The sequence below is a fragment of the Streptomyces spinoverrucosus genome (genome assembly GCF_015712165.1).
GTDB classification, from domain to species: domain Bacteria; phylum Actinomycetota; class Actinomycetes; order Streptomycetales; family Streptomycetaceae; genus Streptomyces; species Streptomyces spinoverrucosus_A.
The window spans coordinates 4,132,302-4,188,892 of the sequence record NZ_JADPZX010000001.1 but is presented as its reverse complement, the minus strand read 5'-3'; the positions used below and the strand labels follow the sequence as shown (position 1 = coordinate 4,188,892).

The following is a 56,591-nucleotide window of genomic DNA, read 5'->3' as shown; positions in this document are numbered from 1 at the left end:
CGTCACCTCGGCCACGCGCGCGTACGAGACGGCCCGCGCCTGGGGCAAGACGCCGGTGGCCTGCGCCGACACCCCCGGCTTCATCGTCAACCGCATCGCCCGGCCCTTCTACGCCGAGGCCTTCGCCGTCTACGAGGCGCACGGCGCCGACCCCGCCACCATCGACGCCGTGCTGCGCGAGTGCGGCGGCTTCCGGATGGGCGCCTTCGAGCTGACCGACCTCATCGGGCAGGACGTCAACGAGTCCGTGACGCACTCCGTGTGGCAGTCCTTCTTCCAGGATGTGCGCTTCACGCCGTCGCTCGCCCAGCGCCGCCTGGTGGAGTCCGGCCGGCTCGGCCGCAAGTCCGGCCAGGGCTGGTACGACTACCGGGACGACGCCGAGCGCGCCGAGCCGCACACCGCGGAAACCGTCCAGCCGCCCGCCTACGTCGTCGCCGAGGGCGACCTGGGCCCCGCGTCCGAGCTGCTGGCGCTGATCCGCGAGGCGGGCATCCAGGTCCGCGAGGAGGACGAGGACCACGGCACACGGCTGGTGCTGCCCAGCGGCGGCCAGCTGGCGCTCGCCGACGGCCAGACCTCGGTGGAGTTCCGGGACGTCGTCTACTTCGACCTCGCCCTCGACTACCGGCGGGCCACCCGCATCGCCCTGTCCGCATCCCAGGACACCTCCCCGCAGACCCTCAGCGAGGCCACCGGCCTGTTCCAGGCACTCGGCAAGAAGGTCAGCGTCATCGGCGACGTGCCCGGCATGATCGTCGCCCGCACCGTCGCGCGGATCCTCGACCTCGCGTACGACGCCGTAGCCAAGGGCGTCGCCACCGAGGAGGACATCGACACCGCGATGCGGCTGGGCGTCAACTACCCGCTCGGCCCCTTCGAATGGAGCCGCCGCCTGGGCCGCAACTGGGCGTACGCCCTCCTCGACGACCTGCACCTGCGCGACCCCTCCGGGCGCTACGCGCCGTCCCTCGCGCTCTACCGCCACGCGTACGCCTCCGACAAGCGGGAGGGCAGCACGTCATGACCACTGCCAAGCGCGACACGTACACCCCGGAGACGCTGCTGTCGGTCGCCGTACAGGTCTTCAACGAGCGCGGCTACGACGGCACCTCCATGGAGCACCTGTCCAAGGCCGCCGGCATCTCCAAGTCGTCGATCTACCACCACGTCACGGGCAAGGAGGAGCTGCTGCGCCGGGCCGTGAGCCGGGCGCTGGACGAACTCTTCGGGATCCTCGACGAGGAGCCCGCGCGCGTGGGGCGTGCCGTCGAGCGGCTGGAGTACGTCGTGCGGCGCATGGTCGAGGTCCTCATAGCCGAACTCCCGTACGTGACGTTGCTGCTGCGGGTGCGTGGCAACACGGACACCGAGCGGTGGGCGCTGGAGCGGCGCCGCGACTTCGACCACCGGGTCGCCGAGTTGCTGAAGGCCGCCGCCGCGGACGGGGATGTGCGCGGCGACGTGGAGGTGCGGCTGGCCACCCGGCTGGTCTTCGGCATGATCAACTCGATCGTCGAGTGGTACCGGCCCGACGGGCGCGGCATGGGGGAGCGCGAAGTGGTCGACGCGGTGGCGCAGTTGGTGTTCGGCGGGCTCCGGCAGGACCGCTGACCCAGGACCAGCGACCCCGGCACGATCCGAACGCCACGCTCTAGCCCTGCGGTTCCAGGTCCTCCTCCTCGAACACCAGCAACGTGCGCGTGCTGAGCACCTCCGGGATCGCCTGGAGCCGGGTGAGCACCACCTCGCGCAGCGCCCGGTTGTCGGAGGTGTGCACCAGCAGCAGCACGTCGAAATCGCCCCCGACGAGGGCGATGTGCGAGGCGCCGGGCAGCTGTCTGAGCTGCTCGCGCACCGTGCGCCAGGAGTTCTGGACGATCTTCAGGGTGATGTACGCCGACGTCCCCTGACCCGCGCGCTCGTGGTCGACGCGGGCTCCGAAACCGCGGATGACGCCGTCCTCGACGAGCCGGTTGATGCGCGCGTAGGCGTTGGCGCGCGAGACATGGACCCGTTCGGCGACGGACCGTATCGACGCGCGGCCGTCGGCCTGGAGCATCCGCAGGATGTCCTGGTCGATCGCGTCGAGGGGACGCGGCGGCGGCAGGGTGGCGCCGGCCTCCGGCCCTTCGGCCATTTGTTCAGATGCCATGTCCCCCACCTCTCTACCATGGACGTAATGCGTCCATCTCAGGCTGTGGAGAACCGTTTGTCCACAGCCGTGGGTCGCCTGTAGCCAAAATGTGCCGTCGACCGAACAATCGGTAGGTGAGGCGCATCACAGAGGCCGCGCCTCCCCGAAGCCGCTCCCACGAGGAGGTGCCGTCATGACGGTCATGGAGCAGCGTGGCGCGTACAAACCGTCGCCGCCGCCCGCCTGGCAGCCCCGCACCGACCCCACGCCGCTGCTGCCCGACGCGGCTCCGTACCGCGTGCTCGGCACCGAGGCGGCTGCCAAGGCCGACCCCGAACTCCTGCGCCGGCTGTACGCCCAGCTGGTACGCGGCCGCCGGTACAACGCGCAGGCCACCGCTCTCACCAAGCAGGGCCGCCTCGCCGTCTACCCGTCCAGCACCGGCCAGGAGGCCTGCGAGGTCGCCGCCGCGCTGGTCCTGAAGGACCGCGACTGGCTCTTCCCCAGCTACCGCGACACCCTCGCCGCCGTCGTCCGGGGCGTGGACCCCGTCGAGGCGCTCACCCTGCTGCGCGGCGACTGGCACACCGGCTACGACCCGTACGCCCACCGCGTCGCCCCCCTGTGCACCCCGCTCGCCACCCAGCTCCCGCACGCAGTCGGCCTCGCGCACGCCGCCCGCCTCAAGGGCGACGACGTGGTCGCGCTGGCGATCGTCGGTGACGGCGGCACCAGTGAGGGCGACTTCCACGAGGCGCTGAACTTCGCCGCCGTATGGCAGGCCCCGGTCGTCTTCCTGGTCCAGAACAACGGCTTCGCGATCTCCGTCCCGCTCGCCAAGCAGACCGCCGCGCCCTCCCTGGCCCACAAGGCCGTCGGGTACGGCATGCCGGGCCGCCTGGTCGACGGCAACGACGCCGCCGCCGTGCACGAGGTCCTCGCCCACGCCGTACGGCACGCGCGCGCGGGGGGCGGTCCGACGCTCGTGGAGGCGGTGACGTACCGCGTGGAGGCGCACACGAACGCGGACGACGACAAGCGCTACCGCGCGGACTCCGAGGTCGACGCCTGGCGGGACCACGACCCGATCGCACTGCTGGAGCGGGAGTTGACCGAGCGGGGCTGGCTCGACGAGGCCGGTGCCCGGGCCGCGCGCGAGGACGCCGAGGCACTCGCCGCCGACCTGCGCGCCCGCCTGAACCAGGACCCCGAACTCGACCCCATGGACCTGTTCGCCCACGTCTACGCCGAGCCGACCCCGCAACTGCGCGAGCAGCAGGCCCTGTTGCGGGCCGAGCTGGAGGCCGGGCAGGAAGGGGCCCTGTGATGACGACGGTCGCCGTGAAGCCCGCCACCATGGCCCAGGCCCTCACCCGCGCGATGCGCGACGCCATGGCCGCCGACCCGTCCGTGCACGTGATGGGCGAGGACGTCGGCACCCTGGGCGGCGTCTTCCGTGTCACCGACGGGCTCGCCAAGGAGTTCGGCGAGGACCGCTGCACGGACACCCCGCTCGCCGAGGCCGGCATCCTCGGCACGGCCGTCGGCATGGCGATGTACGGGCTCAGGCCGGTCGTCGAGATGCAGTTCGACGCGTTCGCCTACCCGTCGTTCGAGCAGCTCGTCAGCCATGTGGCGCGCATGCGCAACCGCACGCGCGGCAAGATGCCCCTGCCGATCACCATCCGCGTCCCCTACGGCGGCGGCATCGGCGGCGTCGAACACCACAGCGACTCCTCCGAGGCGTACTACATGGCGACTCCGGGGCTCCATGTCGTCACGCCCGCGACCGTCGCCGACGCCTACGGCCTGCTGCGCGCCGCCATCGCCTCCGACGACCCGGTCGTCGTCCTGGAGCCCAAGCGGCTGTACTGGTCGAAGGACGCCTGGAACCCGGAGGCCCCCGAGACCGTTGAACCCATTGGCCGCGCGGTGGTGCGGCGCTCCGGTCGGAGCGCCACGCTCATCACGTACGGGCCGTCGGTACCCGTCTGCCTCGAAGCCGCCGAGGCGGCCCGGGCCGAAGGGTGGGACCTCGAAGTGGTCGACCTGCGCTCCCTGGTGCCGTTCGACGACGAGACGGTCTGTGCCTCGGTACGACGGACCGGGCGAGCGGTCGTCGTCCATGAGTCGGGCGGGTTCGCCGGACCGGGCGGGGAGATCGCGGCCCGGGTCACGGAGCGCTGCTTCCACCACCTGGAGGCGCCGGTGCTGCGCGTGGCCGGGTTCGACATCCCCTACCCGCCGCCGATGCTGGAGAGGCACCATCTCCCTGGCGTCGACCGCATCCTGGACGCCGTGGCGCGACTGCAATGGGAGGCCGAGAGCTGATGGCACAGGTGCTGGAGTTCAAGCTCCCCGACCTCGGAGAAGGGCTCACCGAGGCGGAGATCGTGCGCTGGCTGGTGCAGGTCGGCGACGTCGTCGCCGTCGACCAGCCGGTCGTCGAGGTCGAGACGGCCAAGGCGATGGTCGAGGTCCCCTGCCCCTACGGCGGCGTGGTCACGGCCCGCTTCGGCGAGGAGGGCACGGAACTCCCGGTCGGGGCCCCGCTGCTGACGGTGGCGGTGGGCGCGGTGGCCTCCGAGGACGCGGGTGAGGGCACGGACGCGGGTTCGGGCACAGGTGCCGGGGCGGCTCAGGGCACGGGTTTGGGGTCGGGCTCCGGGGCGGCTCAGGGCACGGGTGCGGGCTCGGCTGCCGGCGCCGCTGCCGTCGAGGGCTCCAGCGCTGCTTCGGCCAACGGCTCGGATCCTGCGCGGACCGGCGGCGGCTCCGACACAGGATCCGGCAACGTCCTCGTGGGCTACGGCACGGGTGCGGCCCCGGCGCGGCGCCGGCGGGTGCGGCCCCAGGCGCCCATGTCTCCTGCGAGGGCATCGGTCGCAGCGCAGGCACAGGCCGCTCCTGCCCCGGTGTCCCCGACGGAACCCGTCGACGGCCACGCCAACGGCGACGGCACCCGCGGCGAAGGCCCCGTGCCGGTGATCTCGCCCCTCGTACGGCGGCTCGCCCGGGAGAACGGGCTGGATCTGCGGGAGCTGACGGGCTCGGGGCCGGACGGGCTGATCCTGCGTGCGGACGTGGAGTACGCGCTGCGGGCCGCCGCCGCGCAGGGCCGTTCCGCCCAGCCGCAGACCGAGCCGCGCACGCGGGGAGCCGCCGCACCGGCGCAGGCCGAGCCGCGCGCACGTGTGGCCGCCGCACCGGCCCAGGCCGAGCCGCACGCACCGACGCCCGCCCCGGTCACCTCGACGGGCCTCACCGCCGGCACCCGCGTTCCCCTGAAGGGCGTCCGGGGAGCCGTCGCCGAGAAGCTGTCCCGCAGCAGGCGGGAGATCCCGGACGCGACCTGCTGGGTGGACGCCGACGCGACGGAGCTGATGCGGGCCCGCACCGCGATGAACGCGGCCGGCGGCCCCAAGATCGCCCTGCTCGCCCTGCTGGCCCGGATCTGCACCGCCGCGCTCGCCCGCTTCCCCGAGCTGAACTCCACCGTCGACATGGCGGCCAGGGAGGTCGTCCAGCTGGACCATGTGCACCTGGGCTTCGCCGCCCAGACCGAGCGGGGACTGGTCGTGCCGGTCGTCCGGGACGCGCACGCGCGGGATGCCGAGGGGCTGACCGCCGAGTTCGCCCGGCTCACGGAGGCGGCCCGGGCCGGGAAGCTCACCCCGGCGGAGCTGACCGGCGGCACCTTCACGCTGAACAACTACGGCGTGTTCGGCGTCGACGGCTCCACGCCGATCATCAACCACCCCGAGGCGGCCATGCTCGGCGTCGGCCGCATCGTCCCCAAGCCCTGGGTCTTCGAGGGCGAGCTGGCGGTGCGGCAGGTCGTGCAGCTCTCGCTCACCTTCGACCACCGGGTCTGCGACGGCGGCACGGCGGGCGGCTTCCTGCGTTATGTCGCGGACTGTGTGGAACAGCCGGCGGTGCTGCTGCGCACGCTGTGATCGGGCGGCCCGCCCACGTTCCCTGAGACGGCGGGCGGCACGCATACTCAATGGGTGAGCGACATCCAACGCCCCGCATCGGGCGACGTCGGCGGCTACGACGCGATCGTGCTCGCCGGCGGTGCCGCGCGGCGGCTCGGCGGGGCCGACAAGCCCGGCGTGCGCGTGGGCGGACGCCCGCTGCTGGACCGGGTGCTCGCCGCCTGCGCCGACGCTTGGACCACCGTCGTCGTGGCCGACCCGAGGCCGACGGCACGGCCGGTGACGTGGACGCGCGAGGACCCGCCCGGCGGCGGACCGCTCGCCGCCCTCGCGGCGGGCCTGCCGCTGACCGGCGCCGACCGGGTGGTGGTCCTCTCCGCGGACCTGCCCTTCCTCGGCGAGCCCACCGTGAAGGGGCTGCTCGCCGAGCTGGAGGCGGGCCCGGCCGACGGCGCGCTGCTCACCGACCCCGGCGGCCGTGACCAGCCACTCGTGGCCGCCTACCGCGCACCGCGTCTGCGTGAAACGCTCGCGCACCTCGGAGCCGAGCACGGCGGGCTCACCGGCCTGCCCCTGCGGCTCCTCACCGCCGAACTGAACCTCACCCGCGTCCTCGACCCCGTCGCGTCCTTCGACTGCGACACCTGGGACGACATCGCCACTGCCAGGGCACGTATCAGGGAGCATGGGCTCGTGTTGGATGAATGGATCTCCGCAGTCAAGGACGAGCTGGGCATCGACCTCGACGTCGACACCGGTGTCCTGCTCGACCTCGCTCGCGACGCGGCCCACGGGGTGGCACGCCCCGCGGCCCCGTTGACCACCTTCCTCGTCGGCTACGCCGCGGCCCTGGCCGGCGGCGGCCCCGAAGCCGTAGCCGAGGCCTCCCGCAAGGCCACCGCGCTGGCGCTGCGCTGGGCGGAGGAGGACGCCGCCGACGCCGACGCCGCAGGCGCCGCCGACGCGAAGACCACCCCCGAGCCCCGCCCGGACGCCGGATGACCGCCCCCGGCATCCGTGACGGCGAGGACGTCGAGGACGTCGAGGACGTCGAGGAGCGGCACGTCGAGGAGGCACTGGCACTCGTGAAGGAGGACCGGAACAACGCCCCTGGCCGGAACAACGCCCCTGGCCGGGCCAACGCCCCTGGCCGGGCCAACGCCCCTGGCCGGGCCAACGCCCCTGGCTGGGACAACGCCTCTCACCAGGACAGCACCCGCCGCCAGGACACAGCCCCACGCCACGACGACCCCCCGGCCCGGGGCAACGCAGACGCCCCCACCCCGCCCCCACCGCCGCTGCACCCACTCCCCACCACCCCCAACCCCGCACCCCCCAGGACCGCCACCACAAGGCCACTCCCTGGCCCGAGGCCCGTGAGATCGCCGCCCGAGCCGGCCGGGGCGGCGCCCGCCGCGCCCCCGTCTCGCTCCCCCGCGACTCCGCGCTCGGCCTCACCCTGGCCGCCCCCCTCGCCGCTCTCACCGACCTCCCCTCCTTCGACACCTCGGCGATGGACGGCTGGGCGGTCGCCGGGCCCGGCCCCTGGGACGTACGGGACAACGGCGTGCTGGCGGGCCACGCGGAGCACGCGCGGCTGGACGACGGCGAGGCCGTCCGGATCGCCACCGGCGCCCGGATCCCGCCGGACACCACCGCTGTGCTGCGCAGCGAACACGGCCGTACGGACGACCGGGGCAGGCTGCACGCCACGCGCGACGTCAGCCACGGCCAGGACATCCGCCCGCGCGGTCAGGAGTGCCGCAGCGGCGACCAGCTGCTGCCGCCCGGCACTCTCGTCACCCCCGCCGTGCTGGGCCTCGCCGCGGCCGCCGGGTACGACACCCTCACGGCCGTCCCCCGCCCCCGCGCCGACGTCCTGGTGCTCGGCGACGAACTCCTCACCGAGGGCCTCCCGCACGACGGTCTGATCCGTGACGCCCTCGGCCCGATGCTGCCGCCCTGGCTGCGGGCGCTCGGCGCCGAGGTCACGACCGTGCGGCGCATCGGCGACGACGCCGACGCCCTCCACGAGGCGATCACGGCCAGCGACGCCGACCTCGTCGTCACCACCGGCGGCACCGCCTCCGGCCCCGTCGACCATGTCCACCCCACCCTGCGCCGTATCGGCGCGGAGCTGCTGGTCAACGGCGTCAAGGTGCGCCCGGGCCACCCCATGCTGCTGGCCCGCACCAAGGAGAACCAGCACCTCGTCGGCCTGCCCGGCAACCCCCTGGCCGCCGTCTCCGGCCTCCTCACCCTCGCCGAGCCCCTGCTGCGCACGCTCGCGGCACGCCCGGCGCAGGAGCCGTACGCGCTGCCCTTGCAGGAGGCGGTGCACGGCCATCCGTACGACACCCGGCTCATCCCCGTCGTGGTGCGGGCCGACCGCGCGGTGCCGCTGCACTACAACGGTCCGGCCATGCTGCGTGGCGTAGCGGCCGCCGACGCCCTCGCGGTCGTACCGCCGGGCGGGGCACGGCCCGGTCAGGCGGCGGAGGTCCTGGACCTGCCGTGGGCCGCGGCCGGGATCGGGGTGTGTTTCACGTGAAACTCGGGGTGTGTTTCACGTGAAACATCGACGACGCACCGTAGTCGCCCGTCAGCCGCTCCCGGAAGCCCCCGTCAGGTGGTGACCGGCCGACTGACCGCGATGACCCGGTCCCCCGCCCGCAGCTCCGTTCGCCACCCGTCGGCGTAGTCCAGCATCTTCTTGTCCCGCACGACCGCCACCACGAGGTCCGCGCACTCCCGGGGGGTCCGGCCCACCTCGTCCGGGGTGACCGAACGCTCGATGAGGTCCATACCGCTGCCGAGGGTCATGAGGTCCTCCAGCGTCCGGGCCACGGGCGGGCTGGCCATGAAGGTGCCGAGCAGCCGGCCGGCCGAGCTGGAGCTGGTCACGACGGTGTCCGCGCCGCTCTGCTTGAGCAGCGGCACGTTCTCGTCCTCGCGGACGGCGGCGACGATCGTGGCGTGCTTGTTCAGCTGGCGCGCGGTGAGGGTGATCAGAGTGGCCGTCTCGTCGCGCTGCGGGGCGATGATCACGCGGGTGGCGCGGTGGAGTTCGGCCTTGAGCAGGGTCTCCGAGCGGGTGGCGTCACCGGTCACCGCCACCAGGCCGTCGTCACCGGCCGCCTCGGCCGACTTGCGCTGGGCGTCCACGACGACGATCCGGTCCTTGCCGATGCCCTGACCGACCAGGGTCTGCACCGCGTGCCGCCCCTTGGTGCCGTATCCGATGACCACGATGTGATCCCGTGTGCGGGCACGCCAGCGGTGGATGCGGACCTGCTGGCGGGTGCGCTCGGTGAGCACCTCCAGGGTCGTACCGACCAGGATGATCAGGAACAGCACGCGCAGCGGTGTGATGACGAAGATGTTGGTCAGCCGGGCGGCCTCGCTGACCGGCGTGATGTCGCCGTAGCCGGTGGTGGAGAGGGTGACGGTGGCGTAGTACGCGGCGTCGAGCAGATCTACCCTGCCGTCGGAGTTGTCGGTGTAGCCCTCGCTGTCGACGTACACGATCAGGATCGTGACGACCAGCACCAGCAGTGCCATGGTCAGGCGCTTGAGCACCTGCTGGAGCGGCGGTACGACGTTCAGCACCGGCATCGTGATGGCGCGGCCCGCCTCGGCGTCGGCGCGGGCCTCCTTGCGCGAGCGGCTCCACAGGGACCGCAGCAGTGCGGCCCTCACCCCCTGCGCGGATGGATGCTCGTCGTCCTTCATCGCTGGCCCCCTGCGGCGTCGGTACGGACTGTCGACTCCATCGTTCCGCACGGGGTCCGGCGCGGTCGCCGTGCCCCCCGGCCCGACACGCCGACCGGGGTGGGCGCGCGCCGACGCGCTGGGTAGCGTCGGACTCGACGTCCGGGCGCCGTACCCGGTCCGATGGCCGCACACCCTGCTGGAGGTCCTCCTTGCGCGACCACACTGTCGTCGTCGGCTTCGGTACGAAGGGGCGGGCCGCGACCCACGCCGTCTGTGCCACAGGGGTGAAGAAGGACCAGGTCGTCGTGATCGACCCGAGCTCCAAGGCGGTCGACGCCGCGACGGCCGAGGGCTACGCCGCCGTGCTCGGGGACGCGACCCGCAGCGACGTACTGAAGCGGGCCGAGGTGCAACGGGCGAAGAAGATCATCATCGCGACCCAGCGTGACGACACGGCCGTCCTGGTGGCGCTGACCGCCCGGCAGCTCAACCGTGGCGCGACGATCGTGGCGGCGGTGCGCGAGGAGGAGAACGCGCCGCTGTTGCAGCAGTCCGGCGCCGACGAGGTCATCACCAGCGCGGGCGCGGCCGGGCGGCTACTGGGCCTGTCCGTGCTCAGCCCCGCTGCCGGGCTGGTCATGGAGGACCTCATCCGCCAGGGCAGCGGGCTCGACGTGATCGACCGGCCGGTGACCAAGGCGGAGGTGGGCCGGAGCCCGCGCGAGACGGACGACCTGGTGATCAGCGTCGTACGCGGGCACCGGGTGCTGCACTACGACGATCCGGCCGTCCGGACGCTGGAGCTGACGGACCGGGTGATCACCATCGTGCCGCGGGCCGCACCCCAGAACGGGCGCGGCCCACAGCGCTGAGCCGGATCACGTCCGGGCTACTTGCGGTTGTACAGCCGCATCGTGATCGGCCCGAAGACCAGCACGAACAGGCCCGCCCAGCCCAGTGACCAGGCGATCTCGTCGGCGGGCCACTGACCGGCCATCAGCTCCCGCACCGCCGAGGCCAGATGGGTGACCGGGCTGTTGTTGACGAACGCCTGGAGCCAGCCCGGCATGGTGCGCGGGTCGACGAAGACGTTGGACAGGAAGGTCAGCGGGAAGATCACCATCATGCTGACGCCCATCACCGACTTCTCGGTGCGCAGCATCAGCCCGAACATGGTCCAGATCCACGAGAACGCGAACGAGAACACCACCAGCAGCACGATCCCGGCGAGCACACCGCCGACCCCGCCGTCCGGCCGGTAGCCGAGGATCATGCCGACGGTCAGCATCACCACGGACGCGATGGTGTAGCGCAGGGCGTCTCCGAGCAGATAGCCGACCATCGTCGACGGCCGCCAGATCGGCAGGCTGCGGAAGCGGTCGAAGACGCCCTTCTCGATGTCCGTGTTGACCGAGACACCCGTGTACATCGTGATCATCACGACCGACATCACCAGGATGCCCGGCAGCAGGAACTGGATGTACTCCTTCGGCGAACCGGCCAGCGCCCCGCCGAACAGGTAGGTGTACATCAGCACCATCATGATCGGGAAGGCGGTGACGTCGAAGAGCTGCTCCGGGACGTGCTTGATCTTCAGGATCGCCCGCCAGCCGAACGTCAGCGACGCCGACAGGGCGCTCGGCCGCGGCGGCCGCTCCTTGGCGACGAGCAGCGCGGCCAGCGACTCGGTGCTGACGGGGGCCAGTTCCTTGGTCTCGGTGGTGGTCGCGGTGCTCATGCGGCTGCCCCGTCCTTCGCGTCGTGTGCCTGCGGCTCGTCGTGCGCCTTGGTGTCGTGTCCGGTGAGGGCGAGGAAGACCTCGTCCAGGCTCGGCTGGCCCAGCGAGAAGTTGTCGACGACGACGCCGACGCGGGCGAGCTCGGCGAGTGCCATGGCGGCCTGCTCGGCGGCGCCCTGGCCGTTCGAGGCGCCCGCCCCGACGCGGGCGGTCAGCGCCACCGGGTCCGGTTCCAGCTGTACGTCCGCCTGGAGCACCTGCCGCAGCACCCGCGAGGCCTCCGGCCGCTGCTCCGCGTCGCGCAACCGCAGATGGACGGAGCCGGCGCCGACGGACGCCTTCAGCTCGCCCTTGGTGCCCTCGGCGATCACCTTGCCGCGGTCGATGACGGCGATCCGGGAGGCCAGCTGGTCGGCCTCGTCCAGATACTGCGTGGTCAGCAGCACGGTCGTGCCCTGGCTGACGACCGCGCGGACGATGTCCCACACCTGGTTGCGGCTGCGCGGGTCGAGTCCGGTGGTCGGCTCGTCCAGGAACAACAGGTCCGGCGTGTTCAGGATGGACGCGGCGATGTCGATACGGCGCCGCATGCCGCCGGAGTAGTTCTTGACCTGCTTTCCGGCCGCCTCGGTCAGTCCGAAGGCCTCCAGCAGCTGGGCGGCGCGCTCCCGCGCGGCCTTCTTGTGGTGGCCGAGGAGGCGACCGAGCAGGACCAGGTTCTCGGTGCCGGTCAGGTCCTCGTCCACGGACGCGTACTGCCCGGTCAGGCTGACCCGGCCACGTACCTCGTCCGCCTCCCGGACGACGTCGTGGCCGAAGACGTGGGCCTCACCGCCGTCCGGCCTGAGCAGGGTGGCGAGCATCTTCACGGTGGTGGTCTTCCCGGCGCCGTTCGGCCCGAGGACGCCGTACACCGTGCCGGTGGGCACGGCCAGGTCGACGCCGTCCACGGCCCTTGTCTCGCCGAACGTCTTCACCAGGCCCGCGGTCTCGATGGCCAGACCGGGCGTCTGCTGGCTCATGTGTGATGTCCTTCCGCGTACTTCGATTACGCATGGGGAGACCCCCACCGTGGCGCAAACTCATCGCCGACGCACAGAGTTTTCCTGGGAGACCCCCGTCCAACGCCCGAGGGGGATGGAGGGCCCCGTGTGGCCGGGTCGGCCCGGGCCTGACAGGAGTAGCGTCCGCCTTATGCATGCGATCACGATTCCCGAACCTGGTGGGCCCGAGGCGCTGGTGTGGGACGAGGTCCCTGATCCGGTCGCCGGGGAGGGCGAGGTGCTGGTCGAGGTGGCGGCCAGCGCGGTGAACCGGGCGGACATCCTGCAGCGACAGGGCTTCTACAACCCGCCGCCCGGCGCTTCCCCCTACCCCGGCCTGGAATGCTCCGGACGGATCGCCGCGCTCGGCGCCGGCGTCGCCGGCTGGGCCGTGGGCGACGAGGTGTGCGCGCTGCTCTCCGGTGGCGGCTACGCCGAGAAGGTCGCCGTTCCGGCCGGCCAGCTGCTGCCCGTGCCGCGCGGCCTCGACGTCCGGCAGGCCGCGGCGCTGCCCGAGGTCACCTGCACGGTCTGGTCGAACGTCTTCATGGTCGCCCACCTGCGCCCCGGCGAGACCCTGCTCGTGCACGGCGGCTCCAGCGGCATCGGCACCATGGCGATCCAGCTCGCCAAGGCGGTCGGCGCCAAGGTCGCCGTCACCGCGGGCACCAAGGAGAAGCTGGAGCGCTGCGCCGAACTGGGCGCCGACATCCTGATCAACTACCGGGAGCAGGACTTCGTCGAGGAGATCAGGCAGGCCACGGCCGGCTCGGGCGCGGACGTCATCCTCGACAACATGGGCGCCAAGTACCTCGACCGCAACGTCCAGGCCCTCGCCGTCAACGGCCGACTGGCGATCATCGGCATGCAGGGCGGCGTCAAGGGCGAGCTGAACATCGGCAGCCTGCTCAGCAAGCGCGCCGCGATCAGCGCGACCTCGCTGCGCGCCCGCCCGCTCGACGAGAAGGCGGCCATCGTCGCCGCCGCACGCGAGCACGTCTGGCCGCTGCTCGACGCCGGTCACGTCCGACCGGTGATCGACCGCGAGCTGCCCATGCCGGACGCCCCGGACGCCCACCGCCTGCTGGAGGAGAGCGGCCATGTGGGGAAGGTCCTGCTGGTCACCGCGTAACGAAGGGGACCCCAAGGGGAGCGACCTCACCCCTGCGCCCGGCGCACCCGCAGCGCCACGAAGGCGAGCCCGAGGCCGAGGCCGATGAGCACCAGCCCACTGCCCAGCGGCAGGATCCGCAGCACCGGTTCGGACATGTCGGAGTCCGGAACGGCCTGCTGCTCGTCCTCGTCCTCGCGGGCGGCCACCCCGGGATCGGACGCCGACGGCGACGCGGCCACGTCGTCGGCGGCGCCGGTCCCGCTCGGGCGCGCCGTCGCCGTCCCGGGCCACGGCTCCTCCGGCCGCCCCGGCCGCATCCGCCCCTCCCCGGCCCGGCTCCCGGCCCAGCTCGGATCGGGAGAGGCGGAGGTCGAGCCGGAGCCGGAGGGTTCGCCGCTCGCGGGCGGCACCTTCGCGTACCACGCCGCCTTCTGGTCGTACGACGGGTCCTCAGCCTCGTACGACGTCACAGCCCCGCACCCGAGCACGACGGTGCTCAGCGCCACGCCCAGCACCACCACCCGCGCCGCACGCTTCACGCGCCGCCTTGGAGTCACGTCCGTGACCCCCTCCCGGAAACAGGTCGCCACAATCGACGACACAAGCCTCACATCCGTTGACGATTACGGCATTCCGGGCGCCGCCAAGTGGTCGTAATCGGTGGATCACCCTGCACGGGGGGCGCCTCGATGGTGGGGTGGAGGTGTGCGAGACAATGACGGCATGGAGATGCCGAGGAACGAACGGTCGTCGGAGAACGCCCAGCGGATCCTGGTCGTGGGCCAGGACGGCATGGCACTCGGCGGCGGTGGCGGTGGGGACGACGACTCCCACGAGACCCCGGTGACCGAGCAGGTAGAGCAGCCGGCCAAGGTGATGCGGATCGGCAGCATGATCAAGCAGCTCCTGGAGGAGGTGCGGGCGGCTCCTCTCGACGAGGCCAGCCGGGTCCGGCTCAAGGAGATCCACGCGAGCTCGGTGAAGGAGCTGGAGGACGGCCTGGCGCCGGAGCTCGTGGAGGAGCTGGAGCGGCTCTCCCTGCCGTTCACCGACGAGGCCACCCCCAGCGACGCCGAACTGCGGATCGCGCAGGCCCAGTTGGTCGGCTGGCTGGAGGGGCTCTTCCACGGGATCCAGACCACGCTGTTCGCCCAGCAGATGGCCGCGCGGGCCCAGTTGGAGCAGATGCGCCGCGCCCTGCCGCCGGGCATCACCCAGGAGGGCGACGACCCCCGCACGGGCGGTCGCTCGGGCGGACCGTACCTGTAAGGACACCGCGAAGGGCCCGGCGCACGCCGGGCCCTTTCTCGTGACTCGGGCAGTGGCTCAGTAAGGCGGATTCCCCGTCGACACCTCGAGCAGGATCTCCGGCATGTCCTCCGGGTCCACATCCGTGCCCGCGGACGGGAACTGGTTCATGACCGTGCCGTCGCCGTAGGTGTTCTCGTCGACGTCCTTGGTCTTCAGCTGCCAGCCAGCGGCCTGGAGGCACTCCCTGACCGACGAGATGTTCTTGAACTGGAAGTCCGGGATCCGGATCTTCTTGGGGTCGTTGTACGACTCCTCCGGCTCCGTGCACTCCTCCTTGTCGATCGTCTTCGTCGTGTCCGGCCCTCGGTAGCCCGGAGCCTCGGTCGCCGACGACGAGGCCGAGGCACTCGCCCCGCCGCCCCCGCCGGTGTTGCCGCCGTCGCCGCCGTTCAGCGTGAGAGCCGCGACGAGACCGCCGACCGCGACCAGGGCCACGACGATCGAGCCGATGATCACCGGCCGGTTGCCCTTGCCGCCGCTTGTGGGCGCCGGCGTCTGCGGCGTGATGTTGTACGGCGGCGGCGTGCTCGGCGTCGGCTGCTGCCCGTACGCGGCGTGCGGCGTCTGGTAGCCGCCCTGCTGCGGATAGCCGTACGCCGGGGAGGGCGTCGGCGTGCCGTACGGGTTCGGGTTCGGCGTCGGGTGCGGCTGGTACGGCGTCTGTACGTTGCTCTGGGGCGGCGCCGGGGTCGCCTGGTCGACCGGCGGGAAGACCGCCGAGCCGACGCCCGAACCGCTCTGCGTCGGCGTGCCCGGCACGATGCTCGGCGGGGCCGCCTGGAAGGACGCCGCCACGCGCAGGCACTCGTCACGCATGGACTCGGCCGTCGGGAAACGCTCGTTGGGGTTCTTCCTCAGCGCGCGGGCGATCAGCGCGTCCACGGCCGGCGGCAGCGCGCGGTTGATCGAGGACGGAACCGGCGGTTCCTCCTGCACGTGCGCGTACGCGATGGCCAGCGGCGAGTCGGCGTCGAACGGGAGCCGCCCGGTGACCAGTTGGAACAGCATGATGCCGACCGAGTACAGGTCGGAACGCGCGTCCACGCCCCGGCCGAGCGCCTGCTCCGGCGAGAGGTACTGCGGGGTGCCGACGACCATGCCGGTCTGCGTCATCGACGTGACACCGGACTGCATGGCGCGGGCGATGCCGAAGTCCATGACCTTGACCACGCCGCGCTTGGTCACCATCACGTTGCCCGGCTTGATGTCCCGGTGCACCAGGCCCATCTCGTGGCTGATCTCCAGCGCCGCGAGGACGTCGGCGGTGACCTTCAGCGCCTTGTCGGCGGGCATCGCGCCGTACTGCCGCAGGTCCTCGTCGAGCACCGAGCCGAGCGGGCGGCCCTCGACGTACTCCATGACGATGTACGGCGTCGTCATGCCGTCGACGTCGTCCTCGCCGGTGTCGAAGACCGAGACGATGTTGGTGTGCGTGAGCTTCGCCACTGCCTGCGCCTCGCGGCGGAAGCGCTCGCGGAACGCCTGTTCGCGGCCCAGTTCGGTGTGCAGTGTCTTGATCGCGACCTGGCGGTCGAGTACGGCGTCGTAAGCGAGGTGCACCGAGGCCATGCCGCCCTGGCCGAGCAAGTCACGCAGCTGATACCGGCCGCCGGCGAGCGCCCGCCCCGCGTACCGGCCCTGTGCGCCGTCCTGGCTCATGTTCCGTATCCCCCGTGGGCCTTCAGGCGCCGTTGATCGAAAGTGCTATTCCCGGCCAAGTCTGCCCCAGGGCACTGACACGTCAAGCTCGGTGCCCGTTCCGTGACCGTACGCGAAAGAAGCGTCGCGGAAGCGTTACAGCGGCCGTGCGGCCGGTACACAGGATTTGCACGACGCGACGGCACAGGGGTTTCATGACCGGTTCGACGGCCCGTCCGTCCCGGACCGGTCCCGGTATCCATCTCGGACCGGCGGCTTGCCCGAAGGCTGTAGCGTGGCCGACGGAGACCGTAACAACACCGCGCGCACCGCGGGCAGAAACGACGGCGAGGACTGATGGCACAGCAGCAGCGCGCTCAGGGCCCGTCCGACCCCGAGGCGACTGGCGGCGGGATGTCAGATGCGCCGGAAATGTGGGGTAATGGAGGGCTTGTCGGGGACGGCCGGTACCGGCTGACCCGCAGACTCGGCCGGGGCGGCATGGCCGAGGTGTTCGCGGCCGAGGACGTGCGCCTCGGGCGCACCGTGGCGGTCAAGCTGCTGCGCTCCGACCTCGCCGAGGACCCGGTGTCCAAGGCCCGCTTCACGCGCGAGGCCCAGTCGGTGGCCGGCCTCAACCACCACGCGATCGTCGCCGTGTACGACTCCGGCGAGGACTTCGTGGGCGGCCAGTCGGTGCCGTACATCGTGATGGAGCTGGTCGAGGGCCGCACCATCCGCGATCTGCTGCACAACGCCGAGGCGCCCGGCCCGGAGCAGGCCCTGATCATCGTCTCCGGCGTCCTGGAGGCGCTCGCCTACTCGCACCAGCACGGCATCGTGCACCGCGACATCAAGCCGGCGAACGTCATCATCACGCACAACGGCGCCGTCAAGGTGATGGACTTCGGCATCGCCCGCGCCCTGCACGGGGCGTCCACGACGATGACGCAGACCGGCATGGTCATGGGCACCCCCCAGTACCTCTCCCCGGAGCAGGCGCTCGGCAAGGCCGTCGACCACCGCTCCGACCTGTACGCGACGGGCTGTCTGCTGTACGAACTCCTGGCGCTGCGCCCGCCGTTCGTCGGCGAGACCCCGCTGTCGGTGGTCTACCAGCACGTCCAGGACATCCCCACCGCGCCGTCCGAGATCTACGAGGGCTCGCCGCCGGAGCTGGACGGCCTCGTCATGCGCTCGCTCGCCAAGGAGCCCGACGACCGCTTCCAGACCGCCGAGGAGATGCGCGGGCTGGTCCAGTACGGCCTGCAGATGCTGTACGACCAGGGCGCCCACACCGGCACCTGGAACACCGGCCCCGTCACCGCGCACGACGCCGGTAAGACCCCGCCGATGGGCATGGCGGGCACGGCCGTGCTGCCCAACTCGGCCGAGGGCACCGCACAGATCCCGCAGCCGATCATCCCCGGCTACGACGGCCGCGACGACGGCGGTTTCGAGGGGCACGGCAACAAGGGCAGCGGCCGCGGCAAGCTGTGGATCCTCGCCGTGCTCGCGGTGATCGCCATCGCGGCCGGTGTCGCGCTGGCCCTGAACAACGGCGGCAACGGCGGGGGCGGCACCGACCCCACGACGACGCCGACCAGCTCGCAGACCACCGGGGACGAGACGCCCAGCGAGTCGCCGAGCGACCCGACGGCCGAGGAGTCCTCGGACACGTCCACCGAGAACAGCGGCAACTCCGGCTCGGACTGGGGTGACTACACGCCGTCGTACACCCCGTCGTACACGGACTCGTACACCCCGACCGACGAGCCGACGGACACGCAGCCCACCGACACGCAGCCGACGGACACCGAGCCCACGCAAACCGCGCCGACGGACACGCAGCCGACGGACCCGGAGCCGACGGACGACGTGGAGCCGACGGGCGGAACGATCGAAGGCGTTACCGGGAGCACCGGCGGCTGAGCCGGGATCGCCGGCTCAGTCCACGAACGCCCCGCACACCGCGTCGTACTCCCGCGTCCACCACACGGCCAGTGCCGAGGCGGCCGGGAACTGGGGGTCGGCGCGGGTGTCGCCGCGTTCGTAGTGCCAGCGGAGCATCCAGAAGTCGTTCAGGCGCTCCCACCACACGCGGTGCACGGCCGCGGCGAGCTCCGAGGGCGTGGCCCCGGCCGCCCGCCGGTACGCGCGCGCGTACGCCCGCACCTTCGGCAGGTCGAGGGTCCCGACGGGCCGTACGAAGAAGATCGCGGCGGCGCGGACGGTCTCCTCCGCGCGGGGCTGTACGCCGAGCCGGTCCCAGTCGACGATCGCGGCCGGCGCGTCCCCCTGGTAGAGCAGGTTGAACGGGTGGAAGTCGCCGTGCACCCAGCCCACCGAGCCGCCGCGCGGGGGACGCCGGTCCGCGTGCCGCTCCAGTAGGGCGCGCCGTTCCAGGAGGCGGTGGCGGGCCAGTTCGTCGAAGGAGTCGGCGGGGCGATGGCGGCGTACGCGCGCGAGGAGGTCGTCGATCAGGTCGAAGGTGGCAGCGGGGTCGGCGCTCTCCACGGGGTGAGGGCTGGTGGCGGGGGGCGTGCGCCCCTTGGGCGGCATTACGCGCTCCAGGGTCGCGTGGACGGCGCCCAGCAGCGCCCCCAGGCGCGCGCACTGCCCCGTGCTGAGCTGCCCGCCGTGCCGGTGCCGGCCGTCGATCCACGGGTGCAGGGCGTACGCGTGCCCGCCGACCACCGCGACCGTACGGCCGTCCCGCCCGGTCAGCGGAGGGGCCACCGGGACGCCGAGGTCGGCCAGCCGCTGGGTGGCCCGGTGCCGGCGTTCGATGGCGGCGGGGTCGGCGGTGTCCGGGTCGAAGTGGTGCTTGAGGAAGTAGCGGCCGCGGGTGGTGCAGAGCCGGTAGCCCCGGTTGAGCAGGCCCTGGTCGACGGGGTCGCAGGTGAGGGCGGAGCCGGCGGCGTACTGGCGCAGGAGGGCGCTCAGCGGGGGCGCATGGGGCACGGGGGGTGGTACACAAGGGCGCGGCACGCGCCAGATGCTAGGGCACGTGCCGGGCGCGTGAGCTGGGCGTTGTCACAGGAAGTCGCCGATGGTCGCTTTCGGTCACAAGAGTGGCCATAAATGCGATCACTGATTCTCGGCCTGCATTCGTGCCACATATGCGGCAGCCTGTGAGCGCCTCTGCATACCGAGTTCCGAGCGCCAACCGGATTTTTCGGTCACCGGGCGCGAAGTCAGACTCACACACCGACTCTTCCCGTGACCTGGGTGAGCGGGATAACGTGCCGGTGTTCCGGCCCCCTGCAAGGCTGTGACCAGGGCTCCCTTCCAGGCTTTTCGATTTACTTGGATTTCCAAGCAAAAACGCAGGTCAGGAGGGGTTTCACAGAAATGTGGAGCTCTGGGTAACGTGACTGTGGCAGGGCGCTCGCCGGGGCACCTGTCACGCCTGTTCCGGCCGAGTGGCACCCACCCCGTGCACGGGATCGGACCAGGTGAGCCGCACTGGCCTTCCCGGCAATCCCGGGGGCCGGACCGACGGAGGAGCACACGTGACCGTGGAGAGCACTGCCGCGCGCAAGCCGCGACGCAGCGCCGGAGGCAAGGCCGGCACCAAGCGCACCACTCGCAACACCGCCCAGGACACCGACCCCGAACTCGTGCAGCTGCTGACGCCCGAGGGCGAGCGCGTCAAGAACGCCGAGTACGACCAGTACGTCGCCGGTATCACCCCCGAAGAGCTCCGCGGCCTCTATCGCGACATGGTGCTCACCCGCCGCTTCGACGCCGAGGCCACCTCCCTGCAGCGCCAGGGCGAGCTCGGCCTGTGGGCGTCGCTGCTCGGCCAGGAGGCCGCCCAGATCGGCTCCGGCCGGGCCACCCGCGAGGACGACTATGTCTTCCCGACCTACCGTGAGCACGGCGTTGCCTGGTGCCGCGGCGTCGACCCGACCAACCTGCTCGGCATGTTCCGCGGCGTGAACAATGGCGGCTGGGACCCCAACAGCAACAACTTCCAGCTCTACACGATCGTCATCGGCTCCCAGACGCTGCACGCCACCGGCTACGCGATGGGCGTCGCCAAGGACGGCGCGGACTCGGCGGTCATCGCCTACTTCGGCGACGGTGCCTCCAGCCAGGGCGACGTGGCCGAATCGTTCACCTTCTCCGCGGTCTACAACGCCCCCGTGGTGTTCTTCTGCCAGAACAACCAGTGGGCGATCTCCGAGCCCACCGAGAAGCAGACCCGCGTGCCGCTCTACCAGCGCGCCCGCGGCTACGGCTTCCCGGGCGTCCGCGTCGACGGCAACGACGTACTGGCCTGCCTGGCGGTCACCAAGTGGGCACTGGAGCGCGCCCGCAGCGGCGAGGGACCGACGCTGGTCGAGGCGTACACCTACCGCATGGGCGCGCACACCACCTCCGACGACCCCACCCGCTACCGGCACGACGACGAGCGCGCCGCCTGGGAGGCGAAGGACCCGATCCTGCGCCTTCGCCGCTATCTGGAGGCCGCAAACCACGCGGACGAGGGATTCTTCGCGGAACTGGAGGCGGAGAGCGAGGCGTTGGGCAGGCGAGTACGCGAAGCGGTCCGAGCCATGCCGGACCCGGACCGATTCGCCATCTTCGAGAACGTGTACGCGGACGGGCACGCGCTCGTCGACGAGGAGCGAGCCCAGTTCGCCGCCTACCAGGCGTCGTTCGCGGACGTAGAGGGGGTCTGAACATGGCAGAGAAGATGGCTCTGGCCAAGGCGATCAACGAGTCGCTGCGCCGCGCCCTGGAGGCCGACCCGAAGGTCCTCATCATGGGCGAGGACGTCGGCAAGCTCGGCGGCGTGTTCCGCGTGACCGACGGACTGCAGAAGGACTTCGGCGAGAGCCGCGTCATCGACACCCCGCTCGCCGAGTCCGGCATCGTCGGCACGGCGATCGGTCTGGCCCTGCGTGGCTACCGCCCCGTCGTCGAAATCCAGTTCGACGGCTTCGTCTTCCCGGCGTACGACCAGATCGTCACGCAGCTCGCGAAGATGCACGCGCGCTCGCTCGGCAAGGTCAAGCTCCCGGTCGTCGTCCGCATCCCCTACGGCGGCGGCATCGGCGCGGTCGAACACCACTCGGAGTCCCCCGAGGCGCTCTTCGCGCACGTGGCGGGCCTGAAGATCGTCTCTCCGTCCAACGCCTCGGACGCCTACTGGATGATGCAGCAGGCCATCCAGAGCGACGACCCGGTGATCTTCTTCGAGCCCAAGCGGCGCTACTGGGACAAGGGCGAGGTCAGCACGGAGGCGATCCCCGGCCCGCTGCACAAGGCGCAGGTCACCCGCGAGGGCACCGACCTGACGCTCGCCGCGTACGGCCCGGTGGTGAAGCTCTGCCACGAGGTCGCGGAGGCGGCCGCCGAGGAGGGCAAGTCGCTGGAGGTCCTCGACCTGCGCTCGGTGTCCCCCCTCGACTTCGACTCCATCCAGGCGTCCGTCGAGAAGACCCGCCGCCTGGTCGTCGTCCACGAGGCGCCGGTGTTCTTCGGCTCCGGCGCGGAGATCGCCGCCCGGATCACCGAGCGCTGCTTCTACCACCTGGAGGCCCCGGTGCTCAGGGTCGGCGGCTACCACGCCCCCTATCCGCCGGCCCGCCTGGAGGAGGAGTACCTACCGGGCCTGGACCGTGTGCTCGACGCCGTCGACCGCTCGCTGGCGTACTGAGGAGAGGGTCGTGACGACGATGACGGAAGCGTCCGTGCGCGAGTTCAAGATGCCCGACGTGGGCGAGGGCCTGACCGAGGCCGAGATCCTCAAGTGGTACGTCCAGCCCGGCGACACGGTCACCGACGGCCAGGTGGTGTGCGAGGTCGAGACGGCGAAGGCGGCCGTCGAGCTGCCCATCCCGTACGACGGCGTGGTCCGCGAGCTGCACTTCCCCGAGGGCACCACGGTCGACGTCGGCACGTCGATCATCGCGGTGGACGTGGGCGGCGGCGCGGCACCGGCGCCCGAGGCGCCCGCCGAGCCGGCGGAGGAGCCGCAGCCGCAGGGCCGCCAGCCGGTGCTCGTGGGCTACGGCGTGGCCGCGTCCTCCACCAAGCGCCGCCCGCGCAAGGGCCAGGAGGCCCCGGTTCAGCAGGCCTCGGCGGCCCTGCAGTCCGAGCTGAACGGCCACAGCGCGCCGGTCACTCCGGCGCCGGCGGCCACCCCTGTCCAGCAGCGCCCCCTCGCCAAGCCTCCGGTGCGCAAACTGGCCAAGGACCTCGGCGTCGACCTGGCGACGGTCACCCCGACCGGCCCGGACGGCATCATCACGCGCGAGGACATCCACGCGGCGGTGGCCCCGGTGACGGCTCCCGAGCCGGTGGCGCCGACGCCGGCAGCGGCACCCGCGGCCGCCGCGCCCACGTACGACACCGCCCGCGAGACCCGCATCCCGGTCAAGGGCGTCCGCAAGGCGACGGCGGCGGCGATGGTCGGCTCGGCGTTCACGGCTCCGCATGTCACGGAGTTCGTGACGGTCGACGTCACCCGCACCATGAAGCTGGTCGAGGAGCTGAAGCAGGACAAGGAGTTCGCGGACCTCCGCGTGAACCCCCTCCTCCTCATCTCCAAGGCACTTCTGGTGGCGATCAGGCGCAACCCGGACATCAACGCGTCCTGGGACGAGGCCAACCAGGAGATCGTGGTCAAGCACTACGTCAACCTGGGCATCGCGGCGGCCACGCCGCGCGGCCTGATCGTGCCGAACATCAAGGACGCGCACGACAAGACCCTCCCGCAACTGTCCGCTGCCCTCGGCGAGTTGGTCGCCACGGCCCGCGAGGGCAAGACGTCCCCGTCGGCGATGCAGGGTGGCACGATCACCATCACCAACGTCGGCGTCTTCGGCGTCGACACCGGCACGCCGATCCTCAACCCCGGCGAGTCCGCGATCCTCGCGATCGGCGCGATCAAGCTCCAGCCGTGGGTTCACAAGGGCAAGGTCAAGCCGAGGCAGGTCACCACGCTGGCCCTGTCCTTCGACCACCGCTTGGTGGACGGCGAGTTGGGCTCGAAGGTCCTGGCGGACGTGGCGGCGATCCTGGAACAGCCGAAGCGGCTGATCACCTGGGCGTAGGAGACGGGCGGCTGCCGCGCCCAGTTCACGGGGTGCGGCAGGCGCCGTCATCAGCTCAGTAGTCCACCAGCGTCGGCCGAGTCCGCCCAGACCACGGAGCGCTGTATCGGTCCCCCCGGCGGCGGCTCTCTCTGTCGTCGGCCAGGCCCAGTCGCGGCTGCCGGACCTCATGAGGTCCGGCCGTGCAGCCTCTCCGCCGCGTCGAGGACCAGGTGCCAGGGGTACTCCTTCGGCTTGCCCTGGCCGGGCTGATTCGGGGCAAAGCCACCCTCGCCGTACAGCACGGTTACGCCCATGGCGCGCAACTCCGAAACGCTGCGCTCGAACTGCCGGTGCTGTACGTACGCCGCATTCACGCACGGCATCGTCACTGTCGGGATTCCCTTGCCGATGCCCTCCGCGACGACGCCCACCACGAAGTCGCGGGTGATGCCGACGGCCCACGCGTTGATCGTGTTGAACGTGGTCGGCGCGAACGCGATGACGTCGGCCTTCGGCCACACGTCTGGCTCGTCGGGCATCTTGTACTCACTGCGCACGGGATGGCCAGTCAGCCGTTCCAGCTCGGCCAGCTGTGGCGCGAGCCAGCGTGCGGCCGTCGGTGTGAGACCGAGGCACACGTCGAAGCCGCGGGCTTGAGCGTCCCGGATCACCGCCGCGACGTCGAAGACGGGCGGGGCAGCGGAGCCGAACAGGTAGAGCACACGGTCAGTTGTCGTCATGGCTCTTATCCGACCACATGCGACCGCCCCCGCTCTGAAGAGAGTCGGGGGCGGGTACTGTTCCAAGTGGCTGCTGAGAACGGAGACCAGTATGCCCACACTGGACGACAACCACACGGGCGCACGCATCCGGGAACAGCGCAAGCTGGCCAGGCTCACGCAACGCCAGCTCGCGGACCGGCTGCCCTACTCGTACAGCCTGCTCAATCAGGTGGAATGCGGTGCCCGTCCGGCCACAGCGGACTTCGTGGCTGCCTGCGCCAAGGTCCTGAGTGTCGATGTGACGGTCCTGACCGGGCAGCCGTATGTGACCGAATTGCAGCGCGACCGTCTAGCCGAACTCGTGCGGCCGATCCGTGAATCGCTCGACCTGTACGACCTCGGCCCCAACCCGGATCTCACCGCGCGGCCTGCGAACCAGCTCATCGCCGGGGCCGATCAGTTGTGCGAAGAGGTCCGGGCCACCCATCTGCGGAATGCCGCCCGCAAGCTGCCGGGCCTGATTGCCGAACTGACCCACACGGCGTGGTCGACGCCGAGGACCGAGCTGTGGCAGGCGCTCGCCTCCACCTACCGGACCGCGCACGACATCAGTGTGAAGCTCGGCTACTACGACCTGTCCGCCGTCGCCCTGGACCGTATGAACTGGGCGGCTCAGCGTGCCTCCGATCCGTGTCTGGCCGCGGTGCGCCAGTACATGCGGGCCCTGGTGTATTTCCGGGAAGGCGAGTACCGGATCGGTCAGCGGCTCGTCGCCTCCGGGCACTCCATGGTCGGGCAGGCCGAGGAGACCCGCGAGGCCTTGGCCGTCGCCGGGCAGCTGCACCTCGGTGCATCGGTCATCTCCGCACGGGCCGAGGACCAGGCGGCGGTGAACCTGCACATCGGTGAGGCCCGCCGGATCGCGAAGCGCATCCAGGACGCCTCCGACGTGCACTGGCTCAGCTTCGGCCCAGCCAACGTGGCTCTGCACAAGGTGTCCGCGGCCGTCGAGATGCGCCAGTACGACGAGGCGCTCAAGCAGGCCCGCAAGATGAAGTTGCCGGCGCAACTAGCCATCTCTCGTCGCGCGCACTTCCTGATCGACCGGGCCCGCGCGGAGATGGAGACCGGGCTCACCGAGAAGGCGCTGGAGGACCTGGTCAACGCGCGCAAGATAGCGCCAGAACAGACCCGCTATCACCCAGGCGCCCGAGAGACGATCACCGGCCTGGTGCATCTCTCACGACGGACGCCCGACACCCTCAACTACATGGCGTCCTGGATCGGCCTGTAGCACGCTCGTAACGCTCACAAATCTGTGAGCGTTACGCCCTTCTCGCAGCGTCACGCTGCTCTCACACCTCGTCAGCGACGACATGGGGAGCAGCGTGATGACGCCCAGTTCGCTCCGAACAGCCGCCCACACCACCACGGTGCCCACGGTCCTGCCGGACTCGCCGGGTTGCCCGTCCCCGGAGATGTGGGCCGCGATCCTCGCTGGTGCCCGCCGCCGCAGGGCCCTGCACCTGTGCACGGCCGTCGCGCCCGCTGCCACAGACGATCCCGGGCCGCTGGTGCGCGCCTACGTGCTGTCGCCTCTGGAGTGCGCTCGCGTCCTGGCCGCTCGCGCCCGGGAGGCGCGGTGGTGATGACGTCATACCAGGCACGTATCGGCGACATCGTCCAGGACACCGCCACCAGCAGGATTGGCAAGGTGATGGGTTTCCAGGGCCCGTACGTGCAGCTGCGCCCCATCGGAGGCGGCCAGGAATGGGACGCCGACCCGGAGGCTTTGGAGCCGGTCCCGGTTGGCGCGGCCCTCAGTGAGAGTGTCGCAGCCGCCAACGCCCGGTCCCGGGGTGAGCAGCCGTGGCGATGAAGACATCCCTCCCGATCGACATCGCCGTGATGCGCGCAGCAGCGGACCGGCTGCTCGCGGGCGACGCCGAACCGCCCAGCCCCGACGAGCTGGAGACGCTCACCATCCAGCTGCGGGGACACCTCATGCTCGCCATTCCCGAGGTGGAGATCGCCGTACTGGCCGCTCCGAAGGGCGCCAGGATTCGTGTCGCGGCGCGCGCCTGTATCTGCGAGGCGCGGCGTCTAATGGGCGTCGAGCCCGGCCGTAGCCTGCCCGCCGGCATCGCTCACGCTCAGCGGCTTGCCCACTCGGTGAACGCCCTGTGCCGCCACTACGAGGGGCTGAACTGTGGGCAGGTGACGAGCCAGTACTGGAGCCCTGACCAACTGGCGTTCCGCCGCTGGGCCATCCACGGGACGAAGTGCCGGGTGTGCAGGACCGACGACAGCCACTGTGATCGCGGTCGCCGGCTGGGCGAGCACTGGAACCAGCTGCGCCGCACCCCCGCTGCCGCAGGGACGCTCGCCCCCGCGTAATGGGGCCCACGGCGACCGCAGGGTCAGGGTCGCACCGCGAACGCCCGCCTCGTCCGAGGTCCCGGAAGGGTTCCGGCGGGACGGGTTCCAAGACTCCCGCCCAGGGTCCCCGTGGACAGGTCGAGCCCGGGGCGGGGTTCCGTCGCACGAACTGTAAGAGGAGGAACTGACTTTGTTTGCCCACTCAGATCGGCTCCCAACAGGGTCGCCGCTGCCGTCCGGCGCTGTCACACCGGTGCCCTGGGGCGTGCGGCGCATGGCTCCCTACCCGGCGTTCGCACCGGGCTACGCGAGCGCCGAGCTCGACCCGGCCACCCAGACCACCCGCTACTTCGACGCCGAGGGCCACGTGCTGGACATGGGAAAGCACGGCACCAGCACCGGCACGAACCCGGCGACCAACACCGGCAACCCCTCCGACGGCGCCGGCCCCGGCGGCGGTGGCGGCGGTGACCAGGACACCGGGAACGACAACGACCAGTGAGTGATGCTGGCCCGGTGCTGGTCGTCACCAACCTGGACGACCCCACGGCCGACGTGGTGATCAGCGAGCTGCACGACCGGGGTGTCCCTGTCGTGCGGTTCGACTCCGGGGACTTTCCCCACGCCTTGTCGGTCGCGGCCACCATGACGTCGAACGGGGTGGAGGGCACGCTGTCCACGCCGTCACGCGCCGCCGACCTGTCCCAGGTCCGGTCCCTGTACTACCGCCGCCCCTCCGGCTTCACCTTCCCGCACCTCGATGAGCAGGACGCCCGGTTCGCCATCACCCAGGCCCGCTACGGGCTCGGCGGCGTACTCGCCTCGCTGCCCGGCTGCCTGTACGTCAACCATCCGCACCGCATCGGGGACGCGGAGTTCAAACCGTCCGGCCTGGCCGCCGCGGCGAGTGTGGGCTTCCGTCTCCCGCCGACCCTCATCACCTCTGACCCGGATACCGCGCGGGCCTTCGTCAAGCAGCACGGCCCTGTGATCTACAAGCCGTTGTCCGCGCCGCTCTTCCGCATCGACGGCGTCTCCTGCACGGTCAAGGTCGCCGAGGTGGCGGCCGACGACATCGACGAGGCGGTCTCCGGCACGGCGCACCTGTTCCAGCAGCTCGTGGAAAAGACCGCGGACGTCCGGGTCACCGTCATCGGCGACCAGGTCTTCGCCGTGCGGATCGACTCGGACCTGCTGGACTGGCGCACCGACTACAGCCGCCTGCGGTACTCCATCGCCACGCCGCCGCCCGGCGTCGCCGAGGCGTTGCACGCCTACCTGTCGCATTTCGGGCTCGTCTTCGGCGCCTTCGACTTCGCCGTCGACCGTCAGGGGCGATGGTGGTTCCTGGAGTGCAACCCGTCCGGGCAGTGGTACTGGCTGGAGCCGGAGACCGGCCTACCGATGCTCGCGGCCATGGCCGACCTGCTGGAGAGGGAGACCCGCTGATGACTGTCATGGACGCTGCCGCCTTGCGCCGCGCGCTGGCCGACCGTCTCGCCGAGGGCGGATTCCTGCGCAGTGAGCCGTGGCGCGCGGCTGTCGAGGCCGTGCCTCGCCATGAGTTCCTGCGCGGTGGCTTCTTCGAACAGGCCGAGGGCTCCGGACCAACCGCCTGGCGGCCCGTGCCGGCCGACGAGCGCGGCTGGCTGGAGCGCTGCTACGCGGATGAGTCGCTGGTCACCCAGATCGCGGGCACGATCGTGCCCGGCGACATTCGGGGTGAGATCCTGCGGGCCCCCACCTCGTCCAGCACCATGCCGAACCTGGTCGTACGGATGCTGGAAGACCTCCAGGTGGAGGACTGGCACCGCGTGCTGGAGATCGGCACAGGCACGGGCTACTCCACGGGGCTGCTGTGCCACCGACTCGGCGACGACCTTGTGACCTCGATGGAGGTGGACCCGGAGGTGTCCCGCCGGGCCGGGGCCTCCCTCGGGGCCTGCGGCTACTTCCCTGAGCTGGTCGTTGGTGACGGGCTGGCCGGACACAAAAACGGCGCCCCCTACGATCGGCTCATCGCCACATGCGGCGTGCTGGAGCTGCCGTACACCTGGATCGAACAGACCAAGCCCGGCGGCATTGTCCTGGCCACGCTGTGCGGCTGGCTGTACTCCTCCGAACTGGCCCGCCTCACCGTCGGGGATGACGGAGTGGCGCAGGGCCGGTTCCTCGGCGGGCAGATCTCGTTCATGCTCGCCCGCCCCCAGCTGCCGCCGCCGCTCGGCACGCTCCCCGATCTTCAAACCGGCAAGGAACGCGCCGCCCGGCTCGGCGCTGACGTCCTGGACGACTGGGACGCGAGGTTCGTTGCCCAGCTCGCCGCCCCACGTGCCCAGCGCATCAGCCTGACGTTCGACGACAGGACCGAGCGCGTCGTACTCGACGTCGAGGCCGGTGCCTGGGCCGCCCTCGCCCAGGACGGCGAGCACTGGACCGTTCGCCAAGGCGGCCCCGTGCACCTGTGGGACGAGATCGAGGAGCACCTGCTGCGCTGGCGGGCGGACGGAGCTCCCACCCTTGACCGATTCGAGATCCTCGTTACACCGGAGGCCCAGAGGATCACCTGGCCGAAGGCCTGACGGCCCCACAGACACACGCACCCCCCGGCACCGTCGCCGTCCGGGACGCCAAAAACGCGGATGGGCCCATACTCCGGCTCGCGCCGAGGGTATGGGCCCCCTTCGTGGCCTACGTGGGCGTCAGCCCAGTCGGGCGAAGCCGTAGTTGAGGAGCTTCTTCGCGTCCGTTTCGCGCTGGGCGGCGGAGGTGGAGGTGAGGACCGTGCCGATGACGGTCTTTCCGTTACGGGTGGCCGCGAAGACCAGGCAGAACTTGGCCTGGCTGCCGGAACCGGTCTTCACGCCGATGGCGCCGCTGTAGTTGGTGAGCAGCGTGTTGGTGTTGGTCCACGTGTAGTAGCGGTAGCCGCCGTTCTTCGTGGTGACCTTCTGCTTCGTGGACTTCGTCTTCACCAGCGCGCGGAAGGTGGCGCTCTTCATCGCGTTGCTGGCGAGCTTCGTCAGGTCGCGCGGCGTCGAGTAGTTCGCGCCGTTGCTGATGCCGTCGAACGAGTCGAACTTCGTGTTCGTCATGCCGAGCTGCCGTGCCGTGGTGTTCATCTTGCCGATGAACGACTTCACGCGCGCCGCCCGCGTCGTACCGCTGCCGAACTTGTCGGCGAGCGCGTAGGCGGCGTCACAGCCCGACGGCAGCATCAGCCCGTAGAGCAGCTGGCGGACGGTGACCTTGTCGCCCACGATCAGACGGGCGGAGGAGGCGGTGTTCGCCACGATGTAGTCGCTGTAGGCCTTCTGGACCGTGACCTTGGCGTCGAGGTTCAGGTTCGGCTGGGACAGCACGACCTTCGCCGTCATGATCTTGGTGGTGGAGCCGGTGGCGCGCTTGGTGTCAGCCGCCTTGGTGTACAGCGTCGCGCCGTTCGCGTTGTTCATGACGTAGCCGCCCTTGGCGGCGATCGTCGGCGCGGTGACAGCCTGCGCGGGTGCCGCGGTGAGGGCTCCCGTGGCGAACACGGCGCCGGCGGTCGCGGTGACGGCGACGGCTCTGCGGATACGGATGCCCTTGATGCCGGTTATCAACTGAGATACCCCGAATACGTCGAATGCCCCTATGGCGCGGCCGAGTTGAACGGGAGTACAGCGGGCCGCATGTGTGTGACACGTAAGTAGCACGAATAGTTGTGCGGAAACTGGGCGGGGATGAGGGACTTCCGGGAGGCCTCGCGCGGTCCGCATGGTGGACGGTCCCACCTATGCGTACGTGTTGTATCTATCCTGTCGGCATGACCCTGGCCGCCGTGAAGCAACCCCCTGCCGCCGACCGCGTGTACACCCACGTCAAGCAAGGCGTCCTGGACCGCCGTTACGAGGGCGGCACCCTCCTCACCGAGGGCGAGCTGGCCGATGCCGTGGGGGTGTCGAGGACACCCGTGCGCGAGGCGCTGCTGCGGCTGGAGGTCGAGGGACTGATCAAGCTCTACCCGAAGAAGGGCGCGCTCGTCCTGCCGGTCTCCGCGCAGGAGATCGCGGACGTCGTCGAGACCCGCCTGCTGGTGGAGGAGCACGCCGCGCGCAAGGCCGTACCCGCGCCCTCCGGGCTCATCGAGCGCCTCGAAGCACTCCTGGAGCAGCAGAAGGAACAGGCCGCCGCCGGGGACCTGGCCGCCGCCGCTGTCACCGACCGCTGCTTCCACGCCGAGATCGTGCGCAGCGGTGGGAACGAGATCCTCTCCCGGCTCTACGACCAGCTGCGCGACCGGCAGTTGCGGATGGGCGTCGCCGTGATGCACTCCCACCCCGACCGGATCGCCAAGACGCTCGCGGAGCACCAGGAGATCCTGGACGCGCTGCGCTCCGGGAACCCGGACGCGGCCGTCGACGTGGTCCACCGGCACATCGGCTGGTTCTCGCACCTCGCACGGGGTGAGGTCCGATGAGCTCCGGGTCGGTCTCCCTGCCCGGCGATCCGCCCGGCGGCCGGCGCGCCGTCGCCGTCTGGGGCATAGGCGCCTCGGTCTACTTCGTCGCCGTCATCTTCCGCACGTCGCTGGGGGTCGCCGGTCTCGACGCCGCCGACCGGTTCGACGTGAACGCCTCCGCGCTGTCGACGTTCTCGATCCTGCAACTGCTGGTCTACGCCGGCATGCAGATACCCGTCGGCCTGCTGGTCGACCGGCTCGGCACCAAGAAGGTGCTGACGCTGGGCGTCGTGCTGTTCACGGCCGGGCAGCTGGGCTTCGCGTTCTCCCCTCGTACGGCATGGCGCTCGCCTCGCGCGCGCTGCTCGGCTGCGGTGACGCGATGACGTTCATCAGCGTGCTGCGGCTGGGCACCCGCTGGTTCCCGGCGCGGCGCGGGCCGATGATCGCGCAGCTCGCCGGGCTGGTCGGCATGGCGGGCAACCTGGTCTCCACCCTCGTCCTGGCCCGGCTGCTGCACGGCATCGGCTGGACCGCCGCGTTCGCGGGCAGCGCGCTCGCCGGGGTCGTGGTCCTCGTGCTGCTCCTGCTGTTCCTGAAGGACCACCCCGAGGGGCACGAGCCGGAGCCGGCGCCGCACATGGGGGCCGCGTACGTACGACGGCAGATCGCCGCGTCCTGGCGGGAGCCGGGGACCCGGCTCGGGCTGTGGGTGCACTTCACGACCCAGTTCCCGGCGATGGTGTTCCTGCTGCTGTGGGGGCTGCCGTTCCTGGTCGAGGCGCAGGGGCTGTCCCGTGCCACGGCCGGTGAACTGCTGACCCTGGTCGTGCTGTCGAACATGGCGGTCGGACTGGTGTACGGCCAGATCGTCGCCCGGCACCACGGGGCGCGGCTGCCGCTCGCGCTCGGGACGGTGGGGGCGACGTCGCTGCTGTGGGCCGCGACGGTGTTCTACCCGGCCGATCGGGCTCCGATGTGGCTGCTGGTGGTGCTGTGCACGGTGCTGGGCGCGTGCGGGCCGGCCTCGATGATCGGGTTCGACTTCGCCCGCCCGGCGAATCCGCCGGAGCGGCAGGGGACGGCGTCCGGGATCACCAACATGGGCGGTTTCGTCGCCTCGATGACCACGTTGTTCGCGGTGGGCGCGCTGCTGGACGCCACCGGGGACGACTACACGGTGGCTTTCTCGTCCGTGTTCGTGCTGCAGGCGCTGGGGGTCTCGCAGATTCTGCGGTTGCGGCGGCGGGCGGCTCGGCGGGAGCGGGAGCGACTGGTCGCGAGCAGGGTGGAGACGGTGCACGTCCCCGCGTAGGCGCGCGGCGTTGGGGTGGGCGTCCCGGGGGCTGCCGCCCGGTGCAACTTCTTAGGTGCGGGTAGTTGTGCATCCTGCTGGCATGCCTTTCAACACCGCAAACGCCACCCTGCCCGCCCCTTCCGTCGCCGTGGACACGCGCACGGCATGGCTCACAGGCCGTGAGTACCTGCGCGTGTCCCAGGACAGCTCTGGGCGGCAGCGGTCCGTGACTGAGCAGCACGACGACAACGAACGCACGACCGTGCGGCACAGCATCAAGATCACTGGTGAGCCTTACGTCGACAACGACCGGTCGGCAAGCCGGTACGCCAGCAAGGCGCGCGACGACTGGGCGCGGCTCGTGGCTGATCTTGAGTCGGGCGCGTTCACGGAAGACGTGCTGATCCTGTGGGAAAACAGCCGGTACAGCCGCAAAACCTCTGAGTGGCTGCACCTCATGGAGCTGTGCGAGGAACGCGGCAAAAGAATCTTCATCACCAGCGACAACCGGCTCTATGACCTGTCGCACTGGAAGGACCGCCGCAACCTGCGTGAGGACGCCTCGGACTCCGAGACGGAGAGCGACAAGGTCAGCATGCGCAACCGGCGCACGTCTGCCGCCCAGGCAGAGCAAGGGCGCCCGAATGCCCGCCCGCCGCACGGCTACATGGCGCAGTACGACGAGCAGACAGGCAAGCTGATCAACTGGGTTGAGAACCCGGAAGAGTCTGAGGTGCCCAAAGCCCTGTTCAAGGGCCTGCGAGAGGGCAAGTCGTATCGGCGTATCGCGCGGGAACTGGCAGCCGCAGGGCATGTGAACCGCTCGGGCAGGCCGTTCACGGATGAGCACCTGCGATCGATGGCGCTGCGTCCGGCCTACGGCGGGTACCGCAAGCACACGCCCAAGAGCCGGGGACGCACGTTCCAGGCGCAGCAGGTGGAGACGAACCTCTATGAGGCCACCTGGGCGCCCCTGGTCGACCGCGAGACGTTCTGGGCAGTGCGCCGGACGCTGCTCGACCCTGCCCGCCGCAGCACCCGCAACGGCAAGGCAAAGCACGCCCTGACCATGATCATCAGGTGTGACGTGTGCGGCGGGACGATGGGTGCTGCCGGGGAGGGTACGAGCGCGTACTACTTCTGCCGTGAGCGTCGCTGCGTCCAAATCAACAAACCTGCGGTAGATGCGCTGATCATCGGGTCCCCAACCCATCCCGGCGTGATCCTGGCCTATCTCGCGTCGGACAAGGTCTATGAGGACTTCGCCGCCTCCGCGCAGGACTCCGGCAAGGTCGAGCACCTCCGCGCCGAGATTGAGCGGCTGCGGGGCGAGCGGAGCGAGGCGGAGAACGCGGAGCCTGAGAGCGTCGCGGAGGCGCGCATGTTCGCGCGGATGGTCGAGACCCTGACTACGAAGATCACTGCCCTTGAGGAGCAAGAGCGCAGGCTCACCCTGCCCGCAGTCCTCACGGACCTGATCCGGCCCGGCAAGGACGTCGTGAAGCGCTGGGAGGCTGCGCCGGTTGAGGCGCGCCGTGAGGTGGCGCGCCTCCTGCTGTCGGCTGACTGGCTCGGGCAGGTGCGCATCCGGCGTGGCCGTGGCGTGCCTGCCGCCGACCGTATCCACTGGCACCAGGAACCCGCCTGCGAGGCGTGTACGGCCGCGTAGCGCCCGAACGAGAGCGCCCCTGCCCGATTCCTGGGCGGGGGCGCTCTCGTGCGCCTGGGGCCGTACGGGGGCGTGAGGGACCGTGAAAGGTCGCGCTGAGGAGTTTCCCCATCGGGCGCAGTACGGGGCAGCGTCCGGCCAAATAGGGGCGCAGCAAGCCGAGTTAAGGCCCGGTGGTCCTTGCATGCGGGTATCGCTTCGCTGAGGGCGCCCAGGATGGCAAGCGAGCTACGACACAAGCTCACGCAGAATGGGGCGACGCTGACAGCAGCGTTACGGACTCACCTCCTAGTCCCGACGGGACATATCCGGAGTCCCCGTATGTCTATCTCTCACGAGAAAGCCCAACTCCGCGCCCGCATTGCTGGGCGCAAGCGGCAGAACCCCAATGCCGATGTGGCCGATGATCAGCGCGAGTTGAAGACGCTGTCACTTGAGGAGCACATCAGGCGCGTTGTCGAAAACGCCCCGGCTCCGACACCCGAGCAAATCGCGCGTCTGCGCGCCCTCTTGCCTCCGGTCGACTGAAACGCAGCACGACCAATGCACCTTGACAACTCAACAGAGCGCCAGAAAAACAACTGAATACAGGCATGGCCGGCGCATCCAACCCACCTATCTAGGAGGCATTCAATGCCCGGAAACAAGAGGCCAAGGAAGCCGCGGCCCTCTCCGAGTGGACCGCCCAAATCCGTTAAGGACTTTGCCCGCAACTATCAATGCAGCCATTGTCACTCGCGCGTTACTGAAATCGTCCGGGACCCATCCGGGATTTACCAAGTCAGGGTCGGCCACGACGAAACATGCCCCGTTCTGCGGGGAACGCTCACGGACATGCCGGACGCGATTAGGGCAGCCGCAGCAACCGGCCGCGCTGCGAGGGTCCTAGGCGACCCAGACAGCGGGGGGTCGGGTGCCTGACGAGATTCCGGAACTTCCCGAGTCGGAGATAAACGTTCGCCTCGCATTTCATTGGCTGCTCAATCCCAACGCCGAAACGTACGACGCTCTACCACGGCAAGCCCAACTCTTGGTTGATGATATTGCGACTCTGCTCCCGAGTAAGGGAGGAGACGAAAAGACGGCGGCGCTCGTAGAGGAGCACAGGCGCAGGGGGGCCATACTCCGGGAAGCGCAACGGATAGTCAGCGTTGAGGAAGCCAAGATAGTAGCCAAGAAGATTATTGCCGACAGGAGCGGCAAGGGTGGGTCCTGGGCGCCGGTAAACCTAGATTCAATATGGGAGGAAGCTGAAAGCGAGACACAGACCGACGTCGGCTATCTGACTGGCGACATGCCCCTAGGGATTTTCTACCGGGGAAAAATCAACGGCGTACATGCCGAATCGGAAGCGGGCAAGTCATGGCTCGCCTGTCTAGTTGCCGCACAGGAAATCAGGGCGCATAGACACGTTGCCTATATCGACTTTGAAGACGACGCAGGCTCTATCATCCGGCGCCTCAAGACCCTAGGCGCAAGCCGGGAAGATATAGCCACGTACTTCCACTACTGCAACCCTACCGGGCCGCTAACAGATGTCGATGAACGAGAGTTCCAACAGCTCGTTTCCCTGGGCGGCAGCCTCGCCATATTCGACGGCATGACAGAGTCAATGGCACTTGAGGGGTTGAACGGGAAGGAAGCCGAGGACGTTGCCGCATGGCATGCGAAGCTGACAAAGGCTTTCGCTGCCGCTCAATGGGCCGTCGTAGTGCTCGACCACGTCCCACACGACGGAAACCGCGCGCTCGGTTCACAGCACAAGAAATCAGCGATCACGGGAGTCTCATATTTCCTTGACCCCGTCCATCCGATCGGTAAAGGAGTCATCGGAAAAAGCAGGCTCCGAGTCGAGAAAGACCGGCCCGCATGGGTGCGCGCCCATGCCATACCGGGCAAGACTCCCCAGCACTTTGCAGACCTAGTGATTGATTTCAAGGACAAGCCTATGCCGAGTGCGAATGTCTGGCCAGCTCGACCAGTGGAAGACAGGGGGTACAGGCCGGACCCGCCTGAGAGGCTGCGTAAGGCGGTACTCGGATTCGTCCAGCACAACCCAGGGGCGAGTCTGGGCGCGATACGTAAAGGCGTCACAGGCGGAAACGGGGACATTGACTGGGCGCTGGAGTGGCTTATTGATCACGCCCAGGTGATCGTAAAGAGGGACGGCCAGGCTAAGAGGCACCACCCTGCCGACCCTGCCGGAACCCTGCCTTAACCCTGCCGCACGGCAGGGCCTTATGTCCCTTTGCAACCCTGCCTCCCTGCCCCTGCCTATAAGGCAGGGCGGGGGGCAGGGCAGGGACAAGCAGAGAAAGGCTGAAAGAAAGGAAGCAAGATCACGGCAGGGTGGCAATGCTGGGCGCAAAGAGATCCAAAGGAAAGGCCCTGCATCACTGGGCGAATGCGCCACCTGGGCAGCGCCCCACGCGCCCAAGGGCTGCACGCAACGCCGCAGGCCAGAGGGGCAGGCCGGCGGAGCGCGAACCGCAAAACCGCAGGTCAGCGAACCAGCGCACCTTTGGTGCGCGCCGGGGGCGTGGTAAATCCCGTGGCGTGCGCCGAAGGTGCTTCCGTCTGCCCTGACGTGGGGTGATGCCGGTCCGGGACGCTGGAGGGGTTCGTTCCGGCCGAAGCCGATGTCTCTGTGATGCCGGTGAGCTCGCAGGTCAGCGTGGCACTGAGGGCCGTCCACGGGAACCGTGGAGTGTTGCTGTGAGCACGTGCGTCAGAATTCCTGTTTCGCCCTGGCCCTCCCGGAACGGTGTACCGGTTGCCGGCTGGGAGGGAGCAGAGCTGTGGACGTGCTGCACGAACGCTGCGCTGGTGTGGACATCAGCAAGAAGGACGCCAAGGTGTGCGTTCGGACGCCGACTGCGAAACGGCGGGGGTCGTTCACCACCGAGACCACGACGTGGGGTTCGACGACGAACGCGGTCCTTGCGCTGCGGGATCACCTGCTCGCCGCCGAGGTCACCCTGGTGGTGATCGAGGCAACCAGCGACTACTGGAAGCCGTTCTACTACCTGCTGTCCGAGGACTTGGCCGTGATCCTGGTCAACGCCCGGCAGGTCAAGAACCTGCCCGGCCGCAAGACCGACGTCTCCGATGCGGCCTGGCTGGCCCAGCTCGGCGCCCACGGCCTGGTCAGGCCGTCGTTCGTGCCCGACCAGCCCGTGCGTGAACTGCGGGACCTGACCCGCGCCCGCACCCAGCTCACCCGCGAGCGCGGCCAGATCGTCCAGCGCCTGGAGAAGCTGCTGGAGGACACCGGGATCAAACTTGCCGCGGTTGCCTCCGACATCATGGGCGTCTCCGGCCGGGCCATGCTGGAGGCTCTCGTCTCGGGCGAACGCGAACCACAGACCCTCGCGGAGCTGGCCAAACGCAAGCTCCGCAACAAGATTCCCGAACTCACCGAGGCCCTGACCGGCCGCTTCCGCGACCATCATGCCTTCCTGGTCCGGCTGCACCTGGACCACTACGACCAGCTCACGGATGCGGTCGGGCAGCTGGATGCGCGGATCGAGGAGGCGATGGCCCCCTTTCGAGGCGCCCTCGACCTGCTCGACACCATCCCCGGGATCAACCGCGCGGTCGCCGAGGTGATCGTCGCGGAGACCGGCGGCGACATGGCCCGCTTCGCCTCCGCCCGGCACCTCGCCTCCTGGGCCGGGGTCTGCCCCGGCCACCACGAGTCCGCCGGCCGCACCAAGAACACCAAGGTCCGCCCCGGCAATCCCTACCTGAAGGGAGCACTCGGGCTCGCGGCGTTCGGCGCGGTGAGAACCAAAGACACCTACCTGCAAGCCCGTTACAAGCGGCTCACCGCCCGCCGCGGCCCGCTCAGGGCCCTGGTCGCCGTCGAGCACTCGATCATCACCGCGATCTGGCACATGCTCACCGACCACGTCACCTACCGCGAGCTCGGCGGCGCCTACTTCACCCAGCGCGACCCCGAACGCGCCACCCGCCGCGCGATCAACGCCCTCAACCAGCTCGGCTACACCGTCACCCTCAACCCGCTGGGAACCACAGCCTGACCACCCCACGACCGCCCGGCAGCCCCGGCAGCCCCGGCAGCCCCTGCGGCCACCGGACGCTCAGCCCTGCCCAAACAACCCCTGACCTGGACCTATTTACGCGTCAGAGGCTACCCACCCTTAAGAAGGCGTACCGCCCCCGGACCCCCGCTTCGGCCTGAACGGCCTCGTCCTCGAACGCCGGACGGGCTGGTTGTACCGGCCCGCGTCGCAAGGAACCGCTACTGCGTCACCGTGAAGTTGCGCAGGATCGCCGACGTCAGGCCCGGGTCGCCCTCCGACTTGACGCGGTCCGCGGCCGCCTCGGGGGTGACGCGGCCGCACGCCAGGCGGACGTAGGTCTCCCAGTCGAGGGTGAGGGTGGCGGCCGGGCCGAGGGCCGGGGCCGTCTCCAGGGTGCCGCGGCCCTGGATGTCGACGCGGATCGTGCGCAGGAACTCGATGGGGCCGTGCACGTCGAAGACGATCGCCGAGCTGCGCGGCGCGTTGGCCTTGCCGGCGACGACGTTCGGGAGTTCGGCCAGCAGGACGTCACGGGCGACATGGGCGCCGGGGGAGTCGAGGTTGCCGGGGCGGCCGAGGGCGGCGCGCAGGTCCTGCTCGTGCACCCACACGTCGAAGGCGTGGCCGCGCATCGACTCTTCGAGGGTGAGCTCGGTGCCGAGGGGGCCGCGCACCTTTGTGCCGGGGTCGCGGGAGTCGTTCCGCAGCTGGCGCTGCCGGCGGATGATCGTGTACTCCAGCTCGGAGGTCATCTCCGGCGCCGTGTGGTGGCGGCGTACGTCGACCTGCATCTCCATGTAGCGCTGGTGGTCGTTGGTGACGTGGAACAGGTCGCGCGGGAGGGTGTGGATCGGGCGCGGGTCGCCGAGCATCTCGCAGTCCAGGCCGATCACATGCGAGACGACGTCCCGCACGGACCAGCCGGGGCACGGGGTCCGCCGGTTCCACTCGCCCTCCACAAGGGGCTGCACCAGCTCGGATATCGCTTCGATGGAGTGGGTCCAGGCGTCGGCGTAGGGCTGGAGGGTGGGATGCAGACTCACGGAACGGGACCCCTCGGCGGTCGGTACACGGGCAGGTTGTGGCGGCGGTGCCAGTGGGAGGTGGCTGCACTCGGCGGGTGTCTCGGAACGCTAAGTTACGCTGCTGTGAGGCACCCCGGCAGTGCTTTCGTGTGACGATCGTAGGCCCGTGTGGACGGCTCGAATGCCAGGACGGTGGTAGTGTGCGCGCCTCTCTGATCCAGATCGCCGTAGACGAGGGCGAATCGGTCGAGGAACGTCGACAGCGGGCGGTTTCTCTGGTAAGGGAGCAGGCCGGCGCTGACCTTGTGGTGCTGCCGGAACTGTGGACGACGGGGGCGTTCGCCTACGAGGAGTTCGGCCGGGAGGCCGAGCCGATCGAGGGGCCGACGTACGAGGCCATGGCCAAGGCCGCGAGCGACACGGGTGTGTGGCTGCACGCGGGTTCGATTCCGGAGCGGGACCCTGAGGGGCCGCTGTACAACACCTCGCTCGTCTTCTCTCCTTCCGGTGATCTGGTCGCCGCGTACCGCAAGATCCATCGCTTCGGCTTCGACAAGGGCGAGGCCGTGCTGATGGGTGCGGGCGACGATCTGGTGACCGTCCGCCTGCCGGGCGCGACGACGCTGGGGCTGGCGACCTGCTACGACCTCCGTTTCCCCGAGTTGTTCCGCGGGCTCGTCGATGTGGGTGCCGAGACCTTTGTGATCCCGGCGGGGTGGCCGGAGCGGCGGCGCTCCCACTGGACGCTGCTGGCTCAGGCGCGGGCGGTGGAGAACCAGGCGTTCGTTCTCGCGTGTGGAACGGCCGGGACACATGCGGGAGTTCCGCAGGCCGGTCACTCGATCGTGGTCGATCCGTGGGGTGAGGTGCTGGCGGAGGCCGGCGCGGACGAGGAGGTCCTCACGGTGGAGTTCGACCCCGGGAAGGTGGCGACGACCCGGGAACAGTTCCCGGCACTGAAGGACCGGGTGCTGGGGCTGACACGACCCCGCCGCTGAGGCCTGCGGCGCGGAGGCCTGCGGCGCGGAGGCCTGCGGCGCTGGGCCGGCGGTGCTGAAGCTTGCGGCGCTGAATTGGCGGTGCTGAACTCACGCCGTGAAATTGGCGGTGCTGGGCCTGTGCGCCGATGCCTGCGGCGCACAAACCCGTATCGCGCACCGGCGGTGCTGAAGCCTGTGGTGCTGGACTGGCGGTGTTGGACCTGCGAGGCGAAGCCTGCGGTGCTGAAACCCGTATCGGGACCGGCGGTGCTGAAGCCTGCGGCGTTGAATCCGCGCCGTGGAATCGGCGGTGCTGGACCTGGGCGCCGTGGCCTGCGGCGCTGAAACCCGTAGCGGGAGCCGGCGGTGCTGGACCCCTGCGCCGTGGCCTGCGGCGCACAAACCCGTATCGCGCACCGGCGGTGCTGAAGCCTGCGGTGCTGCCTGCGGCGCTGGACCGGCGGTGCTGAAGCCTGCGGTGCTGAGTCCGCGCCGTGAAATCGGCGGTGCCGATGCCGGCGTTGCTGAACCGGCGGTGTGGAAGTTGCCGTGCTGGTGCGGCAGTGTGCGTCTGCGCTGTATCGGTGTCGACGGTATGTCCCGCCGGGGTGGCCCTAGTCGTCCGTCCGTTCCTTGTCCGCCAGGTGGATCACGCACACCGTCACCGCGATCAGCAGCGCCGGGTCCGCGTCGTCGCGGACGACGTCCACGCCGTACGTCTCCCTCACGTGCAGGAAGCGCCGCGAGATCACGGCGAGGAGTTCACCGTCGTACTCGATGGCGAACTCGCGGTCGAGGATCTTGCCGCTGACGTCGAGTTCGGTGCCGTCGACCAGGCTCACCTTGTAGTGGTTGCGCAGCAGCGACAGCCGTTTGCGCCTGATGCGGGCCAGCGGCTCGTCGTCCCGCTCGATCAGCATGGTGTCCCGCAGGGCGAACATCTTCTGCCGGATGTCGACCAGCACGCGCCCCTGGGTGTCCTTCAGCTCGAAGGTGTCCCGCAGCCGCATCGCCTTGCCGTCGACCAGGTAGGCCTTGTTGCCTCTGTCGTCCTCGATCCAGTAGTCGTCGCCGAAGCCGAGGAGCCGTTCGCGCACGAGGTATCTCATGCCATGACCGGTTCCCCGGCGGCGGGCCCGAAACGCCGCCGGTAGGCCGACGGGCTGAGACCGGTCTCGCGCCGCAGCCGCGCCCGCAGGTTCGCCGCCGTGCCCAGACCGCAGCGCGCGGCCACCACGTCCAGCCGTTCCTCGCCGCGTTCGATCAGCCGGCACGCCAGCGCCACGCGCTCCACGGTCAGCCACGCCAGCGGCGTCGTACCGAGCTGCGCGCGAAAGCGCCGGTGCAGGGTCGCCGGGGACACCGCCGCCCGGGCCGCGAGGTCCGCCACGGTCAGCGGCTCGCCCAGCCGCTCCTGCGCCCACGCCAGCAGCGGCCCCAGGGACTCGTCCGGCACGTCCGGCAGCGGCCGTTCCACGAACTGCTTCTGACCGCCGTCCCGGTGCGCGGCGAACACCAGACGCCGGGAGACCGCGTTGGCGATCTCGGCGCCGTGGTCCCGCCGCCAGACGTGCAGGCCCAGGTCGAGGGCCGCCGCGCTGCCCGCCGCGGTCAGCAGGTCGCCCTCGTCCACGAAGAGCACGTCCGGCTCCAGGCGTACCTTGGGGTGCAGCTCGCGGAACGCCTCGGCCCAGCGCCAGTGCGTGGTGGCCCGGCGGCCGTCGAGCAGCCCGGCCTCGGCGAGCGCGAAGCTGCCGGTGCAGAAGCTCATGACGCGTGCCCCGCGCGCGTGGGTCCGCCGGATGGCCTCCAGGACAGCGGGGGCGCGGGGCACCACGTTGTCGGGGCGGCCGGGAACGACGAGGGTGTCGGCCTCGTCCACGGCTTCCAGACCGGGCACGCCGGTCAGGGCGAAGAAGCCGTGGTTCATCCGTACCTCGGGCGTGGGTGTGCACAGGGTCACCTCGTAGAGAGGCCCCGGGAGGCCGAGTTCCGGCCGGGGCAGCCCGAACAGTTCGGTCGCGACACCCACCTCGAACGGATTGGTGCCCTCGTCGACGATCACCGCGACCCGGTGCGGTCCCGTCCGCTGAGAGGATCCTTGCGCCATATGCGATTCGTAGCACTCGTGCGCGAACGGCACCACCGCGCACGATGACCTCATGGAACCGATCTCCCTGACCGAGGCCCTGGCATCCTTCACCGACCGGTGGAGCCCCCGCATCGTCACCGCCGTCAACGACTACGACGTACGCGTGGCGAAGGTCGAGGGCGAGCACGTCTGGCACGTGCACGACCACACCGACGAGTTCTTCCTGGTCATCGAGGGCGAGCTGCACATCGCCCTGCGGGAGGCGGCGGGCGAGCGCACGGTCGTCCTCCCGAAGGGGGCGGTCTTCACCGTCCCGCGCGGCACCGAGCACAAGCCGTACGCCCCCGTCCCCACCGCGATCCTGCTCTTCGAACCGACCGGCACCCTCACGGTCGGCGACCGGCACGACGACGTACCCGACCATGTGGACGCGACGACGGGCCACGCGCTGGCGTGACTGACGGTCGCGGGACGGCCGGTGGCGTGACTGTCAGTGGCGGGTGGCACTCTTGAGCCATGACCGATTCCGTCCCGGCCCCGAGCCCCCGCCGCGCCCGTGTCCGCGCCCCCGAGCTGATCGGCAAGGGTGGTTGGCTGAACACGGGCGGGATGCAGTACAGCCTCGCCGACCTGCGAGGACGCATCGTCATCCTGGACTTCTGGACGTTCTGCTGCATCAACTGCCTGCACGTCCTCGACGAGCTGCGGGAGCTGGAGGAGAAGCACCGGGACACGGTCGTGGTCATCGGGGTGCACTCGCCGAAGTTCGTGCACGAGGCCGACCACGCGGCGGTCGTCGATGCCGTGGAGCGGTACGGCGTCGAGCATCCCGTTCTGGACGACCCCGAGCTGGCGACCTGGAAGCAGTACGCCGTGCGCGCCTGGCCGACGCTCGTGGTGGTCGACCCCGAGGGGTACGTCGTCGCCCAGCACGCCGGTGAGGGGCATGTGCACGCCATCGAGCGGCTGGTGACCGAGCTGGAGGCGGAGCACGCGGCGAAGGGCACCCTGCGGCGCGGTGACGGGCCGTATGTGGCGCCGGAGCCGGAGCCGACGGTGCTGCGGTTCCCGGGCAAAACGCTGCTGCTGCCCGGCGGGACCTTCCTGGTCAGTGACACGACCCGGCATCAGCTGGTGGAGCTGGCGGAGGACGGGGAGAGCGTCGTGCGGCGGATCGGGTCCGGCGAGCGCGGCCTCGCCGACGGTTCGGCCGACGCGGCGTCCTTCAACGAGCCGCAGGGGCTGGCGCTCCTGGAGGACGGCTCGGTGGTGGTCGCCGACACCGTCAACCACGCCCTGCGCCGCCTGGACCTCACCTCCGGTGAGGTCACCACGCTCGCCGGGACCGGCAGGCAGTGGATGCAGGGCGACCCGAAGTCCGGCCCAGGCCGTGAGGTCAACCTCTCCTCGCCGTGGGACGTGGCGCTCTTCGCCGGCCGGGTGTGGATCGCGATGGCGGGAGTGCACCAGCTCTGGGCCTACGACCCCGCCGAGGGCACGGTCGCCGTCGCCGCCGGCACCACCAACGAGGGCCTGGTCGACGGCCCCGCCGGCGAGGCCTGGTTCGCGCAGCCGTCCGGCCTCGCGGCCACCCCCGACCGGCTGTGGCTGGCGGACTCCGAGACGAGCGCCCTGCGCTGGGTCGACCTCGACGGCACGGTCCACACGGCCGTCGGCACGGGCCTGTTCGACTTCGGCCACCGCGACGGACCGGCCGACCAGGCCCTGTTCCAGCACCCGTTGGGCGTCACGGCCCTGCCCGACGGCTCGGTGGCCGTCAGCGATACCTACAACCACGCCCTGCGCCGCTACGACCCCGCGACCGGCGAAGTCACCACCCTGGCCACGGACGTGCGCGAACCGAGCGACGCGGTGCTGGTCGGTGACGACATCGTGGTCGTGGAGTCGGCCCGGCACCGCCTGACCCGGCTGCGGCTGCCGGAGGAGGCGGTCCGCGTCGAGGCGGTCGCGCACCGCACGCAGCGCGCGGCGACCGAAGTCGCCCCCGGGCGGCTCCAGTTGGACGTCATCTTCCAGGCGCCCGCAGGTCAGAAGCTCGACACCCGGTACGGCCCCTCGACCCGTCTGCTGGTCTCGTCGACGCCCCCGGAGCTCCTGACACACGGCGAGGGCGCGGGAACAGACCTGTCCCGCGCCCTGGAGCTCAACCCCGCCGTGCCGGAGGGTGTGCTGCACGTCTCCGCGATGGCCGCCTCGTGCGACGACGACCCCGCCAACGAATACCCCGCCTGCCACGTCCACCAGCAGGACTGGGGCGTCCCGGTCCGCCTCACCGGGACGGGGACGGACCGCCTGCCGCTCGTCCTGGCCGGGCTGGACGCCTGACCAGGCGGGGCGCAAAGGGCTTCACACCCCGTACCCGTCGCTGTAGCCGTCGCGCCGGTGGTGGTGCCGTTCCTCCTCCACGACCGGCGTCGAGGGCGGCATCACGACACGGCGCCGCCGCGCGATGCTGCTGAACGTCGTGACCCCGATCAGTCCGACGATCATCAGGATGACGCCGACCAGATCGAGATTGACCCCCTCCATGTTCCAGTCGGTAGCGAACGTGAGGATGGCTCCCACGGCGATGAGGATGATGCACCCGCCGAGGCCCATGAGCGTTGCCTCCCTGTTCCGGTCCGGTGATTCCGGAGCTTCCGGTTGCGTTCGGGTACCCGCACGCCCGGAATGCAGTCCTCACCGTCCGTCAACTCACGTGGCGCATCCGTCCTCTCAGCCCTCCAGGAACGCCACCAGCGCCCGCGTCAGCAGGGAGGGGTCCTCCGCGCCGCACAGTTCCCGGGCGCTGTGCATCGACAGGATCGCCACGCCGACGTCGACCGTGCGGATGCCGTGCCGGGCCGCCGTGATCGGGCCGATCGTCGTGCCGCAGGGCATGGAGTTGTTGGAGACGAAGGACTGGAAGGGCACGTCGGCCTTCTCGCAGGCCGCCGCCCAGACCGCGCGTCCCGAACCGTCCGTCGCGTAGCGGTTGTTGACGTTGACCTTGAGGATGGGTCCGCCGTTGACGCGGGGGTGGTGGGTCGGGTCGTGGCGTTCGGCGTAGTTGGGGTGGACCGCGTGGCCGGTGTCGGAGGAGAGACAGACGGTGGCCGCGAAGGCGCGTGCCCGGTCCTCGTAGGAGCCGCCGCGGGCGAAGACCGAGCGCTCCAGGACACCACCGAGCAGCGGGCCGTCCGCGCCCGTGTCCGACTGGGAGCCGTTCTCCTCGTGGTCGAAGGCGGCGAGCACCGGGATGCAGGACAGTTCCTCACCGCCGGTCGCGGCGGCGGTCAGCGCGGCCACGCCCGCGTGCACGGAGAGGAGGTTGTCCAGGCGCGGCCCGGCCATCAGCTCCTGGTCGCGGCCCAGGTACGCGGGCGGCTCGACGGAGTGCACCATCAGGTCCCAGCCGGTCGCCTCGCCCGCCCCGATCCCCGACTCCGCCTCCAGGAAGGCGATCAGGTCGCCGTCGCGCACGTCGTTGCCGAGGCCCCAGACGGGCTGCAGGTGGCGCTGCTTGTCGAGCTTGAGGCCCTCCGAGGACACGGAGCGGTCCAGGTGGATCGCCAGCTGCGGCACCCTCAGCAGCGGCCGGTCCACGTTCACCAGGTGTGTCGTACCGTCGCGCAGTGTCAGCCGGCCGGCGAGGCCGAGGTCGCGGTCCAGCCAGGAGTTCAGCAGCGGTCCGCCGTAGATCTCCACCGCCACCTGGCGCCAGCCGTGCGCCCCGGTGTCGGGCAGCGGTTTGACGCGCAGGTTGGGAGAGTCGGTGTGGGCGCCGACGATCCGGAACGGGGTGTGCGGCGCGGCGCCCTCCGGGACGTACCACGCCACGATCGCGCCACCGCGCAGCACGAACCTGCCGCCGCTCGTCCCGTCCCAGGCGTCCGTCTCCGCGACCTGTCGGAAGCCCGCCTTCTCCAGCCGTTCGGCGGCGTTCGCCACGGCGTGGTACGGCGAGGGGCTCGCCGCCAGGAAGGACATGAGGTCGTCGGTGTGACCGCGGTCGAAGCGGGAGGGTTCGCTCATGGGGTTCACCTTAACGACGTACGAGGGCCCGCTCCCGGCGAAGGGAAGCGGGCCCTCGTGACGAGGATGCCTGCAGGACTAGAACGCCGCCTCGTCCAGCTCCATCAGGTCCAGGTCGACGCCCTGGGCGAGCTTGCGGGCCAGGGTCACGCCCGGCAGCACGCCGGCCGCGAAGAACTTCGCCGCCGCGATCTTGCCGGCGTAGAACGCCTTGTCCTTGGCGGAGGCCGACTCGATCTTCTCGGCGGCGACCGCGGCGCCCTTGAGCAGCAGGTAGCCGACGATGACGTCACCGGAGGCCATCAGCAGACGGGTGGTGTTCAGGCCCACCTTGTAGATGTTCTTGACGTCCTGCTCGGTGGCCGCGAGGTCGGTCAGCATCAGGCCGACGATGGCCTCCAGCTCGACGGCGGCCTTCGCGAGGTGCTCGCGGGCGTCGGCCAGCTCCACGCCACCCGTGCCGACGGCCAGGAACTTCTTGATGTCCTCGGCGAGGGAGTTCAGCGCGGCGCCCTGGTTGCGGACGATCTTCCGGAAGAAGAAGTCCTGGCCCTGGATCGCGGTCGTGCCCTCGTACAGGGTGTCGATCTTGGAGTCCCGGATGTACTGCTCGATCGGGTACTCCTGGAGGAAGCCGGAGCCGCCGAAGGTCTGCAGCGACTGGGCGAGCTGCTCGTAGCCCTTCTCGGAGCCGTAGCCCTTGACGATGGGCAGGAGGAGGTCGTTGAGCGCGTGCTCCGTCTTCGCGTCCTCGCCCGCCGTCTCCTTGACGGCGATCGCGTCCTGCACCGACGCCGTGTACAGCACCAGCGCGCGCATGCCCTCGGCGTACGCCTTCTGCGTCATCAGCGAGCGGCGCACGTCCGGGTGGTGCGTGATGGTGACCTTGGGCGCGGACTTGTCCATGAAGTTCGCCAGGTCGGGACCCTGGACGCGCTCCTTGGCGTACTCAAGGGCGTTCAGGTAACCGGTCGACAGCGTGGAGATCGCCTTCGTGCCGACCATCATGCGGGCGAACTCGATGATGCGGAACATCTGGCGGATGCCGTCGTGCTTGTCGCCGATCAGCCAGCCCTTGGCGGGGTGCTGGTCGCCGAAGGTCATCTCGCAGGTGTTGGAGGCCTTCAGACCCATCTTGTGCTCGACGTTGGTGGCGTAGACGCCGTTGCGCTCGCCCAGCTCGCCGGTCTCGAAGTCGAACAGGTACTTCGGCACGAGGAAGAGGGACAGGCCCTTGGTGCCGGGGCCGGCGCCCTCGGGGCGGGCGAGCACGTAGTGGAGGATGTTCTCCGACATGTCGTGCTCACCGGACGTGATGAAGCGCTTCACGCCCTCGATGTGCCAGGAGCCGTCCTCCTGCTGCACCGCCTTGGTGCGGCCGGCGCCGACGTCCGAGCCGGCGTCCGGCTCGGTGAGGACCATCGTCGAGCCCCACTGCTTCTCGACGGCGATCTGCGCGATCTGCTTCTGTACGTCGTTGCCCTCGTCGTAGAGGATCCCGGCGAAGGCCGGGCCGGAGGAGTACATCCACACGGCCGGGTTCGCGCCGAGGATCAGCTCCGCGTACGACCAGATCAGCGACGGGGGAGCCGTCGTACCGCCGATGGCCTCGGGCAGGCCCAGGCGCCAGTACTCGGAGTCCATGAAGGCCTGGTAGCTCTTCTTGAAGGACGCCGGGACCGGCGCGGTGTTGGTCTCCGGGTCGAAGACCGGCGGGTTGCGGTCGGCGTCGGTGAAGGACTCGGCCAGCTCGTTCTCCGAGAGGCGCGTCAGCTCCTCGAGGATGCTCTTCGCGGTCTCGACGTCCATCTCCTCGAAGGGGCCGGTGCCGTACAGCTTGTCGCGCCCGAGTACTTCGAAGAGGTTGAACTCGATGTCGCGGAGATTCGACTTGTAGTGCCCCATGGCGACGGCTCCGTAGAGAGATCGGCGAGGCACTTGGATCCTCGCGCTAGTTCACGTACCAACAAGTAGCTACGATGATGCTACCCGCCGGTAATAAGAAGCAACCCCGATCCGGTCATCTGTGACAGGTCACACCGGAACCGTCAGTGCCGCGGTGTAGCCCTGCTCGACGCCGCCCGTCACCGTCGCCATCTGCTGGTCGTGGCCGTCGCTGAAGATGTTGTCGGTCTCGAGGGACAACTGGCTGAGGTTCTGCACGCTCTGGCTGTAGCCGTCCGTGGCGTACACCGTGTCGCAGACGTCCTCCGGCAGCGCGAGCTGGGAGGTGTTCGTGATGGAGGTGGCGGCGGTGGCGTCGGCGAGGCTGCCGTAGACCTCGAAGTGGATGTGAGGCCAGCGGCCCGAGTAGCAGGCCGGGAAGATGCTCTTGAAGGTGACCTGGCCCTTGTCGTCGGTCTCCTGCACGCCGCGCAGGTAGTTCTCCTCGGTGACGCCTTCGGAGTACAGGGAGTAGTTGCCGTCCCGGTCGCAGTGCCAGAGGTAGACGGCGGCGCCCTTCTTCGGCGTACCGCAGCCCGAGGCGGCGTCGACGACCGTGAGCGTGATCGTCAGGGGCACGCCTTCGGCGGTGCCGCCGGCCGAGTCGCCGAAGCTCTTCGTGATGTCGCTGCGCACGACACCGCTCTTCTCGAGCACGTTCACGCCGTTCGAGCCGTCCCCGGGGTAGGGGCCGGCGGTCTCGTCGGGAATGGTGGCGCACTCGCCGGCCGAGGAGGACGAGGACGAGGAGGAGGCGGGGGCACCGGAGGACGCGTCCGCCGAGGACGCCGACGAGCTGTCGTCGGAGGTGCAGCCCACCAGCGGCACCAGGCTCGCCCCCGCCAGCAGGCGGATCATCCGGCGGCGGGCGAGGACGGGAAGGTCGTAGGAGAGACCCCTGTCGTGCTCGTGGGTCTCGTCGTCGCGCTGTCCGTTCATGGCAAAAGACGCTATGAGCCGGTGCTGTGGGGCACCAGGGAAAGGGCTGTCAACCAGCTGACAACCTCCTGTCAACTCCCTTACGTTGCCCATGACCCGTCTGGCGGAGCGCCGCTCTCGGTACGCTAGCGCCCATGTACGGCTACGAGCAGAACGTCGGCGCCCAGCAGGGCTACGTCCCGCCGCAGCAGCAGATGCCCGGCGGGTACGGACAGCAACAGGCGCCGTTGTACCCCGAGCCGTCGCCGCCTTCGCTCGCGGACGCGGTGCGCGCCTTCACCACCGGGCAGATGACCGCGGAGGACTTCCAGCAGGTCTTCGCCACGTCCAAGGTGTACTGCCCGCGCGGCGACAATCCGGGCTTCCTCGCGCTGCACAACACCCAGCAGCCGGTGATCCCGATGTTCAGCTCGCTGAAGGAGCTGCGGAGGTACGCGGGCAAGGAGTCCAAGTACTTCGTGATCACCGGCGCCGAGGTGATCGACCTGCTGCCGACCGGCTACGGCTTCGTCCTCGACATGGAGGGCGAGCACCGCATGGTGTTCGACGCGAAGGCCGTGGAGGAGATGGTCGACTTCGCGATGCGGCGGATGTACGGCTGAGCAAGCCCTCCGACGGACATACGGCTGAGCAAGCCCTCCGACGGACATACGGCTGAGCAGTCTCTCCACGGAGATATCCCCTCCCCTGTTGTCACAGCCATGCCATAAGGTGCGCTTGGCAGCCGCGCCCCGCACGCAATCGCTTCCCCGCGATCCGCGTCCGGGCGCCGCGCGGCGCTCTCATCTCCCCGGCACCGTCGGGTTCTCAGTGGGGGTTCATCACTGTGCGCATGCGCAGCACCGCGGTCGCGACATCGCTCGCGGTCTTCTTCAGCTCGGCGGCGCTGACCGTCGTATCGGCAGGCCCGGCGTCGGCTGCCTCCGTCGTCGTGGGCTCGCCCGCGGGCATCGTCGTGAACGACACGCTCAAGCGGGTCTTCGTCGGCGACGACACGAACGACCGGATCGTCGCCGCCGACTACAACGGCAACCGCGTCGACTCGGTGGACGGCATCGACGGCATCTTCGACCTGGCGCTGTCCGACGACGGCACCACCCTGTACGCCGCGGCCCGCGTCAGCCACGAGATCGTGGCCCTCGACGCGGCCACGCTCGATGTGAAGGCCCGGTATCCCGTGGCCGCCGGAATCGGCCCGATCCACCTTGAGCACGCCGGCGGAAAGGTCTGGTTCACCTACGGCGAGTACGGCGGACAGACGGAGAGCGACCTGGGCTCGGTCGACCCTGCCGTGGACCCGGCGAGCGGCACCGACCCGGTGACGCTCGGGCGGCTCCCGCTGGAGAACCACGGAGTCTCGAGCACCGCCTATCTGGACACCGACCCGTCCCAGCCCGGGCTCCTGGCCGTGGGCGCGACCGACTTCTACGACAGCACCAAGGACATGCTGGCCGTCGTCGACGTTTCCGGAGACGCCCCCCGGCTCGTCGCCTCGCACGACGACAGCTACTCGGTGCAGTACATCGGCGAGGACATCGACCTCGCGCCGGGTACCCCGCAGGTGCTGGTCGACGGTATGGACCGGCACGCCTTCGCGGACGGCAGGTTCACCGCGGCCGGCTCCTACCCGTCCGGGCGGACCGCGGACATCGCGCCGAACGGGCTGGTCGCTCAGGTCGCTCCGATCGGCGAATACAAGGTCGCGGTTTACGCGCCCGGCGCGACCACGCCGATCCGGACCTACACCGCCGACGCGTCCGACCTCGCCTGGGCCCCGGACGCCTCCCGGCTCTTCGTGCTCGCGTCGTCGCCGGGCGGCTACACACTCAAGGTCCTCACCGACCCGGCCCGGAGCGTGCCGACCCTCTCGATGAACGCCCCCGCGACTGCCACGCGCGCCAAGCCGCTGACGGTGACGGGCAAGATCACGGCGACGGTCCCCTTCGCGGCCGGCACCCAGCTGGCCGTCACCCGCACCGACCTGGAGAGCCCGAACGGCAAGGCCCTGCCCGCGATCACGGTCAAGGCGGACGGCACCTACTCCTTCAGCGACACACCGCCGGCCGGCGGCAAGGTGAAGTACACGGTGACGTACGCGGGCGACGCGGCGCACACCGCGACAACCGCCTCCGACACCGTCGAGGTCTCCCGCAACTCGACCTCGCTCAGCCTGAACAACAACGGCAAGCTGTACAACTACGGCACCGACGTCAAGTTCACCGCGCACCTCGGTACGACGTACAAGAACCGCACGGTCGAGATCTGGGCCGACCCGTTCGGCGGCGACAAGCCCAAGAAGCTGATCAGGACGGGGCGCGTCGACTCCCGGGGCAACATCGCCGCCCTCGTGGACATGACCCGCGACACCACCGTCACCGCGGTCTTCAAGGGTGACGCCCGGTACCTGCCGAAGACGGTGAAGTCCACGGCGTACGCCCGGGTCAAGATCTCCACGGCCGTCGCCAGGCACTACAAGACGGCCAAGATCGGCTCGACGCTCTACTACTGGTTCCACAAGAACACCGACCCGCTGCTCACCACGACGATGACCTACTACCCGGGCCGTCAGCAGCGGTTCGACCTGCAGGTCTACTACCAGGGCACGTGGTACCCGGCGGGCTCGGAGTACTTCCCGCTCGGTACGAGCGGCAAGTCGGCCATCACCCTGGAGGGGCCCGGCGAGTCGGGCATCCGGGCTCGGATGCGCTCGGTGTACGTCAACGGCTCGTCCGGTGACGCCGTGAACTCCACGACGTACGGCCCGTGGAAGTACCTGTACTTCAGCAGGTGACGCGGCCGGCCTGAGGCAAGGGACGCACCTGTGCGACGACGACGGCCCGGAGGGAATGTCCTCCGGGCCGTCGGTGTTGCCGGGTGGCAGAAAGTTCAACGCTCAACTAAAGTGGAGCGCACGTCGCCCAAGGAGGTACCGACATGCCCGCAGTGACCGTCGAGAACCCGCTGACGCTGCCCCGCGTGACCGCGCCGGCCGACGCCGTCGCACGTCCCGTGCTCGCCGTCACGACCGCGCCGAGCGGATTCGAGGGCGAGGGCTTCCCGGTGCGCCGGGCGTTCGCGGGGATCAACTACCGCCACCTCGACCCGTTCATCATGATGGACCAGATGGGCGAGGTGGAGTACGCGCCCGGGGAGCCGAAGGGCACGCCCTGGCACCCGCACCGCGGCTTCGAGACCGTCACCTACATCATCGACGGGATCTTCGACCACCAGGACTCCCAGGGCGGTGGCGGCACCATCACCAACGGCGACACCCAGTGGATGACGGCGGGCTCCGGCCTGCTGCACATCGAGGCCCCGCCGGAGCAGCTGGTGATGTCCGGCGGTCTCTTCCACGGCCTGCAGCTGTGGGTGAACCTCCCGGCCAAGGACAAGATGATGGCCCCCCGCTACCAGGACATCCGCGCCGGCCACGTCCAGCTGCTCACCTCCCCCGACGGCGGCGCGCTGCTCCGCGTCATCGCCGGTGAGCTGGACGGTCACGCCGGTCCCGGCATCACGCACACGCCGATCACCATGATCCACGCGACGCTGGCGCCGGGCGCGGAGATCACCCTGCCGTGGCGGGAGGACTTCAACGGGCTCGCGTACGTGCTGGCGGGGCGGGGCGCGGTGGGCGCGGAGTGCCGCCCGATCCACCTGGGCCAGACCGCGGTCTTCGGCGCCGGCGGTTCGCTGACCGTCCGCGCGGACGAGAAGCAGGACTCCCACACGCCGGACCTGGAGGTCGTCCTCCTCGGCGGACAGCCGATCCGCGAGCCGATGGCCCACTACGGCCCGTTCGTCATGAACACCAAGGACGAGCTGATGCAGGCCTTCGAGGACTTCCAGAAGGGCCGCCTGGGGACGATCCCGGCGGTGCACGGCATGACCGAGGGGGGGTTGTAGGTCTCGCGAGGTATCACACGCGAAGGAGCCCTGTCCGGCAATGGACGGGGCTCCTTCGCACGGTGAGCGCAGCACCTCAAAGGACCGCTACGAGGGACGATTCAGCTCCGGACTCGGCGCGCTGCGGAACAACCAGCCGCATCGGCAGCTGCTGGGGTGACGGATGCGCTCAGGACTTCGCAGGAGCTGGGCTGTCCGAAGACCAGAAGTCGGATGTGACGTCGGGACGCGGGATGGGGCCACCGGCGTAATTGGGTCCGTTGCTCGGCGTGGTGGGGTCGGAGACTGCGGATTCCTTCACACACGGGGTGGCGACCTCGAAGAAAGCCTGTCCTTTGCCGCCGATGCTCATCCGGAGGGTGAAGCCGTCGGAGGACTCGGCGTAGATCGCGGGAAGGTCCTTGTCCTTGTTGACCGCCGTGATCTCGAATCCCTCGCCTTCCCAGTGTCGCTGGATCAGGCCGAGGAAGTTGCCGCGCCGCTGCTCGGAGATGACGGTCATGACGGCCCGGCGCCGCGACAGGTCGCAGCTGCCGGTGGTGGTCTCTCCGTGGGTCCACTGCACGCCGGGCTTGATCGCCTTGAAGGTGGCATCGAGGATGGCATCCGCACGGTCCGCGGCGTCCTGCATGTTCATGGTCGGCCCCTTCGTCTTCTCCGTGCTCGGGGTTTCGCTGCCGATCAGGCCGCAGCCGGCCAGCAGGAGGGTCGCGGCGGCGGATACGGTCGCGTGAGCGATCCGGTGCCGTGCTTTCATCGCCCGGTCTCCATGATGATCTTGTCGGAGCTGCCCGAGACGATCTTGGCGATGTTGTCTGCGGACACCTGGTCTTTGGCGGGGTTGAAGTAGTTGGAGTGAGCCTCGACCCCGCCTTCTCCCAGCGTGGGGCCATCATCTGTCAGGAAGCGCTGGGCACCGAAGTCCTTGTGGGCCGGGTCGGTTCCGAACCAGAGCTGACTGCCGTCGGGATCCGCGGCCGCTCCCACTGCCCAGGCTTGAGCCCCACCGAAGACGAGCGCCAACGGCCCCAGGGAACGTGCGTTGGTCGTCCCCTGCACGAGCGCTTGGAAGCCCGCGTGTTTCTGCTCCTGCGAGGGGAGTTTGGTGACGACGTCGTTGTCCGCCGCGCCGACGAAGACGTGATTCTTGCCGACGTTGAGGTCTTCTGCCTTGTCCGCACCGGTGCCCGGACTGCCGACAAGAATGATGTCGTCCGCTGCAGGTATGCCCCCTTCGTGCTGTGCGGCCTGTCCCACGGTGAGGGAGCCGTACGAGTGGCCGATGGCGGTGATGTGGGGGTCCGCGTGCTCGTTGGTCGCGCCTATGCCGGCCATGAAGTCGTTGTAGGCGAATGAGCCGACCTGGGCGTCGAACGGCGACATCACATCAAGGTTCCGGCTGAACTCCTGGGCGGGCAGCTGGGGGGCGTCGTACCCGAGCCAGACGATCGAGGCGCTGGACTCGTCGTATTCGCGGGCCCCGATGGCCGTGTCCCGCGCTCGCTTGAGATCGTTGCGGGCGAAGTCCTCGTCCAGCGCTGTACCGAGGCCTGGCACGTATGCGGAGACATTGCGCGAGGCGTCAGGGTTGCCGTAGGACACGATGGCTCGGCCGTTGCCCTCATCGCTGATACCGAGCAGGAGCATCGGGGGTTCGCTGCCGGCCTTCAGCTGGCTGTCGATGGACCGCAGTCCGGCCAGCATGGTCCTCGCCTGTTCGTCGTGCTGCCCTTCGAGCTTCCCGATCAGGAGGGGCAGGTTGTTCCGGTTGGCCTCGTCACGTACCACCGCCGGGATCCCATCCAGGTTCCCGATCACATCCGGATAGACGGTGAGGTACTGCTCGCGCTGCTCGTCGCTCAGGCGGTCCCACCATTCTTTGCGCGCCGCTGGAGACTTGTCGGTGGGGATATCTTCCTTGAGATAGTCACCCGCGACACCGCGGACCGCGGCGGCGTCCCTGGCCGCATCCGCCCAGGTGGCGGAGTCCACAGTGAGGCCCGGTTTGGCCTTGAGTTTGCTCAGCGTTTTGCTGAAGCGTGCGTCGATCTCGTTCGCCTCGTGGACGGCGAGGACGATGCGGTCGGCGATGTCCGCGGCCAGAGCGTAGTTCGGGTTCGGATTGCTGAACTGGGAAGTGTCACTCTCGGTGAGGAGCGCCCCGTCCGGCGAAGGGCGACGGTCCAAGGGGGTGAGGCGGCCCGCAACCTGTCCGCCAGGAACCTTGGAGCCATCGAGCTGACTCTGGCCGGCTGCGGGGTAACTGACGTTGCCCTTCTGGTCGAGAGTGAACTGGCGTTGTGCCGCCTCCTCAAGGGCCTGTTTCAGGTTTCGCTGTGGGGTCCGCAATTCGTGGGCAAGGCTGTTGACGGTGCCACGGATGAGGCCGCACTCGGCATGGAGGTAGGCGAAGTTCTGGCTCAGGACTTTGAGGCGCTTGACGGATGCTTTGGCGGCCTCGCCTTCCTGGGACTTGGCGACCTTTCCGATCATCTCGGCATCCACCCGGTCCCGGGCCGCGTCGGCGGCGTTGCTGACCTCGCCCCAGCCGTCGGCCGCGTCATCGAGCTGGCCCAGGTTCAGATCGCGCAGCTGCTGCCACGTCAGCATGGCCTCACCTCACCTTCGCATCGCCGGAGCCGACGTTGACGGAGTCCACGTCGGTCTTGACCTTCACGTCGGTGCTTCCTAGATCACGGGCGGTCTGGCGCAGTTTAGGACCCAGGGTCTCGCACTCGTCGCGCACTGCCTCCAGGCGCTCCTCCCACGAGGTGAGCACGCTGCGCAGGACGTCGATACTGTCCAAGCCGTTCGTGCCGGTGGAGACGCCGTAGTGTTCGAGTTCGTACTTGTTCTTGATGCTGCCATGCGTGCTGTCCAGCCTGGCCCTGACGCGGTTGGTGCTGATGCGTAGTTCGTCAGCCACCTGGGCGGCGTCGTTCCACGGCTTGGCACTGTGCTTAAGCCGCTCCCCACCGCCTTCTGGTCCCTCGCCGCTCCCGTCAGCCCGGCCCAACTGGTTGAGCTGCATCTGTGTCGAACCGCGGGCGCCTGCGTCGGCTTTCAGCTGCTCCCACTCGTCCCACGCCATGGAATTCGACTCTCCTGTTCATTACTGTCGTAGTGCGCCAACGCTGACCGGTGCAGCTCTGGTGGTCCAAGGGCCGTGGGGCGAAGGGGGCAGGTCCCTGGGCCGACAGGTTCCCCGGAGTAGAGCTCCCTGCGGCAGATGGGCGACTTGGGGCGCTCGCGTCGAAGTGTGTGAACGGCGCTTGCGGACAGGTGGGGCAAAGGCCGTGATCCCGGCGAGGTTCACGGGCTGGGAGATTGCGCTCTCGTTGTCCTCCGGCGCCTTGCCCAGGTCGGCCTGTGTCCGCGTAGTCTTCGATGCACCGGGAATGTTTGCCTTGGCCGACACTCGCCGGGGCTGG

At 69.9% G+C, this 56,591-nt stretch carries 51 protein-coding genes and 2 pseudogenes (1 of these 53 only partly in view); 34 read left to right on the top strand and 19 right to left on the bottom strand.

The genetic code is table 11. The features are described 5' to 3' along the window. Positions 1-1,027: the 3' portion of a 3-hydroxyacyl-CoA dehydrogenase gene (locus tag I2W78_RS18820; RefSeq protein WP_196461455.1), read on the top strand. It extends 491 nt beyond the left edge of the window; only the last 1,027 of its 1,518 coding nucleotides appear in the window; its start codon lies beyond the left edge, outside the window; it ends in the stop codon at positions 1,025-1,027. After that, positions 1,024-1,614: a TetR/AcrR family transcriptional regulator gene (locus I2W78_RS18815; RefSeq protein WP_196461454.1), complete on the top strand. Its 591-nt coding sequence runs from the start codon at positions 1,024-1,026 to the stop codon at positions 1,612-1,614. The genes I2W78_RS18820 and I2W78_RS18815 overlap by 4 nt, the downstream gene beginning before the upstream one ends. 40 nt (positions 1,615-1,654) lie before the next feature. Here I2W78_RS18815 and I2W78_RS18810 read toward each other — a convergent pair whose 3' ends face one another. Beyond that, positions 1,655-2,155 (bottom strand): Lrp/AsnC family transcriptional regulator, encoded by a 501-nt coding sequence (locus I2W78_RS18810; protein ID WP_374222680.1) that lies wholly within the window; start codon positions 2,153-2,155, stop codon positions 1,655-1,657. A 175-nt stretch (positions 2,156-2,330) separates the two neighbouring features. On the opposite strand from I2W78_RS18810, the gene pdhA (I2W78_RS18805) reads away from it, so the two are divergent. The 5 genes from pdhA (I2W78_RS18805) (at position 2,331) to I2W78_RS18785 (ending at position 8,626) form a co-directional block, all read left to right on the top strand. Then, positions 2,331-3,464, top strand: a complete 1,134-nt coding sequence (pdhA, locus tag I2W78_RS18805; protein ID WP_196461453.1) for a pyruvate dehydrogenase (acetyl-transferring) E1 component subunit alpha — start codon at positions 2,331-2,333, stop codon at positions 3,462-3,464. Further along, on the top strand, positions 3,464-4,468 hold the full coding sequence (locus I2W78_RS18800) for an alpha-ketoacid dehydrogenase subunit beta (RefSeq protein WP_196461452.1): 1,005 nt from the start codon (positions 3,464-3,466) through the stop codon (positions 4,466-4,468). Before pdhA (I2W78_RS18805) ends, I2W78_RS18800 begins: the two co-directional genes overlap by 1 nt. Continuing rightward, on the top strand, positions 4,468-6,093 hold the full coding sequence (locus I2W78_RS18795; RefSeq protein WP_196461451.1) for a dihydrolipoamide acetyltransferase family protein: 1,626 nt from the start codon (positions 4,468-4,470) through the stop codon (positions 6,091-6,093). The genes I2W78_RS18800 and I2W78_RS18795 overlap by 1 nt, the downstream gene beginning before the upstream one ends. Before the next feature lie 54 nt (positions 6,094-6,147). After that, on the top strand, positions 6,148-7,077 hold the full coding sequence (locus I2W78_RS18790; RefSeq protein ID WP_196461450.1) for an NTP transferase domain-containing protein: 930 nt from the start codon (positions 6,148-6,150) through the stop codon (positions 7,075-7,077). A gap of 184 nt (positions 7,078-7,261) precedes the next feature. Beyond that, the gene (locus tag I2W78_RS18785) at positions 7,262-8,626 is read left to right on the top strand and encodes a molybdopterin molybdotransferase MoeA (protein ID WP_196464622.1); all 1,365 of its coding nucleotides are present in this window, start codon (positions 7,262-7,264) and stop codon (positions 8,624-8,626) included. A 74-nt stretch (positions 8,627-8,700) separates the two neighbouring features. Here the strand turns inward: I2W78_RS18785 and I2W78_RS18780 are convergent, their stop codons facing one another. Further along, the gene (locus tag I2W78_RS18780; RefSeq protein WP_196461449.1) at positions 8,701-9,807 is read right to left on the bottom strand and encodes a potassium channel family protein; all 1,107 of its coding nucleotides are present in this window, start codon (positions 9,805-9,807) and stop codon (positions 8,701-8,703) included. A gap of 149 nt (positions 9,808-9,956) precedes the next feature. Here I2W78_RS18780 and I2W78_RS18775 point away from each other — a divergent pair. After that, positions 9,957-10,661, top strand: a pseudogene (locus I2W78_RS18775) (potassium channel family protein); the annotation flags it as partial. Between the two features lie 17 nt (positions 10,662-10,678). Here I2W78_RS18775 and I2W78_RS18770 read toward each other — a convergent pair. Both I2W78_RS18770 and I2W78_RS18765 read right to left on the bottom strand, forming a co-directional pair. Then, the gene (locus tag I2W78_RS18770; RefSeq protein ID WP_196461448.1) at positions 10,679-11,527 is read right to left on the bottom strand and encodes an ABC transporter permease; all 849 of its coding nucleotides are present in this window, start codon (positions 11,525-11,527) and stop codon (positions 10,679-10,681) included. Further along, on the bottom strand, positions 11,524-12,549 hold the full coding sequence (locus tag I2W78_RS18765) for an ATP-binding cassette domain-containing protein (protein WP_196461447.1): 1,026 nt from the start codon (positions 12,547-12,549) through the stop codon (positions 11,524-11,526). Before I2W78_RS18765 ends, I2W78_RS18770 begins: the two co-directional genes overlap by 4 nt. 172 nt (positions 12,550-12,721) lie before the next feature. Between I2W78_RS18765 and I2W78_RS18760 the strand changes: the two genes are divergently transcribed. Beyond that, the gene (locus tag I2W78_RS18760; RefSeq protein ID WP_196461446.1) at positions 12,722-13,702 is read left to right on the top strand and encodes an NAD(P)H-quinone oxidoreductase; all 981 of its coding nucleotides are present in this window, start codon (positions 12,722-12,724) and stop codon (positions 13,700-13,702) included. Between the two features lie 26 nt (positions 13,703-13,728). On the opposite strand, the gene I2W78_RS18755 is transcribed toward I2W78_RS18760, so the two are convergent. Further along, complete coding sequence (locus tag I2W78_RS18755) at positions 13,729-14,223, bottom strand: hypothetical protein (RefSeq protein ID WP_196464845.1); 495 nt, start codon at positions 14,221-14,223, stop codon at positions 13,729-13,731. 184 nt (positions 14,224-14,407) lie between these two features. On the opposite strand from I2W78_RS18755, the gene I2W78_RS18750 reads away from it, so the two are divergent. Continuing rightward, complete coding sequence (locus I2W78_RS18750; protein WP_196461445.1) at positions 14,408-14,953, top strand: bacterial proteasome activator family protein; 546 nt, start codon at positions 14,408-14,410, stop codon at positions 14,951-14,953. 57 nt (positions 14,954-15,010) lie between these two features. Here I2W78_RS18750 and I2W78_RS18745 read toward each other — a convergent pair whose 3' ends face one another. After that, entirely contained in the window at positions 15,011-16,654 is a 1,644-nt protein-coding gene (locus I2W78_RS18745) for a protein kinase domain-containing protein (RefSeq protein WP_196461444.1), read from the bottom strand. Between the two features lie 336 nt (positions 16,655-16,990). Here I2W78_RS18745 and I2W78_RS18740 point away from each other — a divergent pair, with 336 nt between their 5' ends. Next, positions 16,991-18,565 (top strand): protein kinase domain-containing protein, encoded by a 1,575-nt coding sequence (locus tag I2W78_RS18740; protein WP_196461443.1) that lies wholly within the window; start codon positions 16,991-16,993, stop codon positions 18,563-18,565. Positions 18,566-18,580: 15 nt separating this feature from the next. Here I2W78_RS18740 and I2W78_RS18735 read toward each other — a convergent pair whose 3' ends face one another. Then, positions 18,581-19,597 carry a phosphotransferase gene (locus I2W78_RS18735; protein ID WP_196461442.1) on the bottom strand — a complete coding sequence of 339 codons (1,017 nt, stop codon included), beginning with the start codon at positions 19,595-19,597 and terminating at the stop codon, positions 18,581-18,583. 551 nt (positions 19,598-20,148) lie between these two features. On the opposite strand from I2W78_RS18735, the gene pdhA (I2W78_RS18730) reads away from it, so the two are divergent. From pdhA (I2W78_RS18730) to I2W78_RS18720, 3 genes are read left to right on the top strand one after another with little or no spacing between them, the layout of a single operon-like run. Then, positions 20,149-21,324 carry a pyruvate dehydrogenase (acetyl-transferring) E1 component subunit alpha gene (gene pdhA / locus I2W78_RS18730; RefSeq protein WP_196461441.1) on the top strand — a complete coding sequence of 392 codons (1,176 nt, stop codon included), beginning with the start codon at positions 20,149-20,151 and terminating at the stop codon, positions 21,322-21,324. Positions 21,325-21,326: 2 nt separating this feature from the next. After that, entirely contained in the window at positions 21,327-22,304 is a 978-nt protein-coding gene (locus tag I2W78_RS18725; RefSeq protein WP_196461440.1) for an alpha-ketoacid dehydrogenase subunit beta, read from the top strand. A gap of 10 nt (positions 22,305-22,314) precedes the next feature. Beyond that, entirely contained in the window at positions 22,315-23,703 is a 1,389-nt protein-coding gene (locus I2W78_RS18720) for a dihydrolipoamide acetyltransferase family protein (protein ID WP_196461439.1), read from the top strand. A 167-nt stretch (positions 23,704-23,870) separates the two neighbouring features. On the opposite strand, the gene I2W78_RS18715 is transcribed toward I2W78_RS18720, so the two are convergent. Further along, positions 23,871-24,425 carry a flavoprotein gene (locus I2W78_RS18715; RefSeq protein WP_196461438.1) on the bottom strand — a complete coding sequence of 185 codons (555 nt, stop codon included), beginning with the start codon at positions 24,423-24,425 and terminating at the stop codon, positions 23,871-23,873. Between the two features lie 91 nt (positions 24,426-24,516). Here I2W78_RS18715 and I2W78_RS18710 point away from each other — a divergent pair, with 91 nt between their 5' ends. The 8 genes from I2W78_RS18710 to I2W78_RS18675 all read left to right on the top strand — a co-directional run bounded on the left by I2W78_RS18710 (position 24,517) and on the right by I2W78_RS18675 (position 29,517). Continuing rightward, entirely contained in the window at positions 24,517-25,701 is a 1,185-nt protein-coding gene (locus I2W78_RS18710; RefSeq protein ID WP_196461437.1) for a helix-turn-helix domain-containing protein, read from the top strand. Between the two features lie 97 nt (positions 25,702-25,798). Beyond that, complete coding sequence (locus I2W78_RS18705) at positions 25,799-26,056, top strand: hypothetical protein (protein ID WP_196464844.1); 258 nt, start codon at positions 25,799-25,801, stop codon at positions 26,054-26,056. Then, positions 26,056-26,286, top strand: coding sequence for a hypothetical protein (locus I2W78_RS18700; RefSeq protein WP_196461436.1), 231 nt, complete (start codon positions 26,056-26,058; stop codon positions 26,284-26,286). Before I2W78_RS18705 ends, I2W78_RS18700 begins: the two co-directional genes overlap by 1 nt. Next, a complete protein-coding gene (locus I2W78_RS18695) occupies positions 26,283-26,804 on the top strand; it encodes a DUF6415 family natural product biosynthesis protein (protein WP_196461435.1) in 522 nt (173 codons plus the stop codon). The genes I2W78_RS18700 and I2W78_RS18695 overlap by 4 nt, the downstream gene beginning before the upstream one ends. Before the next feature lie 172 nt (positions 26,805-26,976). Further along, a complete protein-coding gene (gene tgmA / locus I2W78_RS18690; protein ID WP_196461434.1) occupies positions 26,977-27,288 on the top strand; it encodes a putative ATP-grasp-modified RiPP in 312 nt (103 codons plus the stop codon). After that, complete coding sequence (tgmB, locus tag I2W78_RS18685) at positions 27,285-28,235, top strand: ATP-grasp ribosomal peptide maturase (RefSeq protein WP_196461433.1); 951 nt, start codon at positions 27,285-27,287, stop codon at positions 28,233-28,235. The genes tgmA and tgmB overlap by 4 nt, the downstream gene beginning before the upstream one ends. Beyond that, on the top strand, positions 28,235-29,368 hold the full coding sequence (gene tgmC, locus I2W78_RS18680) for an ATP-grasp peptide maturase system methyltransferase (protein WP_196461432.1): 1,134 nt from the start codon (positions 28,235-28,237) through the stop codon (positions 29,366-29,368). The genes tgmB and tgmC overlap by 1 nt, the downstream gene beginning before the upstream one ends. Further along, the gene (locus I2W78_RS18675) at positions 29,314-29,517 is read left to right on the top strand and encodes a DUF397 domain-containing protein (RefSeq protein WP_196464621.1); all 204 of its coding nucleotides are present in this window, start codon (positions 29,314-29,316) and stop codon (positions 29,515-29,517) included. The genes tgmC and I2W78_RS18675 overlap by 55 nt, the downstream gene beginning before the upstream one ends. Here I2W78_RS18675 and I2W78_RS18670 read toward each other — a convergent pair. Further along, positions 29,489-30,388 carry a D-alanyl-D-alanine carboxypeptidase family protein gene (locus I2W78_RS18670; RefSeq protein ID WP_196461431.1) on the bottom strand — a complete coding sequence of 300 codons (900 nt, stop codon included), beginning with the start codon at positions 30,386-30,388 and terminating at the stop codon, positions 29,489-29,491. The genes I2W78_RS18675 and I2W78_RS18670 overlap by 29 nt on opposite strands. A 203-nt stretch (positions 30,389-30,591) precedes the next feature. On the opposite strand from I2W78_RS18670, the gene I2W78_RS18665 reads away from it, so the two are divergent. The 6 genes and pseudogenes from I2W78_RS18665 to I2W78_RS18640 all read left to right on the top strand — a co-directional run bounded on the left by I2W78_RS18665 (position 30,592) and on the right by I2W78_RS18640 (position 38,236). Next, the gene (locus I2W78_RS18665) at positions 30,592-31,245 is read left to right on the top strand and encodes a GntR family transcriptional regulator (RefSeq protein WP_196461430.1); all 654 of its coding nucleotides are present in this window, start codon (positions 30,592-30,594) and stop codon (positions 31,243-31,245) included. Further along, positions 31,242-32,542 (top strand): annotated as a pseudogene (locus I2W78_RS18660) (MFS transporter). Before I2W78_RS18665 ends, I2W78_RS18660 begins: the two are co-directional and overlap by 4 nt. An 82-nt stretch (positions 32,543-32,624) precedes the next feature. After that, a complete protein-coding gene (locus tag I2W78_RS18655) occupies positions 32,625-34,193 on the top strand; it encodes a recombinase family protein (protein ID WP_196461429.1) in 1,569 nt (522 codons plus the stop codon). A gap of 321 nt (positions 34,194-34,514) precedes the next feature. Beyond that, entirely contained in the window at positions 34,515-34,721 is a 207-nt protein-coding gene (locus I2W78_RS18650) for a hypothetical protein (protein WP_196461428.1), read from the top strand. A 385-nt stretch (positions 34,722-35,106) separates the two neighbouring features. Continuing rightward, the gene (locus I2W78_RS18645; protein WP_196461427.1) at positions 35,107-36,411 is read left to right on the top strand and encodes an AAA family ATPase; all 1,305 of its coding nucleotides are present in this window, start codon (positions 35,107-35,109) and stop codon (positions 36,409-36,411) included. A 580-nt stretch (positions 36,412-36,991) separates the two neighbouring features. Further along, positions 36,992-38,236 carry an IS110 family transposase gene (locus I2W78_RS18640; RefSeq protein WP_196460104.1) on the top strand — a complete coding sequence of 415 codons (1,245 nt, stop codon included), beginning with the start codon at positions 36,992-36,994 and terminating at the stop codon, positions 38,234-38,236. A 221-nt stretch (positions 38,237-38,457) separates the two neighbouring features. Here the strand turns inward: I2W78_RS18640 and I2W78_RS18635 are convergent, their stop codons facing one another. Beyond that, complete coding sequence (locus I2W78_RS18635; protein WP_196461426.1) at positions 38,458-39,282, bottom strand: maleylpyruvate isomerase family mycothiol-dependent enzyme; 825 nt, start codon at positions 39,280-39,282, stop codon at positions 38,458-38,460. A gap of 182 nt (positions 39,283-39,464) precedes the next feature. On the opposite strand from I2W78_RS18635, the gene I2W78_RS18630 reads away from it, so the two are divergent. After that, entirely contained in the window at positions 39,465-40,262 is a 798-nt protein-coding gene (locus I2W78_RS18630) for a carbon-nitrogen family hydrolase (protein WP_196461425.1), read from the top strand. 596 nt (positions 40,263-40,858) lie between these two features. Here I2W78_RS18630 and I2W78_RS18625 read toward each other — a convergent pair. Together I2W78_RS18625 and I2W78_RS18620 are read right to left on the bottom strand one after the other, a co-directional pair. Next, positions 40,859-41,353: an LURP-one-related/scramblase family protein gene (locus I2W78_RS18625; RefSeq protein ID WP_196461424.1), complete on the bottom strand. Its 495-nt coding sequence runs from the start codon at positions 41,351-41,353 to the stop codon at positions 40,859-40,861. After that, a complete protein-coding gene (locus I2W78_RS18620) occupies positions 41,350-42,354 on the bottom strand; it encodes a helix-turn-helix domain-containing protein (protein WP_196461423.1) in 1,005 nt (334 codons plus the stop codon). The genes I2W78_RS18625 and I2W78_RS18620 overlap by 4 nt, the downstream gene beginning before the upstream one ends. A gap of 52 nt (positions 42,355-42,406) precedes the next feature. Between I2W78_RS18620 and I2W78_RS18615 the strand changes: the two genes are divergently transcribed. Both I2W78_RS18615 and I2W78_RS18610 read left to right on the top strand, forming a co-directional pair. Continuing rightward, a complete protein-coding gene (locus tag I2W78_RS18615) occupies positions 42,407-42,793 on the top strand; it encodes a cupin domain-containing protein (protein WP_196461422.1) in 387 nt (128 codons plus the stop codon). A 59-nt stretch (positions 42,794-42,852) separates the two neighbouring features. Next, complete coding sequence (locus tag I2W78_RS18610; protein WP_196461421.1) at positions 42,853-44,682, top strand: thioredoxin-like domain-containing protein; 1,830 nt, start codon at positions 42,853-42,855, stop codon at positions 44,680-44,682. A gap of 21 nt (positions 44,683-44,703) precedes the next feature. On the opposite strand, the gene I2W78_RS18605 is transcribed toward I2W78_RS18610, so the two are convergent. From I2W78_RS18605 to I2W78_RS18590, 4 genes are all read right to left on the bottom strand, one after another. Further along, positions 44,704-44,955, bottom strand: coding sequence for a DUF6458 family protein (locus I2W78_RS18605; protein WP_196461420.1), 252 nt, complete (start codon positions 44,953-44,955; stop codon positions 44,704-44,706). Positions 44,956-45,072: 117 nt separating this feature from the next. After that, a complete protein-coding gene (locus tag I2W78_RS18600) occupies positions 45,073-46,371 on the bottom strand; it encodes a M18 family aminopeptidase (RefSeq protein WP_196461419.1) in 1,299 nt (432 codons plus the stop codon). 78 nt (positions 46,372-46,449) lie between these two features. Then, positions 46,450-48,276 carry an acyl-CoA dehydrogenase gene (locus I2W78_RS18595; RefSeq protein ID WP_196461418.1) on the bottom strand — a complete coding sequence of 609 codons (1,827 nt, stop codon included), beginning with the start codon at positions 48,274-48,276 and terminating at the stop codon, positions 46,450-46,452. Positions 48,277-48,405: 129 nt separating this feature from the next. Next, entirely contained in the window at positions 48,406-49,254 is an 849-nt protein-coding gene (locus tag I2W78_RS18590; RefSeq protein WP_196461417.1) for an intradiol ring-cleavage dioxygenase, read from the bottom strand. Between the two features lie 134 nt (positions 49,255-49,388). On the opposite strand from I2W78_RS18590, the gene I2W78_RS18585 reads away from it, so the two are divergent. The 3 genes from I2W78_RS18585 (at position 49,389) to I2W78_RS18575 (ending at position 53,160) form a co-directional block, all read left to right on the top strand. Then, positions 49,389-49,856 (top strand): SseB family protein, encoded by a 468-nt coding sequence (locus I2W78_RS18585; RefSeq protein WP_196461416.1) that lies wholly within the window; start codon positions 49,389-49,391, stop codon positions 49,854-49,856. Between the two features lie 230 nt (positions 49,857-50,086). Then, positions 50,087-52,045: a YncE family protein gene (locus I2W78_RS18580; RefSeq protein ID WP_196461415.1), complete on the top strand. Its 1,959-nt coding sequence runs from the start codon at positions 50,087-50,089 to the stop codon at positions 52,043-52,045. A 143-nt stretch (positions 52,046-52,188) separates the two neighbouring features. Beyond that, positions 52,189-53,160: a pirin family protein gene (locus I2W78_RS18575; protein ID WP_196461414.1), complete on the top strand. Its 972-nt coding sequence runs from the start codon at positions 52,189-52,191 to the stop codon at positions 53,158-53,160. Positions 53,161-53,329: 169 nt separating this feature from the next. On the opposite strand, the gene I2W78_RS18570 is transcribed toward I2W78_RS18575, so the two are convergent. From I2W78_RS18570 to I2W78_RS18560, 3 genes are read right to left on the bottom strand one after another with little or no spacing between them, the layout of a single operon-like run. Continuing rightward, positions 53,330-53,917, bottom strand: coding sequence for a hypothetical protein (locus I2W78_RS18570; RefSeq protein WP_307783717.1), 588 nt, complete (start codon positions 53,915-53,917; stop codon positions 53,330-53,332). Beyond that, the gene (locus I2W78_RS18565; protein ID WP_196461413.1) at positions 53,914-55,770 is read right to left on the bottom strand and encodes an alpha/beta hydrolase; all 1,857 of its coding nucleotides are present in this window, start codon (positions 55,768-55,770) and stop codon (positions 53,914-53,916) included. Before I2W78_RS18565 ends, I2W78_RS18570 begins: the two co-directional genes overlap by 4 nt. A 4-nt stretch (positions 55,771-55,774) precedes the next feature. Next, positions 55,775-56,251: an amino acid ABC transporter permease gene (locus I2W78_RS18560; RefSeq protein WP_196461412.1), complete on the bottom strand. Its 477-nt coding sequence runs from the start codon at positions 56,249-56,251 to the stop codon at positions 55,775-55,777. Positions 56,252-56,591 lie beyond the last annotated feature (340 nt).

Bases quoted from the DNA above. Each gene is read 5' to 3' on its own strand.
- I2W78_RS18565 (WP_196461413.1), bottom strand. From the start codon at position 55,770: ATGCTGACGTGGCAGCAGCTGCGCGATCTGAACCTGGGCCAGCTCGAT.
- I2W78_RS18800 (WP_196461452.1), top strand. From the start codon at position 3,464: ATGACGACGGTCGCCGTGAAGCCCGCCACCATGGCCCAGGCCCTCACC.
- I2W78_RS18740 (WP_196461443.1), top strand. From the start codon at position 16,991: ATGGCACAGCAGCAGCGCGCTCAGGGCCCGTCCGACCCCGAGGCGACT.
- I2W78_RS18595 (WP_196461418.1), bottom strand. From the start codon at position 48,276: ATGGGGCACTACAAGTCGAATCTCCGCGACATCGAGTTCAACCTCTTC.
- I2W78_RS18700 (WP_196461436.1), top strand. From the start codon at position 26,056: ATGACGTCATACCAGGCACGTATCGGCGACATCGTCCAGGACACCGCC.
- I2W78_RS18575 (WP_196461414.1), top strand. From the start codon at position 52,189: ATGCCCGCAGTGACCGTCGAGAACCCGCTGACGCTGCCCCGCGTGACC.
- I2W78_RS18725 (WP_196461440.1), top strand. From the start codon at position 21,327: ATGGCAGAGAAGATGGCTCTGGCCAAGGCGATCAACGAGTCGCTGCGC.
- I2W78_RS18780 (WP_196461449.1), bottom strand. From the start codon at position 9,807: ATGAAGGACGACGAGCATCCATCCGCGCAGGGGGTGAGGGCCGCACTG.
- I2W78_RS18585 (WP_196461416.1), top strand. From the start codon at position 49,389: ATGTACGGCTACGAGCAGAACGTCGGCGCCCAGCAGGGCTACGTCCCG.
- I2W78_RS18710 (WP_196461437.1), top strand. From the start codon at position 24,517: ATGCCCACACTGGACGACAACCACACGGGCGCACGCATCCGGGAACAG.
- I2W78_RS18745 (WP_196461444.1), bottom strand. From the start codon at position 16,654: ATGAGCCAGGACGGCGCACAGGGCCGGTACGCGGGGCGGGCGCTCGCC.
- I2W78_RS18650 (WP_196461428.1), top strand. From the start codon at position 34,515: ATGTCTATCTCTCACGAGAAAGCCCAACTCCGCGCCCGCATTGCTGGG.
- I2W78_RS18770 (WP_196461448.1), bottom strand. From the start codon at position 11,527: ATGAGCACCGCGACCACCACCGAGACCAAGGAACTGGCCCCCGTCAGC.
- I2W78_RS18620 (WP_196461423.1), bottom strand. From the start codon at position 42,354: ATGGCGCAAGGATCCTCTCAGCGGACGGGACCGCACCGGGTCGCGGTG.
- I2W78_RS18625 (WP_196461424.1), bottom strand. From the start codon at position 41,353: ATGAGATACCTCGTGCGCGAACGGCTCCTCGGCTTCGGCGACGACTAC.
- I2W78_RS18815 (WP_196461454.1), top strand. From the start codon at position 1,024: ATGACCACTGCCAAGCGCGACACGTACACCCCGGAGACGCTGCTGTCG.
- I2W78_RS18760 (WP_196461446.1), top strand. From the start codon at position 12,722: ATGCATGCGATCACGATTCCCGAACCTGGTGGGCCCGAGGCGCTGGTG.
- I2W78_RS18590 (WP_196461417.1), bottom strand. From the start codon at position 49,254: ATGAACGGACAGCGCGACGACGAGACCCACGAGCACGACAGGGGTCTC.
- I2W78_RS18580 (WP_196461415.1), top strand. From the start codon at position 50,087: ATGCGCAGCACCGCGGTCGCGACATCGCTCGCGGTCTTCTTCAGCTCG.
- pdhA (WP_196461453.1), top strand. From the start codon at position 2,331: ATGACGGTCATGGAGCAGCGTGGCGCGTACAAACCGTCGCCGCCGCCC.
- I2W78_RS18665 (WP_196461430.1), top strand. From the start codon at position 30,592: ATGACCCTGGCCGCCGTGAAGCAACCCCCTGCCGCCGACCGCGTGTAC.
- I2W78_RS18655 (WP_196461429.1), top strand. From the start codon at position 32,625: ATGCCTTTCAACACCGCAAACGCCACCCTGCCCGCCCCTTCCGTCGCC.
- I2W78_RS18695 (WP_196461435.1), top strand. From the start codon at position 26,283: ATGAAGACATCCCTCCCGATCGACATCGCCGTGATGCGCGCAGCAGCG.
- I2W78_RS18765 (WP_196461447.1), bottom strand. From the start codon at position 12,549: ATGAGCCAGCAGACGCCCGGTCTGGCCATCGAGACCGCGGGCCTGGTG.
- I2W78_RS18715 (WP_196461438.1), bottom strand. From the start codon at position 24,425: ATGACGACAACTGACCGTGTGCTCTACCTGTTCGGCTCCGCTGCCCCG.
- I2W78_RS18610 (WP_196461421.1), top strand. From the start codon at position 42,853: ATGACCGATTCCGTCCCGGCCCCGAGCCCCCGCCGCGCCCGTGTCCGC.
- I2W78_RS18570 (WP_307783717.1), bottom strand. From the start codon at position 53,917: ATGAAAGCACGGCACCGGATCGCTCACGCGACCGTATCCGCCGCCGCG.
- tgmC (WP_196461432.1), top strand. From the start codon at position 28,235: ATGACTGTCATGGACGCTGCCGCCTTGCGCCGCGCGCTGGCCGACCGT.
- I2W78_RS18605 (WP_196461420.1), bottom strand. From the start codon at position 44,955: ATGGGCCTCGGCGGGTGCATCATCCTCATCGCCGTGGGAGCCATCCTC.
- I2W78_RS18750 (WP_196461445.1), top strand. From the start codon at position 14,408: ATGGAGATGCCGAGGAACGAACGGTCGTCGGAGAACGCCCAGCGGATC.
- I2W78_RS18560 (WP_196461412.1), bottom strand. From the start codon at position 56,251: ATGGCGTGGGACGAGTGGGAGCAGCTGAAAGCCGACGCAGGCGCCCGC.
- I2W78_RS18615 (WP_196461422.1), top strand. From the start codon at position 42,407: ATGGAACCGATCTCCCTGACCGAGGCCCTGGCATCCTTCACCGACCGG.
- I2W78_RS18795 (WP_196461451.1), top strand. From the start codon at position 4,468: ATGGCACAGGTGCTGGAGTTCAAGCTCCCCGACCTCGGAGAAGGGCTC.
- I2W78_RS18810 (WP_374222680.1), bottom strand. From the start codon at position 2,155: ATGGCATCTGAACAAATGGCCGAAGGGCCGGAGGCCGGCGCCACCCTG.
- I2W78_RS18705 (WP_196464844.1), top strand. From the start codon at position 25,799: ATGACGCCCAGTTCGCTCCGAACAGCCGCCCACACCACCACGGTGCCC.
- I2W78_RS18600 (WP_196461419.1), bottom strand. From the start codon at position 46,371: ATGAGCGAACCCTCCCGCTTCGACCGCGGTCACACCGACGACCTCATG.